This is a genomic window from Streptomyces sp. NPDC001415 (assembly GCF_053597395.1).
Genome location: NZ_JBSFIE010000050.1, coordinates 1 through 40,802, shown reverse-complemented (window position 1 = coordinate 40,802; position 40,802 = coordinate 1). Strand labels below are relative to the sequence as shown.

Below are 40,802 nucleotides of genomic sequence, written 5' to 3'. Positions count from 1 at the left end.
GACCGAGTCGAAGGTCATCAGGATGCGCAGGCTGGCGAGGGCCTGGTTGAGGGCCTTCTTCAGCTCCGCGAACCAGGCGGCACTGCTCTGGTCGGTGCCGTTCGGAAACTCATCGTTGCTGCTTGGAGGAGGGGGTCTGGTGCGCGGCGACGGCTTGCTGCAACCCTGTCGGGATGATCGTCTCACTGGTGTACCAGGTGACACGGAAGCTGCTCGCGGTCCCGGCGATGCTGCTGCGCCGGGAGGCGGCCAACGACGCTGAACTGCTCGTGCTGCGGCACGAGAACGCAGTGCTGCGCGGGCAGCTCACGGGACCGGTGCGCTACCAACTGGCAGATCGGCTGTGGTTCGCGGCCCTGTCCTCGCTGATCCCCCGGCGCCGGTGGCCGCAGGCGTTCCCGGTGACGCCCGCGACGCTGCCCGCTTGGCACCGCAGGCTCACCGCGGGCAACCGGGACTACAGCAAGCGCCGCAGCAGGCCCGGCAGGCCGCCGACCACGAGCGCGCCGAAGGCCCTGGTACTGCGGCTCCCCACGGACAATCCACGGTGGGGCTGCCGCAGGATCCAGGGAGAACTCATCCGCTCAGGACACCCCGTCGGCACGACGACGGTCTGGGAGATCCTCACGGCGGCGGGCATCGATCCAGCCCCACGCCGCGGCGGACCGACGTGGCGCGAGTTCCTGACCGCGCAGGCCGAGGGCATCATCGCCTGCGACTTTCAGCACATCGATCTGGTCAACCTGCGCCGGGTGTACGCGCTGGTGTTCCTCGAGCACGGCACACGCCGACTGCACATCGCCGGAGTGACCGCGCATCCATCCGGATCCTGGACGGTGCAGCAGGCACGAAACCTCGCCCTCGAGCTGGGCATCCGGGGCGACTCACCGCGCTTCCTGATCCGCGACCGGGACGCGAAGTACACCGCCTCCTTTGACGCGGTCTTCGCGGCCGACGGCATCGAGGTCATGAGAACCGCGCCGCGGGCTCCTCGAATGAACACCCACGGCGAACGAGTCATCCAAACCCTGCGGCGCGAGGTCCTGGACCACCTGTTGATCTGGAACGAGACCCACGCCCGGCAGATCCTCGATGCCTACGCCCGGCACTACAACCGTCATCGCCCACACCAGGCCCGAGCACAGCTCCCCCCCTGCCCAGGAGCACCCCTGCCCACGACTGATCCGACCGCGCACCGGCTCCTACACACCCGAGTAGTCAGTGGCCTCATCAACGGGTACAGATACGCGTCTTGACCAGCGGCGACGAGTTTCCGAACGGCACAGGTTCAGAGTGTCGTGAACATCGTGGAAGCCTGCGAAGCCCTGGAGCGGCAGGCAGCGGAGCACGGGGCGGGAGGAAGGACGTCCTGACGAACAGGTATCTTGAACGCGTTCAACTTTGCGTGTTTCAAGTGCAGGGGAGCCATGTGAGTGCGGTATTGATGGGCGAAGAACGGGCTCACGGGTGGCAGATCGCTCTGGCGGTGGGCGCCGTGCTGGCCGCCCTCCCCTGGCTGGCTCTGGGTGTGGAAAGCACGCTCGTTCTGGTCCTGTTCGCGTTCTGCGGGCTCCCGGTGGCCGCGCCCCTGCTAGCCCTACGTAAGCGCGAGGAGTTCGTACGGACCTGTATCGGTGCGGCCTCCTTCTGCATCTTTTGGGCGGTGTGCGGTTTCATGCTGGGAACGTTCGTGCTCCTGCCGTCGGCCCTGCTGCTGCTCCTCGCGGCCGGCGCGGACCCTCGCAGGCAGCCGGTCACGGCGCGGTTCCTGGGCATAGCGGGCATCCTGCTGGCCACAGGCGCGGTGCCCGGCGCGACGGTGCTGGTCTGGGACCTCATGGCCAATCCCGGCCTCGCCTAGGCCGTTTCCTCCGGATCATCTCCCGGAGCACGGCGAACCGGGAGCGGCCCTCGGCCCACTGGGTCGCCCATCCGGTGAAACCAGAGGTGCCCGGCATCGGGGAGGCGTTCGATGAGGTACCGAAGGGCATCGCGCCGTTTTCGTCGATCAGCCAGACGTGACCGCGCTGCGGGCCGGTGACGACCAGGTGCCAGTACATGCCGCAGCCGTCGGTGCCAGCAACAGGGAGCCGTGGTCGAACGCGGCGTCCATCCGGGCCTCGAACTCCTGCTCCGACAGCGCCTCCTCGTCCTCCTCGTCGTTCTCCCACATCCACGTCGCCGTGAGGGGAAACGGCTCGGCAAGCAAACGCTCGGGGCGGTCGGAGCCCCCGTCCGAGGGCGTTTGCGCGAAGGGCAGCAGACCGTAGTAGGGCGGCCCGGCCCGCAGGCCGTCGCAGACCTCCGCCACGAACGCGGCACTGCCGTGCGAGCTGGTCTGGGCCACCACCTGGGAGGAGGCGGCGAACACCGACATAGCACCGCGGCTCGGCCTGCCGCCCCTGCCGGTCGCGCACTGGCCGGAACCCTCCGACGCGCATGAACGCGAGGACCAGTGGTTCGGGCTCCACTGGAAGACCCGTACCCTGGTGGCATGTGCAGACGGACGCCCGTTCGTCTGGGTCGACGACGAGATCACCGACACCGATCGAGGCTGGGTGCCCACCCACCACCCCACCCCGGCCCTGTGGGGCTCGAAGAGTCATCGTTGCAGCTCAAGCAGTGTGTCGATACGCGTTGATGACTCCGCCGAGGATGCGGGTGCGCCAGATCCTGCGGGCGGCGACGTCGTGCACGACAGGGGGATGATCCAGAGCCTCGGGTGGTCGTTGGTCTCGGGATCGGTGTGGCCGGTGGAGGTTGTAGTGCTCCTGGTACTCGGCGAGGACCTGTCGGGCGTGGTTCTCGTTCATGATCAGGATGTGGTCGAGAGCCTCGCGGCGGATCGTGCCGATCACGCGCTCGCAGTGGGCGTTCATGCGCGGCGCCCGGGGCGCGCTGAGCAGCAGGTCCATGCCTTCGGCTTCGAAGACGGTGTCGAAGGCATCGGTGTACTTGCTGTCGCGGTCACGGAGCACGAAGTGGAGCGACTCGACGCGGGTGCCCAGGTCGTCGGTGAGGTTGCGGGCCTGCTGGGTCGTCCACTGCGCGGTGGCGTGGGCGGTGACACCAGTGATGTGGAACTTGCGGGTGCCGTGTTCGAGGAACGCCAGCGCGTACAGCCGCCTGCCGGTGATCGTATCCAGGTGGAAGAAGTCCGCCGCGATGATCCCCCCTTGGCCTGGATGGTGAGGAATTCGCGCCAGCTCGGGCCGGTGCGCCGCGGGGCCGGGCCGATGCCGGCCGCGTGCAGGATCTGACAGACGGTGGACGGCGCGATCGGATGCCCCAGCCGGGCCAACTCGCCCTGAATCCGCCGGTGGCCCCACCGCGGGTTCTCCCGTGCCAGGCGCAGCACCAGCTTCTTGAGCACGGCGGTGGGCGGGCGGCCGGTGCGTCGCCGTCGGTCGGAGTAGTCCCACTGCTTGGCGGTCAGCCTGCGGTGCCAGGCCAGCAGTGTCCCCGGCGTGACCGGGAAGACGCGGCTCCAGCGGCGTCGCGGTATCAGCGACGACAGCACGGCCAGCCAGAACCGGTCCGCAGGCTCGTAGCGGACCGGACCGCTGAGCTGCCGTCGCAGCACCGCGTTCTCATGCCGCAGCACCAGCAGTTCGGCCTCGTTGGCGACGTCCCGACGCAGCAGGACCGCCGGCACGGACAGCAACGCCCGGGTGGCCCGGTACAGCACCGAGATGACCACCCCGGCAGCATCCCAGCCACCACCGAAAACCCCGCAAGCGGCCTGCCACCTGCAGCGATGACTTTACGAGCCCCACAGGCTGGTGCTGATGGCGGGCGGGGCGTAGCGGGCTGGGGTCTCCTGGCTAAGCGGCCTTGGCGACCCGTACGCCCGCATCTCGCTGCGGCCCCCGTCAGGTCCTCATCCGGCGGGGACCGTCTCGTCAGCCGCAAGTGAGTTGCCCTCGGCGATGGTGCCGCAGGAGGACGGGGCCTCCTTGCCGGCGAACCGGTCGCGCAGCCAGGCGAGCGCGGTGGGCACCGTGGCCGTGGGTGCGGTCAAGTGGCTGAGGGCGTCGTACTGCTTGTACCAGACCGCGGCGTTGCCCTCGGCGCAGTACTTCCGCGCCAGCGCCCGTGTGTCCCCGGCGACCGTGATGCCGTCGCCCGAGCCGATGCCCGCGATGTTGCTCGTGGTTCCCTCGATGGAGCCGGCGTTGCCCTGGCCGATGTAGCCGGGGACGGTCGGGGTCGGTGCCAGGCCGAGGTTGGTCTTGTTGACCGCCTCGACGAGCTCGGGTACGGAGTTCGGGTTCGCGTACTCCGGCTTCGCCATCTTCTTCCACGTCAGACCGGGGTAGTGGCCCAGCGCGTCGGCGATCGAGGAGTGCTGGTGCTCGTCGACCAGCTGCTTGCCGTAGTCGTTCAGGTACTTCTTGAGGTCGAAGTCGTACGAACGCGCTTGCCCGATGAGCAACTCCGGGATGAGCCCGGACCACACCTGACTGCCTTCGATGTACCTGAGGATGTGCGAGGGCTTCACGAGCACCCCGCCCTCGGCGTATCCCACCAGGCGCTTGTTGACGTCAGGGGCGTACGTCGGCGCGAGGGAGGCGGCCCAGTTGGTCGCGACGGCGCCGCCGGAGTAGCCCATGAGGCCGACGCGCGCGTCGGGGCTGATGCCGGTCCTCGACGCCGCGCTGGAAGCGGCACGCAGGGAGTCCAGCGTGTTGTACCCGTACTCGCGGGAGGCCGTGAGGTGGGCGGCCTGCCCCTCGGTGTCAGGGAGGACGACGTCGTAGCCGGACAGCAGGAGCGACGCCACGAGCGTGGACTCGCCGTTCGCGATCAAGCCGCCGGGCAGCTTGACGTTGCCCGCGACCGCCCGGGACGGACCGTCTTCGGGGTCGAGCGAGTCGTAGAACGACTGGTACGACACGACTTTGCGGCCGTCGCCGCCAGGGCTGCGCAGCACGGAGGTCACGCCTGCGGACGGGTGGCCCTGCTCGTCGGTGGTGCGGTAGAGCAGCTGCGTCGCCTGGAGGGGTGTCGCGATACCCAGGACGTGGTACGGCAGCGTCCGGACCTTGAGCACGTCCCCGGGACTGTACGAGGACAGCGGCTTGCTGCCGTTGTAGGTGTAGAACGCGTCGCTCCCGGCAGCCGTCGACGAGGACTGCTCCTGAACGCCGAACGCGACATCGGGCACGGCGGCGACGGCGAGGGCGACGATGCCCGCGATCGCGGCGTGCCGCACTCTGAATCTGCGCATGACTCTCCCAAACGGTGTAAGCGGATCAGAGAGATGACCGCTACGGCCCGAAGAGGGGAGTGGCCAAAGGTCGGTTCCGGCGCAACCTAACAAAGGCACACGGCAGTTGACCAGGGTGCGCCAGAGTCTTCACGGGACGAACGGCGGCTGACTGAGTGTTTGGTCCGCTGTTTTGCGTTTGGTTCTGCTGGCTCAGGTTCCGCGCCAGTTGGGGGTGTTTTCTCCAGTGAGGCGGCGGGTCATGAGGTCGATCATCGCGAGGTGGATCATGGCTTCGGAGCGGTGCGGGTGGGTTTCGTAGTCACGGGCGAGTCTGCGGTGGTGCATGAGCCGGCCGATGCTGCGCTCGATGGTCCAGCGGCGCGGGATCACCATGAAGCCTGGGACGCCCGGCGGGCGGTGGACCGGCGCGACGTCGATGCCGAGCCGGGCGCCGTGCTCGATGGCGGTGGTGCGGTAGCCGGCGTCCAGCCACGCCTTGCGGATGCGCGGGTGGGCGGCGGCGATGCGGGACAGGAAGGTCACGCCGGCCGCGATGTCGGAGATGCCGGCGGCGGTGACCAGCACGGTCAGCAGCAGGCCGAGGGTGTCGCAGCCCAGGTGGCGCTTGCGTCCGATGATGCTTCCCCAAGCTCTCGACTACGTTCGAGCAGGGGAGGCCCCACCCCCGGCGTCGGTGCCCTGGTCTTCGAGGGGCACGTTGGCGGAGGTCTTGATGGTCTGGGAGTCCAGTACGCAGGCCGACGGCTCGCTGCTGCGTCCCTCGCTCTCACGGACCAGGCGGCGGAGCAGCCCGGTGAGCTGGGCGAAGACGCCGTCCTCGTCCCACCGCGCGAAGTAGCCGCAGACCGTCTGGTGGGGCGGGAAGTCGTGGGGCAGGTAGCGCCAGGGGATGCCGGTGCGGTCCACGTACAGGATCGCGTTCATGATCTGGCGCAGGTCGTGTTCGGGCGGGCGTCCGATGGCCAGGGCGTGCCGGCGGCGTGCGGCCCGCCAGGCGGTGAGGACCGGTTCGACCAGCGCCCACCGTGCGTCGGAGAGGTCGCTGGGGTAGCCGTCGTGCCCGGTCATGTTTCAGATGTACTGCGGGCCGGCCGTCCTGGCGAGCGGTCAAAGAGCACCGTTTCGGCGCGTGTTGGAGCCAGACGGGAGAAGTCCGGACGAGACAGGTCTCCGCTTTCCCGGGGGAAGACGGGCCTCTCACCGCGCGCTGCAGCACCAAGGAAACGCGGACGGAATACCGTCACAGGTTGCCGTGAAACAGGACCAAACACTCAGTGAGTCTCGGTCTGTGTACCGCGACGCAGGAGCACCTTGAGAGTTTCGCGGGCATCGCAGCGCCGTTGCTCCGACCGTGCCAGGACTGAGACCAGGGCCACAACGGCAACCGTGCCTGTGCACACCGTCGCCCCCACGCCCGTGGCCAAGGCTCCGTCATGGAGCACGGTGGTCAAGGTGTTCATTCGAGAACCTCCAAGTCTGCCCGGCTCGGCTCTGGTCGGCGTGGCGATGCCGATCCACTCGGCTGATGGGTCCCGCGTGCCGAGCAGGATGGCCTCCGCTCAGCAACTCATGTCCCTTTGTCGCCAGGGGAGTTCCCGGACGTCCTTGTTCGCGGCCCGGACTGGAGAAGGGCATGTCATGAGACACATGCCGATGGCAGGATTCGTCCCAGACACAGAAGACCTTGTCCGGGACAGTGAGTTCCCCGTCCCAGACATGAGAAAGGGGCTCAGGTGTCAGGAAGACTCGCGGCATGTCAGATTCATGGCGACTCTTCCGCGCAGACCTGCAAGCTCTTCGAATAGCGACCGGCATGTCATACCGCGACATCGAGAAGGCAGGCACGAAGGACGGCTGCTCCTTGGCCCGCTCGACCGTACAGCGGTTCATGGAGCCCATCGACCGTAAGGTCGCCGACAGCAGCAGTGGGCAACTCTCTGACCTCGTCGATCTGCTGCTGTCTCAGGTTGGTGACGCTGAGCCAACAGCGGCACCCTGGCTGGACAAAACGGAATGGCGGTGCCGCTGGGAGCAGCTCGATGACGCCGACCATGCTCGCATCGACTCCGCCGCAACTCGCGACCGGATCACGAAGGCGGCAGGGGTACTCGGCTGGGACGGTGCCGCCGAGCAGCTGAGGCTGAGCACGGACACGGAGACATCGTGGCTTGGGCACGAACGGTTGGCCGACATGGCGGCCGCGATCAACCAGCTCCTGTCTCTTGGCTTTCACCGCGAAGCTCACAGCGCCGCGGCTCGGCTGTTACACGCCGCCGAGCAGCCGGCGCAGGCCGAGCGTCGCTGTGCGATGGCGATGTCGGCCTCGATGCAGTCGATCCCGGTGACGTGGACCCCGCTCACCTGGGCGACGGTGCGTGCCACGTCTCCGACTCCGCAGCCGGCATCGAGCACCGCCGATCCCGGGGGCAGGGCGAGCTTGCGGGCGGCGACGACCTCCATGCGCCGCATGGCGGCTGAGAATCGCCAGGAGGTGTCAGCGGGTTCGTACCAGCCGAAGTGGCGTGTGCGGCCGAGGAGCGTCACGTAACCGAGCGCGACTCGAACGCCCGGTAATACGGCAGGACGTGCTGCTGGTAGTGGGCGTCGTCCGAGCAGGTCATCGCGGCAGTCCCTGTCGTTGTGGGGTCCGTGAACGGGGTGGGGGCGGCCTTGTACTGAACGTCGAGCCGCTGTCGGCAGCGGCTGGAGTGCCCGGGCTGTTCTCGCGCGCTGAACTGGTGTGGCAGCCGGGGGCCCGGGGGCGGGCGAGAGCGACGTGGCTGCGAGGGGTCTCACCCAACGGGCTGTGCGGTCACGCGTGGGGTCGGGTGGTGTTTGGGCAGGGAGTTGCGGGTCCGGCGGTGGAAGGCGAGCAGGGCGATGAGTGCGCAGGCGATGAACCATGCGAGCTGGACTGCGAGGTAGAAGAGCGCGGGGGTGGATGTGAAGCCGGCGGCCATGGCGCTCTGCATGACGCCGTAGGACGGGAGGTAGCGGATCGCGGCGCTGTCCGCATTGGAGCTGACGACCGGGTTCTGGAGGCTGACGTCCAGGACACTCGTCATGATCAACGCGAACATGCCTTCGACTTCCCGGTGCAGCAGTGATCCGAAGACAACCCCCAGAGCGCCGTAGGTCATTGCGGCGCAGAAGAGGGCGGCTGTCAGAAGGAGGGGCTGGCAGGGCATCCAGGACAGGCTGGTGACGGCGGCGGCGTAGACGGAGATAAGCGCCGCGGCGACGGTGAGCGCCGCGGTCTTGGCCAGCACGAGATGAGTGCGTGGGTAGCCGGCCAGTGCCAGACGGTGGTCGAACGGGCCGCTGGCGAAACCGGCGGCGAACATCATGAAGCCGGTGATCAGGATGACGGCGTTGATGGCGCCGGTGATCTGGGTCAGTTCGTTTCCGTGAGGTGCCACGATGGCTCCGGTGGCACGTAGCCGGAACCGCGCGGGCGTGTCGGGCACAACGAACCTGGCAACCGCGCTCCACGTGGGGATGAATGCCGCGACCAGGAACATGGCGAACCGGTTGCGGGCGTGCACGACGAGTTCGTACCGGCTCGCCGTGGCCAACAGGACCAGGTGCCTCTTCACACCCGCACCCCGTCGTGCTCACGCAGCAGACCGCCGTCCAGGTGCCAGAGCTCATCGAGACGATCGGTGTTGTGGGCGAGGTGCGAGACGATGAGAACGGTGCGCCCGGCCTCGCGCAGGTGGGTGGCGAGGTCCCAGAAGCGCAGGAAGGTGTGCCAGTCGAAGCCCTGGTAGGGCTCGTCGAGCAGGAGCGTCTGCGGGTCGTGCATCAGGGCCAGCGTCAGGTTGAGCTTCTGCCGGGTACCGCCGCTGAGGAGCCCGGCCAGTTCGTCGAGGTAGTCCGAGAAGTGCAGGACTTCCATGATCTCCTGCGCGCGCCTGAGATCCGGGAGACCGAAGGCCGTCTGGAACAGGTGCAGGTGCTGACGGACAGTCAGGTGATCGTTGACCACGACGTTCTGAGGACAGTAGCCGAAACCGCCATGATGCCGAACGGTCCCCCGGCTCGGACGCAGCTCGCCCGCGAGGATCTTGAGGAGGGTTGTCTTGCCGGCGCCGTTCTCTCCGGCGATTCCAGCCAGCGACCCACCCCGTAACGCCAGGTCGATGCCGCGCAACACCACTCGTTTCCCGTAGACGTGATGCACGTCCTCAACCTCCATCAGGCCCTCCCCTGGGCAACGCCGACCCGGCATGCACCGTGATGCCCGCCGCTCGACTGCCCAACGGCCCGAGCGAAACAACGGTCACGCCCCACGTGACTTTCGTAGCCGGCGCCGGGTCCACCGCCACGCCGCAGCGGGCAGCCATCCCGCGCCGAGGAGCCAAGTGTTCAGCACGTGACCCACAGCGTTACGGATAGATGGCAGCGCCCGTTGTACGACCGTGATCGCGACGGCGGGTGCCGCCGGGCCTGGCCCGCTCCTCGAGGCGACGCAGACGTCCGCCCGCCAAGGGCCGGCGCATGCCGATTCCCAACGCGGGAAGTCCAGTGGCCTGCCGGAGGTTGTGTCTTGTCGATGTCGAAGACGACCGGGGTGCTTCAGGCGGAGTCCGGCCGACTGCCGCACGTCGGCGGTCTCCACACGTGCGCCCTCGTGTATTCCGGGTTGCTCTCGCCGCCGGTGGTGGGCCTTCTCGCCCTTGCCGTCATCGGAGGCGTCAGCAGGTGGCCCTCTCCCTCAGGACTCGCCTGGGCGACGGTCCTGGCAACGGGCTGCGGCGCACCGCCCGCCGCCTATGCCTTTCTGGCGGGCAGCCGCGACCGCTCACTCACCCGGCCTCGACCCACTCTGCAACGCCTCGAACAGCGCGAGCGCATCACCACGGCCCTGGTCGCTCTCACCGCCCTGGCCCTTGGCATCATGCTGGTGGTCGGATGCCACGGACCGCGTCCGCTCGCGATGTTTCTCGTCTTTTCGGCCGGCGGGATTGCCGTAGCCGCGGCACTGACCCGGAAGCGGAAAATCAGCGTTCACACGGGGACTCTCGGAAGTGTGCTCGGGCTGCTGGGTGCAGAACACGGTTCCTGGGCAATTCCCGGGATTACACTCGCCGCTGTCATGGGGTGGGCACGAGTCCGCGTGGGAGCCCACACACCGACGGAAGCGGCATACGGCTTGCTGTTCGGACTCGCCTGGGTCTCCCTGTTCGTATGTCTGCCCGACTGGCGAGGATAGGCTGGTTGAGAGCCTCGGGTTTCCGCCTCAGAACGGTCAGGTCCCCCATGCTCCACCGGCCCGGGGAGGGAGTGGCGGCCGTTTCGATGTGGCGGCGGGAGTCACTTCCTGCCGGGTGCGCGGTGTCGATGTGTTCTGACGGTACTTCGCTGCAATGGGCGGCGGCGTGTGCTTCCGCTGCCGCCGGGGGCAGTTGACGGCGCCGTAAGGACACGGCGTACCGGGCGGAAAGGGCAGTATCCCCGCACGACGGGTACGGGGACACCGGCAGAGGGGCGCTGTCAGGAGAGAATGATGGTGACCTTGGACTTGGTTTCGACCCGGATCCTGCACCAGCGGCGGAAGTCGTCATGGTCGTGGCCGCCGTCAATCCGGAATGGAACCCAGCCGCGTTGGGGTGGACCGTCGACTGGCAGCGCCACCACATCGGCCTCAAAACCCTGCTGGACGACGGGACGCAGCTGACAGGCATCGTGCCCGGGGCGACCTGGCACGGCGACGGCATCGGACGCTGGCCCACCCGCCAGCAACGCGACTTCGCCCGGCTCAACCCTGAGCAACAGAAGCGGCTCGGGGAACTCGGTGTGCAACCCGCCGTACAGGCCCGCAAGGCACCGGCCCCGGGCGGGGAGAAGACTGGGGCGGGACGGGGCGAGCAGGCCTTCACGCGAGGCCTGGCCGCCCCCGACGTGACCACCCACCCGAACCCGCAGACCGACCCGGCCCAGCCCCCGGCCACCGTGCCGGCTCCGCAGCCCGCAGCCCCGGAACCGACCCCGGCGGAGGCCTCACTGCTGCGCCTGGTCCAGGGCGTGCTGACCGGACTCATCATCCTGACCCTGCTGTTCGCCCTCTACGTCCTGAACGAACACCCCACAGTGCTCCCCGCCATCGCAGGCGTCGGCACCCTGGTCGCCATCGGCGCCGCCATCGTCGGAGTCGTCAAATTCACCAACCGGCAGCGCCCATGACCCCAGCCCCAACACGAGCCGCTGTACGGCGATCTGACGACCGCACAGACCGCGCCCCGCCCAGAGGGAACCCGGGCGGGACGGCTGGTGACTCTCTACCACCGGTACGCGCCGTACCTCGATCCCGCCGAACTCGCCTGCTTCCCGAAGGATGCCGGTATGACGGAATCGAGCTTCGAGTGCCAGCACGACCGGGCCGAGCAGGGAATCGCCGGCGCGGACCGCCCCGACCTGGTGCAGCACCTGCAACAGATCTCCTGGGACACCAACCGCCTCCGCAATGCGCTGGCTGAGGCTGTGGTGCAGGAGTTCGCCGGAATCGCACTGCCCGGTGGGCTGGGCGAAGAACTGCCGTATCCGGCTGACCGCGTGGAGAGGCTGCTGTTCGACGACGTAATGGGAGGGCAAGTCCTGGTCGGAGGCCAGGCCGTCGCCACCGCGCTCCGTCACGCCATGCGTCTGCTGGAGGAGGCAGCCGACGCAGCCAGCCTGGCCAGGGTCCTACTTGAGCGGGCAGACAACGCCGCCCCCATCCAGTTCACCAGCCAATTGGAAGCGCTGTACGCCCGCCTGACGCCCTAACATGCCCCGCCCCGCCCAGATAGAGAGGTCCGGGCGGGGCAGAAACGCGGGAGAGCCGTACTCGGCGACTCCGGGAGGTCGGACCAGCGACATCCGGACGTCTGCCTCCGATGCGGGCCCCCGGATCACCTCATACCAATCGGTGGCGGCCAGCACCCAGCTTTTGCCGACCAGGTGGGCACTCCACTCCAGCAGGACGCCCGGGTACGCAGGCAAAACGTTATCCCGCACCGATCACCACAACCCGAAACGATCACTGGACTTGCACGTCAGAGCCTCCCCAGCTCCCGAAGCCCCACGAAAACCCCAGCCCAGAAACGCACCCCACCACCGCCACACATCCCGAAACGATCACTACACCCCCACGTCAATGCCTCACCCACCCAGTGATCACCACCGGATTTGTCACAGCACACGTACCAGTAGCCGGAGTTGGGTCTCAACGCCTTGCAGTTTGTGCGCACAGCACCCCAAGGAGAAGTCAAGAGATTGCAAAAGCAAACCCGTGTGAAGATTGCGTTGGTCAAGACCATATACCACTAGTCCGGTTTGACTCTTATTGGGTGACTCTTCAAGACTTCACCCTCATCTCCCCTTTATTTACAGGGGCATTACGGGATGAAGAGAGCAAGTCGAACCAGCATGGACAACAGAGACACCACCTCTGCGCGCGTGCGCAGGGTCATCGTCCGCGGCGCTGTCGCCACCACCGCTCTGGCCGCCGTCGTCGGCGTGGCCGCCCCGGGCATCGCCTTCGCCGCGCCGGAGGGCGCCTCGGTCGCGTCCACCGCCATCGGTACCGATGAGAAGCAGCGCGTGTCGGCCGCGTCCGTCGTCGGCCTCGACGCCACGTGGGACGTCCTGCAGCGCAGTGACTTGGACTTCCTCCAAGAGCTGTGGCGCAAGGCCCGTGAGGGCGGCGAGAAGTACGAAGCGGTGCGCATGGCGGCTGAAGAGGCCATGCTCAGCTCCAATGCGGATGACCATGTTCGGTTCATCGTCACCGGCATCCACGAGGCGTACGAGACCGACAAGAAGCGCGAGCAGGCGCGTGAGGCCGCGGCCCGTGCCGAGCGGCTCGCGAAGTCCCAGGCGCTGATCGCGGTGGGTATCCCCAACAGCCCGGACCTGCTGGCGCTGAGCGACGACAACTTCGTCCGCGCCGTCATGAAGCACGCGGCTTCCGGTCCGCAGGTCAAGGCGGCTGCGGCAGTCGCGCTGGCCGGTGACGCGGCGGCCTGGCGCGAGTTCATCACCAACGGTGCCCGCGAAGCTCACCAGCGCGATGTCGCCACCGAGCTCAAGGAGCTTGAGGAGAAGAACCGCGAGGAGGCGCAGCGCCGTCAGGAGCTGGCCGCGCGCAAGAGCACGGCGGCGCTGTTCAACATCACGCCCTCCGAGGCCATGCTGAGCCTCAGCGACGACAACTTCATCCGTGAGCTGCTGCGCCAGGCTGTCGCGGTCAATGGTCCGGAGTTGTACGCCGCCGGGCAGAAGGCGGCGTTGAGTTCCGACGCGGCCGACTGGCGGGACTTCATCCACACCGGCGCCGAGAAGGCGTACAAGGCCGATGCCGAGAACCGCCGACTCCAGGTCGCCCTGGCCAACAAGCTGCGTTTGAAGGAGATCGCGGCGGCCCTGGAGAAGACCGGTGTGAACCCCTGGTTCGTGGCCAAGGCGAACAAGGCGCTGAACGGCAAGGCCGAGGAAGTGGCCGAGTTCCTCAAGGAGGAGAACCAGTACCTCGCCATGCGCCAGTCGCTGCAGCCGTCCAATGGCAAGCCTGCCGGCTTCTTCGTCCGGCAGTCCCGCGTGGACGCGGGTGAGGCGTTTGTCGCGCCCGTCAGCAGCACGGGCAAGCAGACCGACCGTGAGGACGCGACCTGGGTCGTCGTGCCCTCCCTCGCCAAGAAGGCCGACTGCTACTCCTTCGAGTCGGCCCGTGACCGTGGCTCCTACCTGAAGCTGAAGGGCCTGCGGGTCGTGGCGACGGCCCACGACGGCAGCCCCTCCTCTGCCCAGGACGCAACCTGGTGCGCCCGCCCGGGCCTTGCCGGTTCCGGCAAGTCCTTCGAGTCGGCGAGCCTGCCGGGCCGCTGGCTCCGCAACTTCGACGGTGACGTCGTCGCGGCCGACAAGGACGGCAAGAACCGCTTCGACGGCGGCAAGAACTTCGCCCAGGACGCCACTTGGAAGATCTCCGCTCCCCTCGCGCCCTGACGCCCTCCCCCTGAGCCCACTCTTCAAAGAACGGAAAACCCCGATGTCTCGGACCATCCGAGCCGCGCTGGCCCTCGGCGTCAGCGCTGTCGCACTGTCCAGCGGCACAACCACCGCCTACGCGGACCAGGCCACACTCCGGACTGCCGCCGCCGCTTCGGCCGTGAAGTTGCAGGCGTCGCACAGCGGGCAGTGCCTCACCATCCTCGACGCCAGCCTCCGCAACGGCGCCAACGCCGTGCAGTCCAAGTGCGACGACAGCCTGCCCAACCAGTTGTTCCACCTGGAACCCACCGGCTCGGCCTCCTTCGAGGCGCGGATCGAGCACAGCGGCAAGTGCCTCGAAGTGGAGAACAGCGGCACCAAGGCCGGGGCCAACGTCCAGCAGTGGTGGTGCACCGAAGGCGCCCAGCAGCGCTGGAGGCTGGTCATGGTCGACGTCGTCAACGAGCTCTACGAGCTTCGCCCCACCCACACCCCGGACCGCTGTCTCGACATTGCCGACGCCAGCCTCAAGGACGGCGCGAACGCGCAGTCCTGGTATTGCAACGGCACACCCGCCCAGCGCTGGCGCATCCAGCCGGTCAAGTCCTGACACTTCCCCGTCCGCGGCATTGACCGGCCGGGTCACGGCCTCCATTCCCCGGTGCCCGTCCAGCGCCTGCGCCGGCACGGGGCACCCGTAATCGCACAGAAAAAGAGAACAGACGATGATACGGACGATCCGAGCCACCCTGGCCGGTGCCGCAAGCATCGCCGCGCTGACAGCCGGCACCACCACCGCCCACGCAGAACAAGCCGCTCCCTCCGCGGCCGCCGCTCAGACGGTTGCCCAGTTCCAGGTAATGCACAGCGGCAAATGCCTGGAGATCAACAACGGTGCGGCCAACGACGGTCTCCAAGCCCAGCAGTGGGGCTGCAACCCTGCGACCCGCGCACAGCAGTGGACGATGGTCCCCACAGCGGATTCTTCCTTCGAACTGCGCTCCGTGACCAGCGGCAAGTGCCTGGAGGTGGAGAACAGCGGGACCCAGGCCGGAGCCAAGGTTCAGCAGTGGACCTGCACCGGAGGCAAGCAGCAGCGCTGGCGAATGGTCCTCGTCGACCAGACCAACAAGCTCTTCCAGCTGCGCCCCACGCATGTCGAGGACCGCTGCCTGGACGTGGTGGACGCCAAGACAGAGAACGGCGTGAAGGCACAGCAGTGGTACTGCAACCAGACCGCAGCCCAGCTGTGGCAGATCAAGCCGGTCAAGTGAAGTCACCAGTGAGACGTCAGTGGTGGGTCGCGCAGGCCGCGACGGTTGCCCTGCTGGCCGGCGGGAGCGTCCTGGCGGCGGAGGCGGCACCGGCCTGGGCCGATGCCCCCGCATCCGCCGCCACGTCGGCGCCCGCTCCGCCGGAACAAGTGGCCGACCCGGCAGCGGCTTTGAAGGCCGCCGCCGCGGAGAGTGCACGCAACTACGTCCATTCGATCGCCACGTCCAAGCTGCCTGCCGAGTTGCGCGTCTCCGCGTGGAACGCGCTGCGCAACTCCCGGGGAGACGAGGCGATCGCCGAGTGGATGGCGCCGGGCGGCGGTTACGCGTACACCAAGCAGCGGCTCAAGGACTCCCGTGTGCAGAACCGGAGCTTCTGCGAGCGGGTCGTGGCCACGCACACCGCGGAGTTCGCCCCCGCGGTGCGCGCGGCGGCCCAGAAGGCGCTAAAGGGCACGGACGCCGACCGGGCCGCCTTCGTGAAGACCGGTTACGCGGAGGCGCAGAAGCGCGACCGCGCGACTCGTGAAGCCGATGCCCAGCACAAGCTGGAAGTCGCAGACGGGGACCGGGAGTTCGTTCGCACGCTCGCCGAGCAGGCTCTGGGCGAGCAGGTACGGGTGGCGGCTCAGTGGGCGCTACGGCCGGGCGCCACGGATGCGGACATCGCCGAGTTCTACAGCTACGGCTGGGCCACCGGCGGGTCGTTGGACCTGGAGGCCTACCGGCTGCACGTGAGCGACACGGAGACCGCCCGGCGCGCCGGCCTCTCGCAACTGATCGCGAAGGCTGCGGCGGCCGAGGAGTCCATCAAGGGCGCGGCTGATGCCGCCAGGGCCCGGGCCGAGGCGGAAGCCGCGTGGAAGGCGGTGTCCGAGCACGCCGACGCTGCGCAGAAGGCGTGGCAGGCGGAGCAGGAGACTACCGCTGCCCAGGCGGAGAACTGGCGGAACATCGCCAAGGCCGCCAGGGAGTCCGTCAACGGGCTCTGGAAGGGGATCACTGATTCCGCCGAAGCCAACCAGACGTCCTGGGCCGAGGAACAGGCAGGAGCGGCCGAGTCGGCCGGCTTCTGGAAGGACATGTTTGAGCGGGCCCGGCAATCGGAGAGCCGCGTGAAGGGCTGATCGCATCGGTCGTCCCGGGTGTGCTGCCGGTTTGACCCCCGGCCGCACACCCGGCGCCCACGCACCACACCACGCGGTTCCTTTGTGAGCTTTTTCGACTCCCCCTGCTGTTCGCCGTGATGACGCCCGAGGCAGGGGGTGCTTTTCCGTTTCCACAATTGAGGGGGGATTCTTTCCCGTGATACGCAAATTCCGGCCCAGAGCCGGAAAACGGCGCGGCCGTGTAACCACGGTAGCGTCGGGCGCCCTGTCGGCGACGGTGGCCCTGGCCATCCTGGCGGGCGCGACCGGCGAAGCCGCTGCCACCACGACGGGCCGCGCCGAGCAGACCTCGTACACCCAGGCCCTGTCCACGCTGGACCGCCTGGCGGCATCCCTGCCGAAGGGGGCCGGCACGCCGGCGCCCGCCCCGCGCACGGAGCTGGACAAGCTCAGCGCCGAGCGCGACCGCCAACTCGTCGAGGACTACGCGGAGTTCGACGAGGAGGAGGAGGTCCGCGAGGCCGCGAAGAAGGCGCTGGAGAGCAGCGACCCGAACGCGATCAAGGAGTTCCTCGCGCACGGCGAGGCCGAGGCGCGCCAGCGTGCCAAGGACAAGAGTGCCGGCACGGACGTCAAGAACCGCCAGCAGATTGAGGCGATGCGCGGCACGGGTGGTCCGGTGTTCAACGCCGAGGTCGAGCGCGTCCTGAAGGCTGACGCTCGGGCCCGCGCGGACTTCCTGGCGTTCGGCGCGGACATCGCCCGCACGCAGGACAAGAAGAACGAGCAGAACGCCAAGGAACGCGCGGCGGAGCTGCGCAAGCGCGTCGAGATGCTCGCCGTCTCCGGCGGGCCCGAGGTCAAGAAGGCCGCCGCGGCCGCCCTGGCCGCCAACGACGACAAGGTCATCGCCGAGTTCCTCGAAAAGGGCTACCTCGTCGCGGAGAACAAGGACGCCGCAGACCGGGCAGCACACGAGAAGGCCATCAAGGAGGCCCAGGAGGCCGCGGCCAAGCTCCGCGACCTGGCCGAGAAGGCCGCCCGCGCCGCTGAGGCCCGTACCAAGCTCATCGCCGCCCACGGCGATGCGGTCAAGGCCCTCAAGGAAGCGTCCAACGCGATGACTTCCGCGGCCGGGCAGGCGCGCGAGGCGGACCGCATGCTCTCCGCCGACCGGGCCGGCAGGGCCCTGTCCTCCTACGACCGGGTCAAGGCCGAGGCCGCCCGTCAGGTCGACATCGCCGCCGGCTCAGCGAAGGCCGCCAAGGTCGCCGCCGCCCAGGCCAAGATCCAGGCGGGTGTCCTCGTCGAAACCGGCCTCACCTATGGCACGCAGTGGTCGGACGTCGCATCAGGCATCGCCGCGGCAGCGGATGCGGCCGTCAAGGCGGGCCAGACCGCGCAGAAGGCGATCGAGGCCACCGAGGCCGACGCCAAGGGCCTGAACGCCAAGAACCAGGCCGAGCTGCACGAGCAGCAGGCCAAGGCATGGCGGGCCAACGCCGTGGAGCACGCGAAGGCCGCTGCTTCTTTGGCCGAGGCCGCCGACAAGCAGGCCAAGATCGCAGCCGACGCGGCCGCCCGTACCAAGACGGCCCGCATCGCAGCCGAGAAGGCCGAGAAGGAGGCCTGGGAGCACGCCAAGAAGACCCGCGAGGCACGGCAGGAAGCCCAGCGCCAGGCGAAAATCGCCGCCGAGCAGCGCGCCATCGCCGAGCGCGAGCGCAACCTGGCCGCCCAGGCGCGGGCACGCGCCGAGACAGAGCGGAACAACGCAGCGGCCGCGCGGGCACGCGCGGAGGCCGAGGCCCGCACGGCATCCGCGGCACGCGCAGAGGCCCAGGCGGCCGGCGCGACCGCGGCCGAAGCACGGGCACACGCCGCCGAGCAGGAAGGCATCGCCGCCAAGGCGGACGACAACGCCCGCGGCGAAGAGACCAACGCCCGCACCGCCCGGGACAAGGCCTACAAGGCTGAGCAGGATCACAACGCGAAGGAGGCCCGGGCACAGGCCACCGAGGCGTTCGCGGCCAAGATCCGCGGTACCGCGGACGCCGCTATGGCGCAGAATGCGGCGGAGTCGGCGCGGGCGGAAGCCAACACCGCCAAGACGGCGGCCGGTGAAGCCCGCGGCGCCGCCAACACGGCAAGCGGTGCGGCGGTACGAGCCCGGTCCGCGGCCACCGAGGCCGCAGGAGCGGCGGCCCGGGCACGGGCTGCCGCGGCAGAGGCCACCGCACACGCTGCCCGTGCCAACGAGGCGGCGAGCAAGGCCGAGGCAGCGGCTGCGGCCGCCAACGCGGCGGCGAACAAGGCCGAAGCGGAAGCCGCCAAGACCCACGCCGCGGCACAGCGCGCCAACACGAGCGCGGCTGAAGCCACCTTGCAGGAGGCCCGCGCGGGAATGGCCGCGCAGGAGTCCGCCCGCCTGGCAGGTCTTGCCGCGGTTGAGGCGAACAACGCTCTGCAGGCCGCCAACCGCACCAAGGCAGAAGCCGAAGGCGCCACCCGTGAGGCCGCGATGGCCAAACTCCAGTCCGGTATCGCGGTTCAGGCCGCGAACGCCGCCCGCACCACCGCGGCCGGCATCGCTGACCCGGCGAACACCGCCATCACGCTGACCGCGCCGTTCTCCGGCAAGGACATCGACGCGGACTTCGCCGCCCTGGTCGCCAAGGACGCCCTGGAGATGGGGCAGGAGCAGGTCGCCTCCGCCGAGGCGAAGGCGGCCGAGGCAGTCAAGGCCGCCGACGAAGCAGAGGCCGCTGCAAAGCGCGCCAATGCCGAAGTGGCCCCGGCGTTCAAGGCCGCCGCGGACGCGGCACGATCCTCCGCCAACGCGGCACGCTCGACCGCCGCAGCCATGAAGTCCGCCGCTCAAGCGGCAGAAGACGGAGCCAAAGCCCGAGCGGCAGCAGCCCGGGCCAACGAGGCCGACGCCCAGGCCCAGGCCGACGCCAAACTCGCCCGCCAGAGCGCCAACCAGGCCTACGCGGACGCAGCAGCCGCACGCCAGGCAGCCAACCAGGCCGAGGCTGAAGCAGCACGGGCACGCGGCGCCGCGGCCGAAGCCGACCAGCACGCCTCCGCCGCCAGCGGCGCTGCCGACCTGGCCGAGAAGGAGGCTGTGGTCGCCCAGGGCGCGGCAACCCAGGCAGAAGAGGACGCCACCGCCGCGGGCAAACTCGCTGAATCCGCTGAAAAGCACGCCAAATCGGCGGAGGAGGCATCCAAGAAGGCCAACACCTACGCCGAAGAAGCCGATAAAGCGGCGCAGAACGCCGAGGAGTACCAGCGCGAGCAGGAACGCAAGGAACGCCAAGAAGCCGCCAGGGAGAAGGAGAAGGGCGATGGCTCCCCGCTCGACCTCGAAGACGGAGAGCGGAAGGCACTCGAAGCCGCGGGTCTCACCGTCGAGGAGCTCGAAGCGGCTCGTGCTCTCGACGGGAAGAGCCTACTCGACTATCTGATGGAGAACGGGGCTGAGCTACTCGTCGAGCTCTTCTTCGAAGACATCAAGGCATGCATCGATGACCCAGACATCCCGACCTGCCTCTGGGCCATTTTCCAGAACATCGGCCCGGGCAAGGCATTCAAGATCGGATCGAAATTCCCTAAGATCAGCAAGGCGCTTTGGGGCATCGGCGAGTTCCTCGATAAGTCGGCCAAGGCGAAGAAGCTGATCAACAAGAGTGACGAGATCCTCGAGAAGGCATGGAAGAAGCTCCCGGCCTGCGTGACGGGCAAGAAGAAGAACAGCCCTGTGGTACTGAGGTCGGTATTCTCGGCGAACGGCTTGTACAGCGCGTCCGTCATGAGAGGCGGCGGCAGCAGCGCGGGCGACCTGGGCTTCGCACGCGAGGAGTTCATCGCTAAGCTGGTCGGCGGAAAGGTCGCCAAGGACGCGAAGGGGCAGGACATCAAGATCGTCATGCCCAACGTGGGATCCAGCGGACTCGACGTCGTTGGGCCCAACGGCGAATACGTCTACGTTGGCGGCGGCGCAAAGGCCCGCAATCCCTCAGCTTTCGGAAAGGCTCTCAAGATTAACAAGTACGCGGCTGACCAGGCTGGCGTGAAGGCCATCTACTATCTGGCCGACAACACACCAGAATCGGCCATCAAGCAGGCCAAGAAAGTCTTCGGAGAAGAGAATGTACACATCTTCACGCTGCCGAGCTGCTAGCCATGGCTGACGGGTTCATCCGGTGGTACCGGGAGTCGGGCGCCACATCGGTCTTCGCCGAACAGGTAGCGCTTTTCCAGGCGCACGGCATGGCACTCGTGCATCCAGTCAGGGGCCAGGCCACGGTCATCGACATTGAGGGGGAGGACGTCCCCATGTCGCAGGAAGAACTCGGCCGCTTGCTCAGCCTGCGCTTCTCGTCCGTGTCGATGAACTGGTGGTTGTCCGCGGACACCAACGTGATCGACCGGTACACATATGAACCGTTCGGCTGCGAGATCCAGACACTCTGGCTGGACGGTCTGTACACGGAGGAGATGCAACTCGTGGAGTCGGCTGTCATTGCCGCTACGACGCAACTGCCCATACCGACCCATGCCGTGGTCATCGACCGGCGCGGCACCTCCGACCCCGACGACTGGGACTCGCTCATGCTGCACGACGGAACGAAGGTTCCGAGGTTTCCCGACAGCGTGATCGCACAGGAGCCGATCACGGAGAAGCTCATGCGGGCTGCACCGGGCCTCGCGAAGGAGAGCGTGGGAGACTACCTGACCCGGCTCACCCCAGCCCGCCAGACATAAAGTCCACCGAACCACCCCCGATGCGATTGCCCCGCTGGATTCCCGTCCAGCGGGGCCTCGGCATCACCGCCCCAAGGGATTCCCGCGCCGGAAACCGCCTTGGGTGTGGTTCCTTCCCTTCGGGGGACGGTTGAGCTGGGAAGACGCCCTTTGACGTGTGGCCGACGCCGTCGTGCTCTGACCGTGGCGGGTGGAGGTGGGAAACCAAGGTGTCGTTGCCGGAAGAGCTTCAGGCGCGGGAGGCTGCGGTTCGACTGCGGGTGGAGGAACTCCAGGCCGGGGCGGCGGAGTTGGCTGCCCGGCTGGAGAGGACTCGAGAGCAACCGCGGCATCGACACCACCCACGTATTTGGCGATTGACTTCGAGAGGTGACCTGGAGTGGCTTTTGAGTGTGGTGTCCTCGGACCTCAAGACCGGTGACCGGCTGCGCACCCCCGCTGGCGAGCTCCGCGAGGTCGTGGGAACGCACGCGTGGACCGAGATGCGTACGGTCTACAACCTCACCGTCGACGACATGCACACGTACTATGTCGCCGCCGGATCGGCGGCCGTGCTGGTGCACAACGCCAAGGTGGACAAGAAGTGCAAACTTCAGATCGACCATGTCGGGCAGGTTGCCCCCGACTGGGTGCAAGAGGGTGCTCACGTCAATCTGAAGGACGGCATGGAAGTGGTTATCCGCGCGGATGGCAAGGGCGGCATCGTCGGCGAGGGATATCGCCTAGAGAAGGGCACCGCCACACAGAAGCAGGTCGACGCCGTCATCGACACCCTCAAGACCAAGCCCAAGGTACGCAAGGATCTACTCAGGGTCACCAAGGCCGCGCTGGAGAAGTTCGAATACAGCGCTAAGGCCATGAAGGAAGGCCAGAAGCCGGAATGGACCTTCGAGAACGACCGTTCGGCAGAGCTGCGTGCTCTGATCGAGGCATTGGAGAAGATGTAGATGTCCGATCTGGATTTCTATGCCCACGTCGCCACTCGTGGTGAAGTGCTCGGTGTAGGCATCGGGTCCCGGCCCGCCGACTGGGAAGCGGCACTGCGGTCCTCCTATACGGACAACAGGTCGCCGGGTCTCATGCAGCGGGACTTCGGACTTGTGGAGCTTTCGTTCCGAGAGGCAGAGGGGGCCAAGCCGGATTGGTCATGTTTCGGCATCAGAGTAGAGGTACACCGTCTGCTTCATGGTGCCACCGTGCCGCCGCCTCTTCAGGATGCTCACGGTCCATTCTCCCGCCGCGCACGGTTCGACGATCTGAGCTCCCTGATTCTGCGCGTCGGATACTCCATCGAGCCGGACAATGACGATACGACCGAAGACATCCACCGGTACCGGGTTCCCGAGTCCGGCGCGAGGATCTTCGTGGTCGCCGATGCGGATCCTTACGGGTACGGAGTCGATCCGGACGATCCCGACGAGCGCCAGTCGGCGACGTCTTCGGCATCAGCGTGTCGCCGGCCTGGTGGGCGGCAAAGAGCTGACCACAGGGCACAGTGCCCCAAAGGTGAAGAGATGCGGCGGTCACTCTCGCGAGCGCCCGCCGCATCGCCCCGTCTGGCTCCGACGTTGTTAAACGGGCTCTGTCAGCGATCACGGGGAGCCGTCACAGCCGGTGAGGTGGCGTTCGATTCTCTCGCCTCCGCAGGGGCGGGCTCTGGCGGGTGTTGCCGCCTATCTGACGCTCCCTCAAGTCTCGTGGGATCAGGCTGGCCGGACTCGCCACAGGCGACGTCCTGAGCATGGACAAACGTGAATTCTCCTGGCAGGACGTACTGTTCGCGGGGATCTCGGTGGTTGTCGAGGCGGCTGTGTGAAGACTATTGGGCAGGACTGGAATGACGTCTGAAGATGCGGTGGCGGCGGGCAAACTGCTTGCCGAGGATGAGATCGCCATACTGCGACGCGCCCTCCTGGAGTGGTGCGGGCCAGCCCGATGCAGTGATCAACTGGCCGTCGGCATGGGATTCACGGATGCACAGCACCTGGTTGACCAGTGCCTCGCGCTTCGTAGCGCGCTCGCCTCGGATGAGCCGATCGCTCCGGTGGAGTGGGCGCGTGTGCTGCTCGCGGTGGAGATCGTCTTCGCGAGTGACCTGATGGGGTCGGGAGTCGAATGGCCGACGACCACGGGGCTCGACGATGAGTCGACCATCACGGCGCTGCGCGTGATTCAGCGGAAGTTGGCCAGGACCATCCGCCCCTACTACGGGAAGACCCCGAGCGGTCACTGACCCACGGGTCACCCCGTACCGCTGTCAATGAGACAGGGGAGGTCACTCGCGCGAGTGACCTCCCTCGCCATCGGGATGGTGGTCCTGGTCGCCGCGTTTCTCTTCTACGGCTGGCCGAGCACCCCGCCGCGGCGTAGCCCGTCCAAGCCGTCCTCGCCCTGCTCGGAGTACTTGTAGGGGGCGGCTTGATCCTCGTCACCCTGCATGCCCTGAACCGCCGCCCATGACCCGCGCCCACCGGGCGGCAGCGATTAACTTCGAGAGGTGACCTAGAGTGGCTCTTGAGTGCGGTGTCCTCGGACGCTCAGTCGGCCAGTCCCCCAAGGATGCACTGACGGAACTGCTGAGCCATCTGCAGGACGCAGATGCGCGCGTCTCCTACGGCGACATCAAAGAAAGTGAAGGCTGGGCTGCCACAAGAGTCAAGGTCAGCCGCCCGACCGACACGGAACTTGAGCAGTATCTTCAAGTGAGCATCGGCGGCGAGATCCTCGAAATCTATCTCGAGGACGCGCGCACTGCCCTGGGCAGCGAAACCGTGCGGGACAAGAACCTGATGCTGACCACCATCCTCAGCGGTGAGACAGACGCAGCGATCAACCGGCACATCATTTCCTATGCCCTGTCACAATGGCATGGCATTCCGTGGGACGAGACATCCGGGTTCACCGGATCAGGGACCGCAGAGTAGCTCCTCGCAGAGCAAGCAGGGGGTGGAGACGAAACTTCGTCTCCACCCCCTCGCCGTACCCTTCGACCAGAACCGGCCGATCACCGTGGACCTGTGGGCTTCGCCGAGGATCAGGACGTGGCCAAAGTTCACGGCGGATAGTGCCGATCACACGCTGGCAGTGGGCGTTCATCCCGGGCGCGCGGGGCGCGCTGCGGGCCCCACTGACAATCCGACGGTTCATTAGCATCGGCCCACGCTGGCAGGCCACTTCGGGGTGCGGGGAAGCCGCATCGGCGCGGAAAACAACGCGACAAGCAGAGCTTCAGTGCTTTGATTCGCCCCCCTGCCCAGGCTGTGGCGATAAGCGCGCCCGTGGGCACGGAGGGGCAACAGTGCCCCGGGATCCACGCAAGCGATGGCCAGTGGTTGCTGTGGATCTGGCTGCGGGGCCACGCTCGTGGCACGGGCCGGGGCTTGTCGTCGGCGAAGAAGATCCGACGTCCCGCGCCCGCGGAGGGGTGGGCGCGATGCCCGCACGCGGAAGGGTCGGGAACGTCTCGCGCGAGCGGTACGAGGAGCTCGTGGCCCAGGACCGTCAGCTTGTTCTGGACGAGACGAAGATCCAGTTCAAGGTCGGGGACGATGCCTTGGAAGTAGCCCCGATGCAGGACTGGGGCGGCTCCCACCCCGCGGCAAGCGAAGCCCCCGGCATCCGGGAGACGCTGGAAATGTTCGCTGACGACGTGGGCCTGTCCTACGGCCAGGTACGGACGTACCGCCACACGGCCGGCCGGTGGCCTCACGAACACCGCCACGACGACGTCTCGTTCGAGGTCCACCGCATCCTGGAGAAGCTGGACGACCGGTTCGAACTGATCGCGAACCCGCCCCTCAATGCCCGCACCGGGAGGCTCCAGTGGACGGGCGATGCGGCCAGGCGGCAGGCCGGCTGGCAGGTCGAGACGCCCCAGTCCGTCCAGGAGAAGGTCGAGGCCATCCAGGACCTGCCCGTCGACGAGCAGGTCGCCGCGCGGGCGGCGACCGACCTTCTGCACCGCCCCGAGGTCGCTTTCCGTGCCGCGAACGACCCCACGGCCCGGCACCTGTTCAACCAGGCGCAGACCCAACGGGCCAACCACATCGTCGACGCCGCCCAAGCCATGAGTGAGGCGTCCCCCGGAGTGTGGACACAGGGGTTCATGCTGCGGTTGTGAGTGTATCTGCCCGCAGGTGCTGCTGTTCGAATTCGGCGGGTGAGAGGTAGTTGAGGGCACTGTGGCGTCTGCGGGCGTTGTAGTAGGTGAGCCACTGGAAGATCTCCAGCCTCGCCTGACGCACCGTCGAGAACAGCCGCTGGTGCATCGTCTCCCTCTTGAGGCCCTGCCAGAACGATTCGGCGAGGGCGTTGTCGTAGCTCGAGCCGACCCGGCCCATGCTCCTGCGGATCCCGAAACCGTCGCAGACCTGCGCGAAAGCGTCCGAGGTGTATTGGGCGAGTTCAACCAGTCGTTGCAACATCGGGCTGTTGCAGCGAGCGTAGCTGTTCTTCGAAGACCTCGGCGGATGTCCGCCAACCGAGGACTTTGCGGGGTCGGTTGTTGATCGCTATGGCGACGGCTCCGAGGTCTGCGGATGACCAACGGGAGAGATCGGTGCCCTTCGGGAAGTACTGACGCAGCAGGCCGTTCGTGTTCTCGTTTGTCGGTCGTTGCCAGGGCGAGTGGGGATCGGCGAAGAACACCTTCGTCCCGGTATCGAGGGCGAACTGGGCGTGGCCGGAGAGTTCCTTCCCGCGGTCCCAGGTGAGGGTCTTGCGCAGCTGCTCGGGCAGCTGCGTCATCGAGGTGATGAGCGCTGCGTTCATCACCATCGCGCCATAGCCTCCGAGCGAGGGGCCGTTCTTCACGGGCGGATTCTCGCCCCAGCCCTCGAGCCGAGGCAGGTGCACCAGGAGCGTGGAGCGGCTGCTGCGCTCGACCAGCGTGCCGATCGCGGAGCGACCCGTCCCGATGATCAAATCGCCTTCCCAGTGTCCGGGGACCGCACGGTCGGTGGCCTCGGCGGGGCGTTCGCTGAGGACGACGTCCGCGGTGACATGCCCCTGCGGCTCGTTCTGCGACCGCGCACGGGGAACCCGTAGCGCCCGGCCGGTGCGCAGGCACGTGACCAGTTCCCGCTTGAGGGCGCCACGGCCCTCGATGAACAGCGCCTGGTAGATCGCTTCGTGGCTGATGCGCATGGACTCATCATCGGGGAAGTCGACAGGGAGCCGGCGCGAGATCTGCTCCGGGCTCCATGCCGTCGCCCAGCCCCGGTCTTGCCGGTGCGGCTTGTTCACCCCTTTCCATGCGGGCGTCCTGGGTCCGGGGACGATCGTGTTGTCAGGGCGGCGGACGCTGCCTGCGAGCCGGTCCTGTACGTACTCACGCAACCTGTCGTTGCCTGTGAGCTTCGCGGTCTTCGGGCGCTTGGCGGCCTGCTGTGCTTTCCACTGGGCGACCGTCGCGCGGTACTCCTGCTTGCCGCTGCGCGTGGCGGCGTTGCGGCGCAGTTCGCGAGAGATCGTTGCGGGGTCACGCCCCAGGGCGCCGGCGATCTCGCGCACGCCCTTGTTCATCGCCCTGAGGATCGCGATCTCCTCGCGCTCCTCGAACGCGAGGTACCAGCCCGTGGGCTCGGCCAACGAGATCGGAGGCATGCCGCCAGCGTGACGAAACCACCTCGCACCCACCGGCCACGACACGCCGACCGCCAACGACGCCTCCACCGTCGTGACCCCCGTGGCGATCAGCCGACAGAACTGGCGCTGCACGACTCGAGACGGATCAGGCCGCCCCGGCGAACGCATCGCCGGCCGCAACGCACGATCAGCGCGCCACTGCCGACGCCGACCCTCCGGAACATCGCTGGTCTTCAAACTCCAGTCCGACGTGGCCACATCGCACACCTCCAAGATCAAAGTGTTGCGACGACCAGTTGAATCCACCCTCGCTGCCGCGGTCCGAGTGGAAGATCACGCCACGCACGTCGCCGCCCCGGGTGGCCGCGGCCATCTGCAGCGAGGCGACGACGAGTTCGGCGTCGTGCCGGGCGCCCATCGCGTAGCCGAGCAGGCGGCGGGAGAACAGGTCGATGACCGTGGCCAGGTAGAGCTTCCCGTCACCGGTGACGATCTCGGTCATGTCGCCGCACCAGACCTGATCAGGCTCGTCCGCGGTGAAGTCCCGGCGCACGAAGTCCGGCGCCGCCGGCCGCTTGCCGGGCCGGGTGAGCCCCTGTCTGCGTCGGATCTTCCGCCCGGCCAGGCCGAGCTCGGCCATGAGCTTCGCGACGGTGTTCACCGAGATGCGCCACCCGTCGCGCACCAGCGTGATCCATATCTTCGGGGAGCCGTAGGTGCCGCCCGGCGCCTCGAAGACCTGCTGGATCGCATCGGCCAGCCGGCCGCGCCGCACCGCGCGGGCGGTCGTGGGCTTGTCGCGCCATTTGCAGAACCACGACTCGCTCACGCCCAGGGCACGGCAGGTCACGGTGTGCGGAATGTTCTGCTCGGCCTTGCAGTCGCTGATCACCCCGGCCACTTGAGCCGGGTCCGCGGCAGCTACTTCACCCACAAGGCCATGCAGCGTCTGAAGACATCACGCTCCATCTCCAGCTCGCGTATGCGTTTGTTCTTCTCGCCCATCTCCCGTCGGAGCCGCTCCAGTTCAGCGCGCTCGGCCTCCCGCAGCCGGCCCCCATCGCTGGTCGAGGCCGAGGCGCGGTCGGAGGAGGCCGAGCCGTTGCGGCGCCACCGCGAGACCCAGCTGTGCAGCGTCCCCGGGTGGATACCGAGTTCCTCGGCGACCTCCGGGACCGACTTCCCCGTCTCGATCACGATGCGTACAGCACCCTCACGAAACTCCGCTTCGCACTTCTGTTGCTTGGACCCCATGAGCCTCAACTTCCCCAGCAATCACGGACTCCACGCTACGAGGGGAGGGACACCGATTACGTACCGGCGGGCGGCAAGGTCAGCTGCCAGCCGCTGCTCGCGCAGACCAACACCCGGCTCGGCGGAAAGCAGACCGCGCATTGCAAAGCCCGCCACCCCCGCCGCGCAGCACGCACGTGGAGGCCCTGCCAAGCCCTTGTACCGCTTCACTCGCAGTGGGGCTGGTGGGGCAGCGGAGGCGCGCAGCGCGAATGCCAGGTAGCGTGTTCGGGCGACATGCAGTTCGCCCAATAGCGGGCAAGAAGCCTCTGGGGAATTTTGAAACACCTCAGGGCGGCCTGATCACCACATCGCGCGGCTATGTGCGCATTCCGCTGCTGCCCGCGAATGGACAGAAAGGGACTGTCATGCGCCGCACCCTCCGCACCCTCACCGTCACCGGCCTGCTGGCCCTCGTGCCCATCGCGTACACCGTTCCCGCACAAGCAGCAGGCCACAGTTTCGTCAACACTGACGCCAGCGCACCATGCCAGCAACAAGCCGCAGACCAACAAAGCCAGCCGAACAGCGACGACGTCACACAGACCCAGGAAGGCCTCGTCAACGTCGGCCTCAACAACATCCTCTCCCAAGACCAGGTATCGGCCCTCGCCAACCTGAAAGACTGCCTCAACAACCTCCTCGAAGGTGGAACTCAGTAACACGCCGAACCTCGCGCCAACGGGAAGGTCCCTGCCCAGACGGGCAGGGGCCTTCCCGTGCTTATTCGCTGCGGTCAGGAGTGCCTCGTACCGCCGGTTGCCCGGCTTGGCGGTCCACCACCCCGACCATCGCCTCCCACTGCCGGCACGACGCCGAGACGAACGCCGCCACCGCCCTCGGACGGCCCGCTGTCACGACCGGAACCGCCGCTGCCCACTCCAACGCGTCGGCGGCCGGGGTGCCCGCCCCCGGTGAGGCCGCGGATGGGCAGCGGTCCGGTGCCCCCTGGCGAGTGTCAGCGGTGGTGGGCGAGGAAGAGGCGGGCGTGCTCATCGAGTTCGGCCGCTACTCGCACGCCGCGCGCCCGGTACGGGAGCAGGTCGGAGCGCAGTGAGCGGACGGCCTTGAGGGTGCGGGTGGACTTCACTCCGGCCATGGTGTCGATGGCGCGGCTCCAGGTGGCGCAGGCCTGCTCGATGCCACCCTGCTCGGCCTGCTGCTCGGCCTGGGCGATGAGATCGAGGGCGATGATCCTGGCGTACGTCGCCCCGGGCCGGCTCGCCGCGGCGGTCGCGTAGCTGCGGGCGGAGTTGGGGCGGTCGCCGAGGGTCTCGAAGACCTTCGCCGTGCGGCTGTGAACGGTGGCTGCGGGCGGCCCCCACACCAGCGCCCAGAACGGAACCTCGTCGTCCACGCCCGCCGCGAGGGCGGCGTGAGCCCGGTCGACGTCGGCGAGCGCTCGTTGTCGCTGGCCAGTCTTGGCGAGCGCGTGTGCGTGGGTGACGGCGAACAGCGCCTCGACCTGCGCATCCACCCGGCCCTTGGCGCGGTCCCAGCCGGTCTCGGCCAGGGCCAGGCAGTGTTCGGGCCGGTGCAGTTTCATGCCCTGCTGCGACATCGTGCGCATCACGAACCCGTCCTGGCCGGGGATGCCGGAGGCCCGCGCGAGCGCCAGCGACTGGAGGTAGTAGCGCTGTGCCAGGCCCTGTTCCCCGGAGTCGTACGCCTTCCACCCGGCGAGGTGGGCGCCGGCCGAGGCGACGGACAGTGCCTCGGCGCGGGTCTCTTCGCTGCTGAACCGAGCCCGGCACAGATCACGGACGTCGGTGATCAGGTACTGCACGAACGCGGAGCGGCCGTGCTGTCCACCATGGCGCTCGTCCATGTCCATGAAGAGCTTCACCGTGTCGCGGACCGCAGCGACGTCCGCGTGCCGGCCACCGCTCCGCCGCTGACGGTGCGGGTGCGGGCGGCGGCTTCCTGGACGATTTCCAGCGGGAGGACGGAGGCGACCATAGAAAAAGCAGAGGCGGCGAGGAAACGGCGTCGGTTCACGTCTGCGCTCCCGATGGCGGTCAGCGTCTCGATGGGATCGAAGTCCAGCGTCAGCCCGATGCTTTCATCTTCGCCGCCGAAGGGGGAACCGAGTCCGAGGTCTTCGCGGGTGATCCGGCGGCCCAGGCGGCGGGTGAGCGCCTCGGCCAGGTATCCGGGGTTGCCTCGTCGGGGACGGCTCCTTGCGTCCAGTGGTGGACGGCCGACCTGTTCGTCCCCAGTGGCTGGCCACTCTCCGACGCGACGGCCCGCACCGCGCGGGCGACGCCGTCGTATGGCAGCCCGGTCTCGTCGATCAGTTTCTTGAGCTGGTGGTTCGCCGTGCGCTGGGTCATGGCCGACCGCCCCTGTATTACGGGATATACGGCTTGGTGCGCTCCGTACGGTACTCGCCAACTCCCTTGCGCAGTTCACTGGTTGACGAAGCCTGATGACGTTCCGTCAACGGGATGGGTCGAATGGAAAGGGGGTTCGTGATGAAGGACCAGACGCGTCCGTGGGAGTCGGTGTTCGCCGGGCCGGAGATCACCGCTGTGCCCAGTGACACCGCGCGCTTCGAGGAGAAGCCGCAGGAGAGCTCGGACCAGGGCCGGTTCGAGGACTGATCCACCGGAACCACCAGTACTACCGGGGCCCGCGCCCGGCCGAGTGCCGCGCGGGTCCCGTCGCATGCCCGAAGGCCGCCCAGAGAGGAGCTTGAGATGTTGACGTTGTCGGTCGATCTGCGGACTGCTACGGGGCCGTGGCAGTGGTGTGAGCAGGGCGAAGGGTGCTGGGTGCGCGGCGAGGACCGCATCCGCCCGCTGGCGAACGCGGCGCTGGAGGCGCGGGCGGTCACCGACGGCACCACGACGCTGAATGGTGCGCGAGCGGGCCGCCGGCCGCGCCTCGCTGCTGCGCTCGACAGCGCCGGTGCGGGTGGACGCCGCAGTGTACGCCCGTTCCCTGGAGGAGTGCCGCCAGTGGCCGCTCCAGTCCGTCTGGATCGAAGCGGGCCCGGCCGGGCTGCGCCTTGAGACCGGGCTCGGCGGGGTGTGCCCGCTCTACCTCGCGCACGAGAAAGGGCGGCTGACGGGGTCGTGGCAGCTGATGGACCTGCGCGAGCATCAGGCGCCGGGCAGGCTGGATGAGAAGGAGGTCATGCGCCTTTTGACCGGGCATCCCCGCTACGGACACGACACCCTGTTCACCAGCATCAAGCGGCTGTCCGAACGCTCGTCGGCGTACGCGGACGCTGAGGGCCTGCGCATGGTCTACCCGGACCCGGCCGAGCACGCCCAGCCCTCGGAGCTGTCCGCGGGCACCGACGGCCCGGCGCTGGTGGGGGCGTTCGAGGCGCTCGTCGACCACATCTATGCCCGCCGCCCCCTCACCCCTGCGCAGACCGCCGCGCAGCTCTCGGGCGGGAAGGACTCCACCAACCTCGCGATCTCCCTCGCGCTCGCGCACCCGGGCCTGATCACGCCGTGCGCGCTGCTGATCGGCGGCGAGGCAGGGCCTCAGCAGATCGCGCGGCGCCGCATGGTCATCGACCGCACCGGCTTCGCCCCGGACATCACGGTGCCTGCCGCTGAGCACCCGCCGCTGGCCCCGGGCAGCCTACGCCGGGCTCACCCCGAGGCGGTCAGTCCGCTGGACGAGCCGCATCTGGAGGCGGCCGACGCGCTCGCCCAGGCGTTGATGGCGCGCGGCATCACCACGGTGGTGACCGGGTTCGGCGGCGACGAAGTCGCCCGGGTGCGCCGCCCCGACGGTGGACCCTTACGCACCCGGAGGCGCCGGCCTGGTGCGGCGAGCGGGTCCACGACCTGCTCGGCGAGGTGAACACCTCGATCTCCCCGGCCACGGTGGCGCCGGATTCCGCGCTGGTCGCCCTGGAGGTCGCCACCCCGCTGCTGGCGCGCCGGGGCCTGTGGACCCCCTCGCGCCGTTCACCGATCCGGAACCGGTCCGGTTCGGGCAGCGCCTCCCGTTGGAGTGGAAGCGGGACAAGCGGCTGCTGACGGAGCGCTTCGCCGCCCGCGGCCTGCCGGAGGAAGTCGTCCATCCGGTGCTGCGGGAGAACTTCGGGCACCTGATGAACCAGGCCGTCGAGCAGTACGCCACGGGGCTGCTGAGAGGCTGGGGCAAGGACCTGCACCTCATCGACCAGGGCTACCTCGACGCGGCTGTGCTCAACGAGACCGTCGAGCGCGCCGCCCTCGGCCCAAAGGAGGCGGCGCCGTACCGCACCGGCCTGTTCCTGATCACGGCCGTCGAGCTGGCTCTGCGGGCCCTGTAGACACCCAGTCCACCACGCGAGGGACGTCGGCTCAAAAGGCCCCAGCGCCCCGCCGGACGCGCCAGGATGGGGCGGGTGACGCAGTCCTCGCCCGCCCCGAAAACCTCCGGTTCCCCGCAGCAGGTCGGCTACCAGAGCGACCCGCACTTCGAGGACATCGCGAACGCCTCTTGGTGGCGGATGGCTGCCCGCCTCCCGCGCACCCTCGCCGCCGCCGCGCGCCTGGGCTGGGCCGCCGACCGGCCGGCGATGCTCTGGCTCGGCCTGTGCCAGCTGGTCGTCGCCGTCTCCTCGGCCATCGCGCTCAGCGCGCTGCCCGGCGCGATGAACCACCTCTTCGCCGGCGGCCCCGTTGCCGACCGGGTCAGCGCCGCCACCCCCGCCCTGATCGTGGTCGCCGCCGCGACCGGCGTGCGGGCCGGGGCCGACGCGCTCGCCGTGTACGCCTCCGTCCGCCTCGCCCCGGAGGTCGCCACAAAGGCAGACCTCCAGATCCTGGCCGCGGCCCCGGAGGTGGAGCTGGAAGCGTACGACCGGCCCGGCTTCACCGACCGCCTCCAGGCCGCAGGCAAGGGCGCCGAGGCGACCGAGAACCTGATCGGCGACGCCCAGGCGCTGGTCTCCGCGCTCGCCCAGCTCGTCGCCGCGGCCTCGGTCTTGACGATTCTTCACCCCCTGCTTTTGCCTCTGCTCGTCCTTGCGGTGGTGCCCAAGGGGGCGGCGGCGATCACGACGGCGCGGATTCAGCACCGGGCGGACTACCAGAACATCTCGGACAACCACCTGCGCTACCTGCTCAGGTACTACTCCACCGACCGCCGCACCGCCGCCGAAGTCCGCGCCACCACCATGGCTGGTTTCCTGACCACCTGGTATCGGGAAATCACCGACCGGATCAAGGCCACCCACCGCAAGGCTGCCCCGCGCGTCCTGCACGTCACGCTGCTCGGCTCGGCAGCCAGCGGGCTGATGCTCGGCGCGACCTGGGCCGCGCTCGACTGGCTGGCGGCGACCGGGCGGATGGACCTGGCCATCGCCGCGACCGCCGTCATCGCGGTGCGCACCTCGACCGGCGCCCTGACCTCCCTGGTCATGGCCGCCGCCCGGCTGTTCCGTACCTCGTTGTATCTGGACGACTGGCAGGCGTTCCTGCGTCGCGCGAAGGACCTGCGCGCGGTCCGCGGCACCGCGCAGGTCCCGGCCGGCGCTCCCGCCGAGATCCGTGCCGAGAACGTCAGTTACACCTACCCCGGCGCCGACACCCCGGCGGTCGACGGCGTGAGCCTCATTCTCCGGCGCGGCGAACTGATCGCGCTGGTCGGTGAGAACGGGTCGGGCAAGACCACGCTCTCGGCCCTGCTCACCGGGTTGCGCGTCGCGAACGGCGGCGGCGCGGTGACTTGGGACGGCACCGACCTCGCCGAGGCCGACCCGCACAGCGTGTGGTCCAAGGTCGGCCTGGTGCCGCAGGACTACACCCGCTGGCCGATGGACCTGCGCGCCAACATCCACCTCGGCCAGCCCCGCACCGCCGACGACGCGCTGCTGCTGGATGCCGCGAAGGCGGCCGGCGCGGACAGCGTCATCACCAAGGTCCGCTACGGCCTCAACACCCTGGTCGCGAGCTCCAATTGGGGCGGCACCGACCTGTCGGCGGGCAGTGGCAGAGGATCGCGGTCGCCAGGGCGTTCTACAGGGATGCCGCCATGCTGATGCTGGACGAGCCCACGTCCGCGATGGACCCGCGCGCCGAGCACCTGGTGATCCGCCGCTTCAAGGAGCTCGCCGCCGGGAAGGCTGCCGTGTTCGTGACGCACAACCTGGAGAACGCCCGGATCGCGGATCGCATCATCGTCCTCGACGGCGGCCGCGTACGAGAAGAAGGCGACTGGCAGACCCTCATGGATCTTGGCGGGTTGTTCGCCGAGCTCTACAAGCTGGCCCAGGACCGGTGACCGGCCAACTCACCCCCTCTATCTAGACCGTATGAAGCGGCCGTACTGAGCTGGGGAGCGAGGGCGGCTGCCGCTGTGAAGTCCGATGCCTCGCAGGGAAGTTGACGCGGGTTGCCCACCGGTGAGCACGGTGGCGGGTGGTGCCGCAATTACCGGGAGGCACCGGATGTTCTCCGAGCGTACGTCGGTCGGTTTGGATGTCCATGCCCGCACCACGATGGCGTGGGCACTGGACTGCGAGACGGGCCGGATCTTCAGCCAGCGTCTCGATGCTGAGACGCACAACGTGATGACGTGGGTGGCCGGGCTGCCGCAGCCAGCCGCGGTCGCGTATGAGGCCGGGCCGACCGGCTTCTTCCTGGCCCGGACCCTGGACGAGCACGGCATCCGCTGTGTGGTGGCGGCCCCGTCGAAGATGGAACGCCCCAGGGGCGACCGGATCAAGACGGACAAGCGAGATGCCCAGCGGCTGTCGAAACTGCTGCGGATGGACGAGTTGCCCACGGTTCGAGTGGCGACGCCGGCCGAGGAAGCCGCCCGTGATCTCGTCCGTGGCCGGGACGATATGCGCCGGGACCTGGCCCGGGCCCGCAACCGGATCTCCAAACTGCGGCTGCGGCAGGGCCGGGTCTGGCGCGGCGGAACCGGGTGGACGTGCATCCACCACGAGTGACCGTCCAAGCAGCGACTCGCTGATCCGGACACCCAGTTCGCCTTCGACAACGGACTGGAGGAGGTCCTGGCTCTGGAAGCGATGCGTGACCGCTTCGATGAGCGCATCACCGCTGCGGCCGCCCGGCCTGAATGGGCGCCGGTGGTGCGACGGTTGGCCTGCCTTCGCGGCATCGACACGCTGTCCGCACTCGGGCTGGCCGTCGAGGGCGGTGACTGGCAGCGGTTCACTGGCTCAAGCATCGGCGCCTACCTCGGGCTGGTGCCCAGCGAGCATTCTTCCGGGCCCAGCCGAGCCCAGGGACCGAAATGATCCCCGATCGGGCAGGATCGTCGAGGACCGGTGCAGCCGGGACGACGTCGGTCTCCTCGAATGCCCGGAGTGGGACGGTCGATACGATGCGGGGATGCTGTCGATGGTGGTGGCGCCCCGGGGGAGCGAGCCGGCGGTGCTGCGCAACGCGGACGCCCTTCATGATGCGGCGAGCACCATGAAGGTGGCCGTGCTGGCGGCTGTGCACCGCAGCGGTCTGGACCTGGACGCGCAGATACCGGTGATCAACGAGTTCCGGTCGGTGACAGGCGGCAGCTACGGCAACAGCCCGGAGTGGGACAGTGATCCGTTGCCCTGGGAGCGGATCGGCGACCTGGCCTCGGTGCGCTGGCTCGCCGGCCGTATGGTCACCCACTCGTCCAACCTTGCGACGAACCTGTGCCTGGCGCAGGTCGGACAGGCGGCCGTGGCCCGGGTCTGGCGGCAAGCCGGTGCCACGGCCAGCGGCAGCCCGCGCGGGATCGAGGACTACGCAGGGCGCGACGCCGGCGTTCACAACAGGGTGTCCGCCCGGGATCTGGCCCGGCTGCTGGACTCCCTGGAGCCGGAGGTGCTGGCGCTGCTGGAGCACAACGTCCACTGTGTGGACATCGCGGCCGGGCTGCCCCCCGGTACGCGCCTGGCCGGGAAGAACGGCTGGTTTCCCGGGCTGCGCCACAGTGCCGCCGTCGTCTATCCCGCGGACGTTGGTCCGTATGTCCTCGCTGTCTGCTACACGGGGTCGCTGGCGAGCGGCCGCGCGGTGGACGATCCGGCAGCGCGGCTGCTGGCCCGTATCTCAGCGGGAGTGTGGCGCCACCGGCATGTCCTGGCCGGCTGCGGCGTCTGACACCAGGCCGTCCTGGGGCGGGCCGGAGGCGGCGCGGTCTGCGACAGTGGCAGCCAGCGCCTCGATGGCGGTGTGGTTGAGCAGATTGATGCGGACGTAGCCTGGGTGGCCGTCGAGTTCGAAGTACCGCTCGTCGAGCGCCAGGAACCAGCGGTGCGGGATGTGTGGCCGGGCGAAGAGGAAGAAACCGGCCTCGACCGGTGTCCGCGCGGCGAGCGCACCGCTCGACGTGAGTTGCGCGTGGTTGTCACGGATATGTCCGACCAAGTCGCCGTTGCCGTGCTGTGCCATGAGATCCGCGGCGCGGTGGGCGAAGAGGCGGTCGGAGACGGCGACGTCACCGTGCAGGTTGATGTGCAGGTCGGCCAGTTCCTCACGCAGCGCGGCGGGAACCAGCAGGTGAGCGCAGCGATACCCATGGATCGACAGGTACTTGGTCGGGCACACCATGCGCAGGGTGCGCTCGACCGGCAGGCGGGCGCTGGCCTCGCCTGGCTGCCCGTCCCACGGCATGTACTGGAACGTGCCGTCCACGAACACCAGCGAATCGGTGGCCCGCTGCCATGCCGCGATCGCGTTCAGAACATCCATCGGCACCCGGCGGCCGGCGTACCAGACCGGGTCGGTCAGCACGAGGACCGTTCGCTCACCGGGCAGGCTCAGGTCGAACTCCGGCTGGTACGCGTGACCCGAGGCCACCGGTACCGGTTCGATGCCGAACTCGCGTAAGAGATAGGCCAGTTTGTAGTAGACGGGCGCCACGTAGTGGACCCGTCGGTGGCCGTTGATGGCCAGCCAGGTGACGAATGTCCCGAGCACGCTGCTCGAACCGCCGGCCGGGACGACGTTCCGCTCGCTGTAGGACACCCCGTCGTAGCGCTCGTGCATTGCGGCAATCTTGGACCGGAGCCTCAGATCCTCGTGCAGGCCGGCGTACCGGGTGATGTCCGCCAGGTGATGCGGCGCGGTATGGGCGAGTTCCCCCAGGTACTTCTCCACATAGGGGTGGCCGCCGTTGTAGTCGGACAGGAAGACACGAGCGCCCGGTCGCTGCCGCTCCGCCTCGATGTGTTCGTGCCACTCCAGCATGCGGAACAGCGAGGGGATCGCAGACCGCCCTGGCCTGGTGCGCATTCTTCTCCCTGATGTGAACGGAGGCCCTGCCCGGCTCCCGTCCGGGTACGGGACGAGGGGGACCGGGCCCGCCCGCCGCGAGCCTGGCCGGCAGCACGTCGTTCCTACCCGCACCGCCCTCGCGGGAAGCGGTCCCATCCCAGGATGACGCAGAACATCCGCTCCCGGGCTCGACGAGTCATCCTGCACCGTCTGCCGGATCGCGCTCGCGACATCGGGCGCCCTACCGCGAAACCAACTGCGCCCTACATAGCCGTTGAACCCCGGTGAGTGAACCGGGGTTCAACAAGACCATGGGTACCTCACCCGCTGTCACCGACTCCGAACGCGGAGGACCATCGATTGCTCGCCCCCCACCGACACGGCTGCTGCTCACTGGACGCGGATTCCGACGTTTCCGCAGGAGCCAGTTTTAACGAAGCCGCAGACGCTACCCCCCACGAGAACTTGCCCGCCCCGTCGCTTCCGTGCGCGGTACCGGAAGGACACGCCGGGTCTACGCGACGGGGGTGAGTTCGGCCCGGCCGAACAGCAGGGCGTAGCCAGTGGGGAGCTGGAGCAGGATCTGGCCCAGCAGGTCCTCGCCGACGGCGTCGGCGACGGTGGACAGCACGGCGCTGACGTCCCAGGTCGCGGTCTGCTCGGTGGCGCCCTCGATCCAGGCCGCCGTGGCCCGGACGAACCGTTCCGGGGGCAGCGGCTCGGCGCTCTGCAGCGGGTTGAGGAGGATCAGGGCGAACTCCTCCGGCAGGTGTGCCGCGAGCTGGGCCCGGACCTCGCGACCAGGTGCGCGCCGAGCAGGGCGAGGACAACGCGGGCCACCCGCTCCGCTTCGGTTCGGGTCTCGTACTGGCCGCGTTCGCTGACGTGGTCGAGGAACGCTTCGCGCCGCAGAGTCATCTCGGCCCCTTGCTTCATGGGACTGCCTGTGGGGGGTGCGGAGAGCGGGGTGAGGGGAGATCAGGTGCCCGTCCTCCGCACCCGTCCAGCCGGTGTCAGCCGGAGATCTCCTTGCGATCGGATCCGGCGCCGATGGAGATCTTGCGGGGCTTGGCGCGCTCGGCGATCGGGATGCGCAGCGTGAGCACGCCTGCGTCGTAGTCGGCCCGGATGCGCTCGGTGTCCAGAGTGTCGGCCAGCACGATCTGGCGGGAGAAGACGCCCAGCGGCCGCTCGGACAGTTCCATCTGCACGTCGTCGGCCTTCGTCACCGGCCGCCGCTCGGCCTTGACGGTGAGCATGTTCCGCTCGACGTCGATATCGATCGCGTCCGAGCTGACGCCCGGGAGATCGAAGGCGACCACGTACTCGTCGCCCTCGCGATAGGCGTCCATCGCCATCGCCGAGGGCCGCGTCCAGGTGCCGGACCCGGTCAGCTGCTGGGCGAGACGGTCCAGTTCACGGAAGGGGTCGGTGCGCATCAACATCGTGGAACACCTCCAGAAGGTTCGGGCAGTTGCTGCCAATGCGCTTCACTGAAACCGTTGTAGCATGTCATCCAATGGATGACAAACATGATGTCATCGAGAGGATGACATCTCTTGAGGAGGCTTCCATGGCAGGTGCCGACCGGCCGAACCCACCCCGCGCGAGCGGCCGGAACCCGGCCTCGTTTCTCGCCGCCGCAACCGCCCTGGAGGCCATAGACCACGCCCTGCGCGATGCCCGGCACGAGGCCACCACCAGCCCCACCGCTGCGGACTCCGGGCCCGAACAGGCTCTGGCCTCGCTCCTGCTCCTGCGGCAGATCCGCGAGCAGCTCGCCGGATGGGAGACGGGCCTCATCGAAACTGCCCGCGACGCGGGTGCCAGCTGGGCCGACCTCGCCCACCCCCTCGGCGTCGCCAGCCGCCAGGCCGCCGAACGCCGCTACCTGCGCGGCCGCCCCGGCCCCGCAGGAAGCACCGGCGAACAGCGCGTCCAGGCCACCCGCGACCGCCGCGCGGCGGACCGCACCACCGCCGCCTGGGCCCGCGACAACGCCGCCGTCCTGCGCCGCCTCGCCGGCCAGATCACCGCCCTCCCCACCACCGCCCGCCGCCCGGCCGGACGACTCGACACAGCCCTCGCCCACGACGACCCCGCAGCCCTCCTCGGCCCACTAAGCGCCGTCCTGCCACACCTGGCCGCCGCCCACCCCCACCTCGCCACCCAGCTCACCACCCTGCTCGACGAGAGCGGCCGCCGCACCTGATCCCGACTTCCAGGGCGCCTGGCAGATGGGGCCGAAATCCGGGATGCCTACCGAACCAGAGGCCTGGACCGACGTCTTGCGCGGTGCGCCGTTCCCGGTCGTAGGACGCACCGGGCACGGGCTCCTGCTCGGCCGGAACAACTGACACCTGGGCTTCCGCGCCTCCATCCTCGTCGCGGACGGCCTGGTCACCCTCGGCACAGTCGAGCGCCTTCCCAACCAGGATGATCGGCTCTACTTCGCCGTCGTACGCCGCGTCCGCCCCTTCCGGGCCCGCCTGATGCTGCGCCGTACCCACCGCCGACTGGCGCTCACCGTACCGAGCCGCGATCCGTGATCCCCCTGCCCCGCTCCAGTCACTTCGGCAGATCGGCGGAGAGGAAGGGGGCGAGGAGGGCGAACAAGGCGTCGGGTCGGTCGAGGGGGATGATGTGGCCGCAGTCCTGGAGGTGGTGTCCGACCAGGTCATCGGCGATGGGCCGGAGTTGGCGTTCGAGACCGGTGCCGACGGGGTGAGAGCCGACGGCCATGGTGGGCATGATCAGCCGGGCCCTCGCGACGGCGTCCTGGATCTGCTGCGCACTGGCGGGCAGGGCCCGGTAATAGGAGAACGCGCAGCGCAGGGCCTCCCTCCCGGTGTACGCGTGGACGAAGGCCGCCCGGATGTCGTCGGGTACTCCTCGCCCGAGCGTCCCCGAGTCGAGGAACCAGTCGATGTACGGGGCCTCGTTGCCGGCCAGGACAGTCTCGGCAAGGCCGGGGACGGCGTGGAAGCCGAACCACCACGGGGCTCCGCCCGCGACGACGTGTTCAGCTCCGGGCAGGCGGCCGAGCAGTGCCTCCATGACGACCAGGCGCCGGACGAGGCCGGGCCGACGCAGCGCGAGCAGGACGGCGGGGGCGGTGCCCGCGTCGATGGCGACCACCGCTGCCGAGGCCTCGCCGAGTGCGTCGAGCAGCCCTTCGGCGTCGGCGGCGAGGGTGCCGGCGTCGTAACCCTCGATGGCACGGGCACTGGCACCGAAGCCTCGCAGGTCTGGGGCGATGACCCGGTACTGCCCGGCCAGTCGGCCCATGATGCCGCTCCAGAGCTGCCAGGTGTGGGGGAAGCCGTGCAGCAGGAGAACAGCAGGTCCCTCCCCGGCGATTGCGACGTTGAGTTGGACG

At 68.5% G+C, this 40,802-nt stretch carries 39 protein-coding genes and 6 pseudogenes; 27 read left to right on the top strand and 18 right to left on the bottom strand.

Features of this window, described 5'->3' with window-relative positions; genetic code table 11:
* Nucleotides 1–186: hypothetical protein (locus tag ACWC2B_RS35735; RefSeq protein ID WP_450724133.1), on the bottom strand; the 186-nt coding region annotated here is incomplete at its 3' end.
* Between ACWC2B_RS35735 and ACWC2B_RS35730 the strand changes: the two genes are divergently transcribed.
* Together ACWC2B_RS35730 and ACWC2B_RS35725 are read left to right on the top strand one after the other, a co-directional pair.
* Nucleotides 174–1,256, top strand: a complete 1,083-nt coding sequence (locus tag ACWC2B_RS35730; protein ID WP_450724131.1) for an integrase core domain-containing protein — start codon at nt 174–176, stop codon at nt 1,254–1,256. The genes ACWC2B_RS35735 and ACWC2B_RS35730 overlap by 13 nt on opposite strands.
* A gap of 173 nt (nt 1,257–1,429) precedes the next feature.
* Nucleotides 1,430–1,861, top strand: a complete 432-nt coding sequence (locus ACWC2B_RS35725) for a hypothetical protein (RefSeq protein WP_450724129.1) — start codon at nt 1,430–1,432, stop codon at nt 1,859–1,861.
* On the opposite strand, the pseudogene ACWC2B_RS35720 reads toward ACWC2B_RS35725, so the two are convergent.
* Nucleotides 1,836–2,377: pseudogene (locus ACWC2B_RS35720) on the bottom strand (SMI1/KNR4 family protein). The gene ACWC2B_RS35725 and the pseudogene ACWC2B_RS35720 overlap by 26 nt on opposite strands.
* On the opposite strand from ACWC2B_RS35720, the pseudogene ACWC2B_RS35715 reads away from it, so the two are divergent.
* Nucleotides 2,316–2,588 (top strand): annotated as a pseudogene (locus ACWC2B_RS35715) (HAD domain-containing protein); the annotation flags it as partial. The pseudogenes ACWC2B_RS35720 and ACWC2B_RS35715 sit on opposite strands and share 62 nt — an antisense overlap.
* 27 nt (nt 2,589–2,615) lie before the next feature.
* Here ACWC2B_RS35715 and ACWC2B_RS35710 read toward each other — a convergent pair.
* The 3 genes and pseudogenes from ACWC2B_RS35710 to ACWC2B_RS35700 all read right to left on the bottom strand — a co-directional run bounded on the left by ACWC2B_RS35710 (nt 2,616) and on the right by ACWC2B_RS35700 (nt 6,301).
* Nucleotides 2,616–3,700 (bottom strand): annotated as a pseudogene (locus tag ACWC2B_RS35710) (integrase core domain-containing protein).
* A gap of 180 nt (nt 3,701–3,880) precedes the next feature.
* A complete protein-coding gene (locus tag ACWC2B_RS35705; RefSeq protein WP_450724127.1) occupies nt 3,881–5,230 on the bottom strand; it encodes a lipase family protein in 1,350 nt (449 codons plus the stop codon).
* A gap of 192 nt (nt 5,231–5,422) precedes the next feature.
* Nucleotides 5,423–6,301 (bottom strand): annotated as a pseudogene (locus ACWC2B_RS35700) (IS5 family transposase).
* Nucleotides 6,302–7,046: 745 nt separating this feature from the next.
* Here ACWC2B_RS35700 and ACWC2B_RS35695 point away from each other — a divergent pair.
* Entirely contained in the window at nt 7,047–7,781 is a 735-nt protein-coding gene (locus tag ACWC2B_RS35695) for a hypothetical protein (protein WP_450724125.1), read from the top strand.
* Nucleotides 7,782–8,025: 244 nt separating this feature from the next.
* On the opposite strand, the gene ACWC2B_RS35690 is transcribed toward ACWC2B_RS35695, so the two are convergent.
* Nucleotides 8,026–8,829 carry an ABC transporter permease gene (locus ACWC2B_RS35690; RefSeq protein ID WP_450724123.1) on the bottom strand — a complete coding sequence of 268 codons (804 nt, stop codon included), beginning with the start codon at nt 8,827–8,829 and terminating at the stop codon, nt 8,026–8,028.
* Nucleotides 8,826–9,431, bottom strand: coding sequence for an ATP-binding cassette domain-containing protein (locus tag ACWC2B_RS35685; RefSeq protein ID WP_450724121.1), 606 nt, complete (start codon nt 9,429–9,431; stop codon nt 8,826–8,828). The genes ACWC2B_RS35690 and ACWC2B_RS35685 overlap by 4 nt, the downstream gene beginning before the upstream one ends.
* A gap of 357 nt (nt 9,432–9,788) precedes the next feature.
* On the opposite strand from ACWC2B_RS35685, the gene ACWC2B_RS35680 reads away from it, so the two are divergent.
* The 13 genes from ACWC2B_RS35680 to ACWC2B_RS35620 all read left to right on the top strand — a co-directional run bounded on the left by ACWC2B_RS35680 (nt 9,789) and on the right by ACWC2B_RS35620 (nt 25,479).
* Entirely contained in the window at nt 9,789–10,448 is a 660-nt protein-coding gene (locus ACWC2B_RS35680; protein WP_450724119.1) for a hypothetical protein, read from the top strand.
* 350 nt (nt 10,449–10,798) lie between these two features.
* Nucleotides 10,799–11,419 (top strand): hypothetical protein, encoded by a 621-nt coding sequence (locus tag ACWC2B_RS35675; protein ID WP_450724117.1) that lies wholly within the window; start codon nt 10,799–10,801, stop codon nt 11,417–11,419.
* An 87-nt stretch (nt 11,420–11,506) separates the two neighbouring features.
* Entirely contained in the window at nt 11,507–12,001 is a 495-nt protein-coding gene (locus tag ACWC2B_RS35670) for a hypothetical protein (RefSeq protein ID WP_450724115.1), read from the top strand.
* Nucleotides 12,002–12,643: 642 nt separating this feature from the next.
* Nucleotides 12,644–14,221, top strand: a complete 1,578-nt coding sequence (locus ACWC2B_RS35665) for an AbfB domain-containing protein (RefSeq protein WP_450724113.1) — start codon at nt 12,644–12,646, stop codon at nt 14,219–14,221.
* Nucleotides 14,222–14,264: 43 nt separating this feature from the next.
* Nucleotides 14,265–14,816 (top strand): RICIN domain-containing protein, encoded by a 552-nt coding sequence (locus ACWC2B_RS35660; protein WP_450724111.1) that lies wholly within the window; start codon nt 14,265–14,267, stop codon nt 14,814–14,816.
* Between the two features lie 115 nt (nt 14,817–14,931).
* Nucleotides 14,932–15,480, top strand: a complete 549-nt coding sequence (locus tag ACWC2B_RS35655; protein WP_450724109.1) for an RICIN domain-containing protein — start codon at nt 14,932–14,934, stop codon at nt 15,478–15,480.
* Between the two features lie 8 nt (nt 15,481–15,488).
* Nucleotides 15,489–16,607, top strand: coding sequence for an ALF repeat-containing protein (locus tag ACWC2B_RS35650; RefSeq protein ID WP_450724107.1), 1,119 nt, complete (start codon nt 15,489–15,491; stop codon nt 16,605–16,607).
* Nucleotides 16,608–16,785: 178 nt separating this feature from the next.
* Nucleotides 16,786–20,775, top strand: a complete 3,990-nt coding sequence (locus ACWC2B_RS35645; protein WP_450724105.1) for a hypothetical protein — start codon at nt 16,786–16,788, stop codon at nt 20,773–20,775.
* A gap of 2 nt (nt 20,776–20,777) precedes the next feature.
* Nucleotides 20,778–21,359, top strand: a complete 582-nt coding sequence (locus ACWC2B_RS35640) for a hypothetical protein (RefSeq protein WP_450724103.1) — start codon at nt 20,778–20,780, stop codon at nt 21,357–21,359.
* Nucleotides 21,360–21,568: 209 nt separating this feature from the next.
* A complete protein-coding gene (locus tag ACWC2B_RS35635) occupies nt 21,569–22,306 on the top strand; it encodes a polymorphic toxin-type HINT domain-containing protein (protein WP_450724101.1) in 738 nt (245 codons plus the stop codon).
* An 890-nt stretch (nt 22,307–23,196) separates the two neighbouring features.
* On the top strand, nt 23,197–23,592 hold the full coding sequence (locus ACWC2B_RS35630) for a hypothetical protein (protein WP_450724099.1): 396 nt from the start codon (nt 23,197–23,199) through the stop codon (nt 23,590–23,592).
* A 274-nt stretch (nt 23,593–23,866) separates the two neighbouring features.
* Nucleotides 23,867–24,283, top strand: coding sequence for a hypothetical protein (locus ACWC2B_RS35625; protein ID WP_450724097.1), 417 nt, complete (start codon nt 23,867–23,869; stop codon nt 24,281–24,283).
* A gap of 509 nt (nt 24,284–24,792) precedes the next feature.
* Complete coding sequence (locus ACWC2B_RS35620; protein WP_450724095.1) at nt 24,793–25,479, top strand: DUF6192 family protein; 687 nt, start codon at nt 24,793–24,795, stop codon at nt 25,477–25,479.
* Here the strand turns inward: ACWC2B_RS35620 and ACWC2B_RS35615 are convergent.
* From ACWC2B_RS35615 to ACWC2B_RS35600, 4 genes and pseudogenes are all read right to left on the bottom strand, one after another.
* Nucleotides 25,463–25,759: pseudogene (locus ACWC2B_RS35615) on the bottom strand (integrase core domain-containing protein); the annotation flags it as partial. The gene ACWC2B_RS35620 and the pseudogene ACWC2B_RS35615 overlap by 17 nt on opposite strands.
* Before the next feature lie 4 nt (nt 25,760–25,763).
* Nucleotides 25,764–27,182, bottom strand: coding sequence for an IS30 family transposase (locus ACWC2B_RS35610; protein ID WP_450724135.1), 1,419 nt, complete (start codon nt 27,180–27,182; stop codon nt 25,764–25,766).
* The gene (locus ACWC2B_RS35605) at nt 27,133–27,879 is read right to left on the bottom strand and encodes an IS3 family transposase (protein WP_450724093.1); all 747 of its coding nucleotides are present in this window, start codon (nt 27,877–27,879) and stop codon (nt 27,133–27,135) included. Before ACWC2B_RS35605 ends, ACWC2B_RS35610 begins: the two co-directional genes overlap by 50 nt.
* Nucleotides 27,867–28,199, bottom strand: a complete 333-nt coding sequence (locus ACWC2B_RS35600; RefSeq protein WP_450724091.1) for a transposase — start codon at nt 28,197–28,199, stop codon at nt 27,867–27,869. Before ACWC2B_RS35600 ends, ACWC2B_RS35605 begins: the two co-directional genes overlap by 13 nt.
* A 263-nt stretch (nt 28,200–28,462) precedes the next feature.
* Between ACWC2B_RS35600 and ACWC2B_RS35595 the strand changes: the two genes are divergently transcribed.
* On the top strand, nt 28,463–28,900 hold the full coding sequence (locus ACWC2B_RS35595; RefSeq protein ID WP_450724089.1) for a hypothetical protein: 438 nt from the start codon (nt 28,463–28,465) through the stop codon (nt 28,898–28,900).
* Between the two features lie 296 nt (nt 28,901–29,196).
* Here the strand turns inward: ACWC2B_RS35595 and ACWC2B_RS35590 are convergent, their stop codons facing one another.
* The 3 genes from ACWC2B_RS35590 to ACWC2B_RS35580 are packed head-to-tail and all read right to left on the bottom strand — an operon-like array spanning nt 29,197 to nt 30,571.
* On the bottom strand, nt 29,197–30,072 hold the full coding sequence (locus tag ACWC2B_RS35590; RefSeq protein ID WP_450724087.1) for a hypothetical protein: 876 nt from the start codon (nt 30,070–30,072) through the stop codon (nt 29,197–29,199).
* 8 nt (nt 30,073–30,080) lie between these two features.
* Nucleotides 30,081–30,236 (bottom strand): hypothetical protein, encoded by a 156-nt coding sequence (locus ACWC2B_RS35585; protein ID WP_450724085.1) that lies wholly within the window; start codon nt 30,234–30,236, stop codon nt 30,081–30,083.
* 50 nt (nt 30,237–30,286) lie between these two features.
* The gene (locus ACWC2B_RS35580) at nt 30,287–30,571 is read right to left on the bottom strand and encodes a hypothetical protein (RefSeq protein ID WP_450724083.1); all 285 of its coding nucleotides are present in this window, start codon (nt 30,569–30,571) and stop codon (nt 30,287–30,289) included.
* A gap of 141 nt (nt 30,572–30,712) precedes the next feature.
* Here ACWC2B_RS35580 and ACWC2B_RS35575 point away from each other — a divergent pair, with 141 nt between their 5' ends.
* From ACWC2B_RS35575 to ACWC2B_RS35540, 8 genes are all read left to right on the top strand, one after another.
* Complete coding sequence (locus ACWC2B_RS35575) at nt 30,713–30,841, top strand: hypothetical protein (RefSeq protein WP_328689944.1); 129 nt, start codon at nt 30,713–30,715, stop codon at nt 30,839–30,841.
* A gap of 253 nt (nt 30,842–31,094) precedes the next feature.
* Nucleotides 31,095–32,060, top strand: a complete 966-nt coding sequence (locus ACWC2B_RS35570) for a hypothetical protein (protein WP_450724080.1) — start codon at nt 31,095–31,097, stop codon at nt 32,058–32,060.
* 88 nt (nt 32,061–32,148) lie between these two features.
* Nucleotides 32,149–32,517, top strand: coding sequence for a hypothetical protein (locus ACWC2B_RS35565; RefSeq protein ID WP_450724078.1), 369 nt, complete (start codon nt 32,149–32,151; stop codon nt 32,515–32,517).
* Nucleotides 32,518–32,592: 75 nt separating this feature from the next.
* Nucleotides 32,593–34,230 (top strand): ATP-binding cassette domain-containing protein, encoded by a 1,638-nt coding sequence (locus tag ACWC2B_RS35560; protein ID WP_450724076.1) that lies wholly within the window; start codon nt 32,593–32,595, stop codon nt 34,228–34,230.
* The gene (locus tag ACWC2B_RS35555; protein WP_450724074.1) at nt 34,149–34,472 is read left to right on the top strand and encodes an AAA family ATPase; all 324 of its coding nucleotides are present in this window, start codon (nt 34,149–34,151) and stop codon (nt 34,470–34,472) included. The genes ACWC2B_RS35560 and ACWC2B_RS35555 overlap by 82 nt, the downstream gene beginning before the upstream one ends.
* 166 nt (nt 34,473–34,638) lie before the next feature.
* Nucleotides 34,639–35,145 (top strand): IS110 family transposase, encoded by a 507-nt coding sequence (locus tag ACWC2B_RS35550; RefSeq protein ID WP_450724072.1) that lies wholly within the window; start codon nt 34,639–34,641, stop codon nt 35,143–35,145.
* Between the two features lie 81 nt (nt 35,146–35,226).
* Nucleotides 35,227–35,457 (top strand): transposase, encoded by a 231-nt coding sequence (locus tag ACWC2B_RS35545; RefSeq protein WP_450724070.1) that lies wholly within the window; start codon nt 35,227–35,229, stop codon nt 35,455–35,457.
* Between the two features lie 94 nt (nt 35,458–35,551).
* Nucleotides 35,552–36,307: a serine hydrolase gene (locus ACWC2B_RS35540; RefSeq protein WP_450724068.1), complete on the top strand. Its 756-nt coding sequence runs from the start codon at nt 35,552–35,554 to the stop codon at nt 36,305–36,307.
* Here ACWC2B_RS35540 and ACWC2B_RS35535 read toward each other — a convergent pair.
* The 3 genes and pseudogenes from ACWC2B_RS35535 to ACWC2B_RS35525 all read right to left on the bottom strand — a co-directional run bounded on the left by ACWC2B_RS35535 (nt 36,257) and on the right by ACWC2B_RS35525 (nt 38,868).
* The gene (locus ACWC2B_RS35535) at nt 36,257–37,396 is read right to left on the bottom strand and encodes an aminotransferase class I/II-fold pyridoxal phosphate-dependent enzyme (protein ID WP_450724066.1); all 1,140 of its coding nucleotides are present in this window, start codon (nt 37,394–37,396) and stop codon (nt 36,257–36,259) included. The genes ACWC2B_RS35540 and ACWC2B_RS35535 overlap by 51 nt on opposite strands.
* Nucleotides 37,397–37,937: 541 nt before the next feature.
* A pseudogene (locus ACWC2B_RS35530) lies at nt 37,938–38,341 on the bottom strand (DUF2267 domain-containing protein).
* Nucleotides 38,342–38,436: 95 nt separating this feature from the next.
* Nucleotides 38,437–38,868 (bottom strand): Hsp20/alpha crystallin family protein, encoded by a 432-nt coding sequence (locus ACWC2B_RS35525; protein ID WP_386003008.1) that lies wholly within the window; start codon nt 38,866–38,868, stop codon nt 38,437–38,439.
* A 128-nt stretch (nt 38,869–38,996) separates the two neighbouring features.
* On the opposite strand from ACWC2B_RS35525, the gene ACWC2B_RS35520 reads away from it, so the two are divergent.
* Nucleotides 38,997–39,635 (top strand): type III effector protein, encoded by a 639-nt coding sequence (locus tag ACWC2B_RS35520; protein WP_450724064.1) that lies wholly within the window; start codon nt 38,997–38,999, stop codon nt 39,633–39,635.
* A 356-nt stretch (nt 39,636–39,991) separates the two neighbouring features.
* On the opposite strand, the gene ACWC2B_RS35515 is transcribed toward ACWC2B_RS35520, so the two are convergent.
* Nucleotides 39,992–40,802, bottom strand: an 811-nt coding sequence (locus tag ACWC2B_RS35515) for an alpha/beta fold hydrolase (protein WP_450724062.1), incomplete at its 5' end; no start/stop codon positions are given.

Excerpts from the sequence above, each read along its gene's own strand:
- ACWC2B_RS35730 (WP_450724131.1), top strand. The coding sequence starts at position 174 with ATGATCGTCTCACTGGTGTACCAGGTGACACGGAAGCTGCTCGCGGTC.
- ACWC2B_RS35705 (WP_450724127.1), bottom strand. The coding sequence starts at position 5,230 with ATGCGCAGATTCAGAGTGCGGCACGCCGCGATCGCGGGCATCGTCGCC.
- ACWC2B_RS35695 (WP_450724125.1), top strand. The coding sequence starts at position 7,047 with ATGTCATACCGCGACATCGAGAAGGCAGGCACGAAGGACGGCTGCTCC.
- ACWC2B_RS35685 (WP_450724121.1), bottom strand. The coding sequence starts at position 9,431 with ATGGAGGTTGAGGACGTGCATCACGTCTACGGGAAACGAGTGGTGTTG.
- ACWC2B_RS35680 (WP_450724119.1), top strand. The coding sequence starts at position 9,789 with ATGTCGAAGACGACCGGGGTGCTTCAGGCGGAGTCCGGCCGACTGCCG.
- ACWC2B_RS35675 (WP_450724117.1), top strand. The coding sequence starts at position 10,799 with ATGGTCGTGGCCGCCGTCAATCCGGAATGGAACCCAGCCGCGTTGGGG.
- ACWC2B_RS35665 (WP_450724113.1), top strand. The coding sequence starts at position 12,644 with ATGGACAACAGAGACACCACCTCTGCGCGCGTGCGCAGGGTCATCGTC.
- ACWC2B_RS35660 (WP_450724111.1), top strand. The coding sequence starts at position 14,265 with ATGTCTCGGACCATCCGAGCCGCGCTGGCCCTCGGCGTCAGCGCTGTC.
- ACWC2B_RS35655 (WP_450724109.1), top strand. The coding sequence starts at position 14,932 with ATGATACGGACGATCCGAGCCACCCTGGCCGGTGCCGCAAGCATCGCC.
- ACWC2B_RS35640 (WP_450724103.1), top strand. The coding sequence starts at position 20,778 with ATGGCTGACGGGTTCATCCGGTGGTACCGGGAGTCGGGCGCCACATCG.
- ACWC2B_RS35630 (WP_450724099.1), top strand. The coding sequence starts at position 23,197 with ATGACGTCTGAAGATGCGGTGGCGGCGGGCAAACTGCTTGCCGAGGAT.
- ACWC2B_RS35620 (WP_450724095.1), top strand. The coding sequence starts at position 24,793 with ATGCCCGCACGCGGAAGGGTCGGGAACGTCTCGCGCGAGCGGTACGAG.
- ACWC2B_RS35600 (WP_450724091.1), bottom strand. The coding sequence starts at position 28,199 with ATGGGGTCCAAGCAACAGAAGTGCGAAGCGGAGTTTCGTGAGGGTGCT.
- ACWC2B_RS35590 (WP_450724087.1), bottom strand. The coding sequence starts at position 30,072 with ATGGACATGGACGAGCGCCATGGTGGACAGCACGGCCGCTCCGCGTTC.
- ACWC2B_RS35580 (WP_450724083.1), bottom strand. The coding sequence starts at position 30,571 with ATGACCCAGCGCACGGCGAACCACCAGCTCAAGAAACTGATCGACGAG.
- ACWC2B_RS35575 (WP_328689944.1), top strand. The coding sequence starts at position 30,713 with ATGAAGGACCAGACGCGTCCGTGGGAGTCGGTGTTCGCCGGGCCGGAG.
- ACWC2B_RS35570 (WP_450724080.1), top strand. The coding sequence starts at position 31,095 with ATGGTGCGCGAGCGGGCCGCCGGCCGCGCCTCGCTGCTGCGCTCGACA.
- ACWC2B_RS35550 (WP_450724072.1), top strand. The coding sequence starts at position 34,639 with ATGTTCTCCGAGCGTACGTCGGTCGGTTTGGATGTCCATGCCCGCACC.
- ACWC2B_RS35545 (WP_450724070.1), top strand. The coding sequence starts at position 35,227 with ATGCGTGACCGCTTCGATGAGCGCATCACCGCTGCGGCCGCCCGGCCT.
- ACWC2B_RS35540 (WP_450724068.1), top strand. The coding sequence starts at position 35,552 with ATGCTGTCGATGGTGGTGGCGCCCCGGGGGAGCGAGCCGGCGGTGCTG.
- ACWC2B_RS35535 (WP_450724066.1), bottom strand. The coding sequence starts at position 37,396 with ATGCTGGAGTGGCACGAACACATCGAGGCGGAGCGGCAGCGACCGGGC.
- ACWC2B_RS35525 (WP_386003008.1), bottom strand. The coding sequence starts at position 38,868 with ATGTTGATGCGCACCGACCCCTTCCGTGAACTGGACCGTCTCGCCCAG.
- ACWC2B_RS35520 (WP_450724064.1), top strand. The coding sequence starts at position 38,997 with ATGGCAGGTGCCGACCGGCCGAACCCACCCCGCGCGAGCGGCCGGAAC.